This window comes from Comamonas odontotermitis (assembly GCF_040396735.1).
GTDB classification, from domain to species: domain Bacteria; phylum Pseudomonadota; class Gammaproteobacteria; order Burkholderiales; family Burkholderiaceae_C; genus Comamonas; species Comamonas odontotermitis_C.
Genome location: NZ_JBEBNZ010000027.1, coordinates 1 through 48650, shown reverse-complemented (window position 1 = coordinate 48650; position 48650 = coordinate 1). Strand labels below are relative to the sequence as shown.

Below are 48650 nucleotides of genomic sequence, written 5' to 3'. Positions count from 1 at the left end.
AAGAACGCGGCTGCACCGAATTCGCCGATGTTGTCATTCAGCGTGGTGATCTGCTCCTTGCTGATCGGGTCTTCAATGCCGTCGTAGCCGCGTTCCCAGCCGGTGGTGGGCGTATTGTGGTCGGCAGTAGCCACCACGGAGCTCACGCGCCACAGCTTGCGGCCGGCCATGCGCAGGCCTTCGAAGGCCTGCGGGCTGGTCACTTCGTGCACCAGATGGCGGTCGATATAGAGGATGGTGGTGCCATCTTCTTCGGTGTGGATGGCGTGCTCGTCAAAAATCTTGTCGTAGAGGGTGCGTCCGGTCATCGTGGTCTCTTTCGGTCAAGTGTTTGTAATGGGGGGCAAAATTTATAGCGCGCCAAGTCCTAGGGACGGCTGCAGGGCGCGGATTGTATGGGTGGCATCGTCACCGGGCGCAAGCGCGTCGGCGACAGGCCGGGGGCTCAGGTGCTCGACCAGCAGCCGCGCAGTCACGGGGAGGGCATCAAAATCGCGTGCCATCAGGCGCAGCTCGCGGTGCGCCCAGTCGTCGGTCAACTGGATCCCGCGCAGGTTGCCCACGCCGTGCATCAGAGTGAAGGCCCGGTCGGGCACCAGACCGACGCCCAGGCCGTTGTCGATCATGCGGCACATCGCGTCCAGGCTCGTTACCTGGATGCGCTGGCGCAGCGGGCGGCGCAACTGGGCCGATGCCGAGCGCATGGCCTGGCTGATGCTGCTGCCCGATTGCAGGCCGACAATGTCCCATTCCAGCGCTTCTTCAAAGCTGATCGCGTCGCGCTTGGCCAGCGCGTGCGAGAGCGGCACCACCAGCATCAGGTGGTCAGACCGGTAGGGGCGTGACTGCAGCTCCATTTCGGCCGCGCCCTGCACGGCGTCCGGGTTGCAGATGCCAAGGTCTGCCGTGCCTTCATGCACGGCCTGGACCACGTCGGCGCTCAGGTGCTCCTGCAGGTCGATCTTGATCTGGCTGTGCTCGCGCGCAAAGCTGCCCAGGTCCTCGGGCAGGAACTGCACGATGGCCGAGATATTGGCATGCACGCGCACATGGCCGCGCACGCCATCGGCGTACTCCGACAGCTCGCCCTGCATGCGCTCCAGCCCGAACAACACATTGCGGGCATGGTGCAGCAGGCTCTCGCCCGCAGGCGTCAAGGTCACGCCACGGCTGTGGCGATAGAGCAGCTGGGTGTCGACCGCGGTTTCGAGGTCTGACAGGCGCTTGCTGACAGCCGATGCGGCAATGAACTCGCGCTCCGCCGCACGGCCGATGCTGCCTAGCTCGCACACGGCCACAAACAGCTGGAGCGAGGTCAGGTCGATACGGCGCGCAAAACTGCGCTCGGAGCTTTTCATGGTGGGGAGATATCGTGGTTTTAGAAAGCGAAGGCCATTTTACGCAATAAAAAGCATTTTGGCATCGCCATTTGCGATGGCTTACGTGTTTGAAATTTGACGATGCGGTGACAGCGCTGTGGCTGTCCCTGGGCCCGCAGGGCATGACGCGTCCGCCTGTCGGGCTGGGAGTAATTTGTTTGCTTGTGTAACGGATTGACCCCTTTGCCGGCCTGGCACCGATTCAATGCATGTCCAAGACATTTCATCGGAGAAAGCTGCCATGACCCTTCGCACACCATTTCATTCTGACAAGCCGCGCCTGCCCGCATTACCGCGTTCTGCCCGGCTGCTGGCTTTGGCACTGGCTGCAGCCACCCTGGTGGCAGCCTGTTCGCCAGATGCCTCCACCAGTGCTTCTGATTCGCAGGGTGCGGTGGCAGAACCTGCGACATTTGCATCCGGGGCTGCACAGGACAATGGCGCGACGCTGGAGAGGCGGGCTCGCCCGCGTGCCATGTTGGAGGAGGCCGCGCCGGGAAAGGCGGCTGCTGCCAAGCTGGTGTCGGCGCCGACGCCCGCGCCGGCTCCCATGGCCCCTATGGCCGCTGGCGCAGGCATGGATGCTGCGCAGCCTGCCAGCACAGCGCCCAGCCAGCGCTTTCTGGCCGTCAGCCATCGCATGCAGATCGAAAGCCCGGCCGCCGAGCTGGCTGGCCTGTGGGAGACAGTCAAATCCACCTGCGAGCGGCTTGACTGCTATGTGGAAGGTTCTGCACTGCAACGGGAAACCGCGCAATCCGCTGCCAGTGCGTACCTGACGATGCGCATCAATCCGCGCGACTTTGCCATGCTGACGGCCACCCTGGGCGGCAACGCGAAAATCCTCAACCACCAGACATCCACCGAAGACAAGACCAGCCAGGTGATCGATGTGGAGGCGCAGATCAAGAACCGCAGTGAGTACCGCGACAGCCTGCGCGAGCTGCTGCGCGAGAAAAACGTGAAGCGCACCTTGCAGGACCTGATCGAAATCCGCGACACCATGTCGCAGGTGCAGGCAGAAATCGATGCCGCCGCCACCCAGCGTGCCCTCTTGGAGCGTGAAACAGCCAAGCAGCTGGTGCAGATGCAGTTCCAGCCCCAGCGGGTCATCGTCAGCGGCACCTACAGCCCCTGGCGGCAAACCTGGCAGCGCAGCTGGGATACCTTCGCCTTCAGTGCGCAAAGCCTGGTCGTCACGGTTGCGGGGCTCATTCCCTGGCTCCTGGTACTGGTGGTGATTGGCGTGCCGCTGTGGCTGGGTCTGCGCAGGCGCTTTGCGCGCCGGGCTGCCGCTGCGGCTGCCAAATCTTTGGCCAATGCGCCGGTCCCGGTGGAATGAGCACGATGCGCCTGCCGATCACCTGCGCTATTGCCGGACTGGGCGCGCGCGGGAGGGGCGCTCCGCCACGCTGATGGCGACGGTGAGCACCGCAATGCCGATCAGTTGCGCAGTGCTCAACGTCTGGCGGAAGTACAGCCAGTCAATCACGATGGCCACGGCCGGATAGACAAACTGGAAGATGGCGATGCGCGATGTGGGCAGGCGGAGCGTGCCAGCATAGATCAGGGTGTAGGCCAGTGCGGTATGCACGAGGCCCAGGCCGGCAAGCCAGAGCCATGCGCCTCCCCAGGCCGGCCATCCATATTGCACGGGCCAGATCCACAGCGTCAGTGCGCCAAGCAGGCATTGCCACCACGCCAGGGCGCTGGCACTGGTTTGCGCCTTCTTGGCGCAGAGCGTGACGCCGGCCATGCATACCGCGCCCACCATGCACAGCGCAACGCCCAGCCAGTAGCCGCTCTGGTGAAGGTCTTCTGCTCCAAATAGCGGAAGGTGCTGCAGCACGCCGGTGGCCAGAGCGAGGCCGAACAGGGCCGCCAGCACGGCAGCCAGGCGCTGCCTTCCTACCCTCTCGCCCAGCCACAGCGCGCCAAACAGCAACAGCCACAGAGGTTGCACATGGAAGAGCACAATCGCCATCCCCGCCGAGGTGTAGGTCATGGCCTGAAAGAAGAGAGCCCAGGAGGCAATCATGAGCACGCCCGATGCCAGCACCCATGGCGCCGTGCGGCGCGGCAGACGCAGCAGCGGCAATTGCCTTCGCCAGGCCATCCACGCCGTCAACCCCAAAAGGCCGAAGGCGCAACGAAACCAGGTGGCGGTGATGGGGGCGGCATGCGCTTCCTGCACAAACACGCCGACCGTGCCAAGCAGCATGCAGCCCAGCAAGAAGGGCAGGGCGCCACTGCTGACGGCATGTTGCCTGGGCGAGGGAGTGGATGCCGCCATGACGGCGCTGGATGGGGTATGCATGCACGCAGTGTCCCGTTGTCTTCAAAAAACGAAAAGCGCATAATTTGGCATCCAATATTTCGATAATCGAATAGACGAGGGACCATGGAACACCTGCGCGACATGCAGCTCGATTGGCTCAAATGCTTTGTGGCGGTGGTGGACACGGGAGCGCTGTCCAGCGCTGCGACGGAGGTGTTCCGCTCGCAGTCGGCGGTCAGCATGCAGATCAAGAAGCTGGAAGACGCGATGGGCCATCGCCTGCTGGACCGCAGCAGCCGCAGGCTGCAGCTCACGCCCGAAGGCCAGACGCTGCTGGGCTATGCGCGCCGCATGCTCGACCTGCAGGCCGAGGCGCAGCAGGCACTGCACAACCAGCCGCTGACCGGGCGCGTGCGCCTGGGCGTGCCCGATGACTATGCGCAAAAGTACCTGACGCCGGTGCTGCGCCGCTTTGCGTTGCGCCACAGCAGTGTGGAGATTGAGCTCAATTGCGAGCAATCGACGGCGCTCATTCCTCGTGTTGCACAGGGTGATCTGGATGTGGCGCTGGTCTCGCGCGACCATGCGCGGCGCGGCATTCTGCTGTTCCACGAACCCATGGTCTGGGTGGGGTCGCCGCAGTTTGAACTGTGGCGGCGCGATCCATTGCCCATTGCCGTGTACGAGGAGGCCAGCCTGGCGCGGCGGGGCGCCATGCATGCGCTGGCGCAGCAGGGGCGGCGCTACAAGGTGGTCTACAACAGCTCCAGCCTGGCCGGGCAGATTGCCGCCGTCGAAAGCGGCTTGGCCGTGGCCGCGCTCACCCAGTGCAGCGCGCCTGCCCACCTGCAGCAGCTGGGCATCGAACACGGCCTGGGCCCCTTGGCGCCCATGGAGGTCGCTGCCTACCGCAGCCGGGCATCGCGCGGCAATGCGGCGGTCGATGGGCTGCAGCAACTGCTGGTGCAGACCTTGCGGCAGGCTAGTCGCCCAGCGGGTTAGCAGCGCGGTAAATACGCCTCATCTTGCGCTTTTGTCGGGCAGGTGCCGCAGTATGCCTCACGACCTGTGCAGGGGCGTCCCTGTTGTGTGACATCGGCTTTGCACCAGATGCCGTTGCGCGTGACCACATTTGTAGGAAGACGCAATACCTATTTGCAGTAGGTAATCACTCTCTTGCTTCAAGGGGCGGAAACTGGAAATAATGGGCTCGCAAAATATGTTTCTATTTGTGCTTTTATCGCGTAAATTGTTTTACCACGAGGCCCATCATGAACAACGATCCATCGCCCCAGACGCCAGCGCCGTCAACACGCAAGCCTTCTGGCGGGTGGCGGTTCCGTTCGATGAATGCATTGGTGGTGGCGGGGACATGGCTGATGGCCAGCGCAGCTTATGCACAGAGTTGCTCGCCTGGAGAGACATCGGTGTCGTTCGGTTTCACCGGTGGTGAACAGACCGTCACCGTGCCGCAGGGAGTGCATTCGTTGACCGTGTACCTCAGTGGCGCGCAGGGCGGCGCGGGCAGAAGCGGGGCAGGCACCATTGGCGGCAGCCCCAATTCGCCCGGAGGTGCGGGTGGCCTGGGCGGGCGGGTCAGGGGTACGCTGGCGGTGACGCCCGGTGCGCAACTGTCCATATGGGTGGGAGGGCAAGGCTCGCAATCGGTCAACCCAGGGGGCATCGGGCAGGGTGTTGATGGCATTGGCGGAGGTGCCACGGACCTGCGTGTCAATGGCAACGCCATCGGCAATCGTGTTGCGATTGCTGGCGGTGGCGGAGGTGGTGGAAATGCGGGGTGGAGTACCACTGAGGTTATCGCCGGCGGAAATGGGGGGGTGGGTGGCGGTGGCACTGGCACTGCAGGCGCCAATGTGCCGGGCGGCCCGGGGCCGTTTGGGGGCGGTGGCGGCGCTGTTGGCACCGGAGGGGCTGGCGGTGGTGGCTGCGGAAACTTTCCTGCCACGGCAGGCAATGCTGCGAACGGTGATGGCGGTGATTCCTTCAATTTTTCGGGTTCCTTCAGCGGGGCGGGCTTTGGCGGCGGCGGTGGCGGTGGTGCTACCGTGGGGGCCGGTGGTGGAGGTGCTGGCGTAGGAACCACCGCCTGCCTGCAGAACTGGAACGGCGGCGGCGGTGGTGGCGCTGGCGGAAGCTCTGCCGCACCTGGGCTGACGGCGGTGGCTTTCAACAATGGCGTGCAATCGGGTAATGGGGCGGCGTTGATCTGTTTTGCACCTACCGAATTTTCTGTAGGTGGAACCGTTTCGGGCCAGACGGGGCCCGTGAGCTTGGCGCTCTCGGCGACCAATCCAAGCAGCACGCAAAGTCTGGTGATTGGACAGGCAGCTTCCAGCTTCAATTTCTCCACGCTGCTGCCGCAGGGCGCCAACTGGGCCATCAATGTTTCTGGTGCGCCTGCGGGGCAGCTGTGCAGTGCCAGCTCGGCCAGCGGGTCGGCGATCAGCGCGAACGTGACGAATGTGGTGGTGAGCTGCACCACCGTGGCTGTTGATGTGACCCCCGTCTCTTTGCCTGGGGGCACGTTCGGTTCCAGCTATTCGCAGAGCTTGGCGGCATCGAGTGCCAATGGCGCGGTGGGGCCGTACAGTTTTGCAGTTTCGGCGGGGATCCTTCCAGCCAGTATCGCGTTGTCGCCCGCGGGCGCGCTGTCTGGTGTGCTCAGTGCAGCCGGTACCTTTAATTTTACGATTGGGGCGACTTCCGCCAATGGGTTCACCGGGCAGAGGGCATACACGCTGAACGTGCTCCAGGCCAGCCAGACGATCACCAATATGGCAGCTTCACCTGCAAGCCCCATCTTCAGCCAGGGCGGGTCGTTCACGGTATCTGCCAGCGGCGGGGGATCGAGTGCGCCGGTCATTTTTGGCGTGGCGCCAGGTAGTTCCAGCGTGTGTTCGGCTGGCGGCACCAACGGCTCTCTCATCAGCATGCTCTCGGCAGGTACCTGTACAGTGCAGGCCAACCAGGCGGGGGATGCGAACCATGTGGCCGCGGCGCAGGTGGTGCAGAATGTCCTGATTGGCAAGGGGCCGCAGACGATTTCCATCAGCTCTGTACCGCCTGCCAATCCGCGTGTCGGTGGCACTTACGAGGTGGCAACTGTAGCTGGCCCATCGACCGAGCCGCTCCTCCTGGCTGTCAGCGGCGCATGCAGCCGGATTGGCAACACCATCAGCTTTGATGCGGTGGGTGCCTGCACCATCACGGCCAGCCAGAAGGGCGATGCCAATTATCTGGATGCGACGGGTGTGACGCAAACCATTGTCGTCGCGCAGGGCGGCTCGGGCGTGGATATCGGCTCCAGCCCGAATCCCTCATTGCCGGGGCAGAGTGTGACGTTCACCGTCACAGTGGCCTTCGATGCGACCAAGAGTGCAGCCCTGCTGACCAAGGCCGCGCCGATTCCATCGGGTACGGTCGAAATCACCGATGGCGCGACCGTGCTGGGCTCGGCCACGCTGAATGCAGGTGTGGCAACCATCACCACGCAGCAATTGGTTCTGGTTGGCGATCATCAGATCGTGGCGAGCTACAGCGGCGATGCGAATTACCCAGCCACACAAAGCAGCGCCTTTGTGCAGACGGTGACCGCCCGGGCTGTGGAGCAGGTGCCGGGTCTGCAGCCGCTGGCGGTTGCCATGCTCGGCCTGATGGCGGCAGGGCTCGGTGCTTTGGCCCTGCGCCGCCGTCGGGGTTGCACGCATTCGGAAGCCCAATCACTTGATGGGCTGAAGTAAAAAAAGCTGCCAGCGCTTTACAAGCAAGCACTGGCAGCTATGGATTCCATAGTGGCTTGCCACAAAGGCAGGCCCATGGCAATCAGGTGAACAGATTCTTCAGGCGATCTGTCCACGACTGGTTATTGGGCGTGTGCTTGGCGCCGCCTTTTTTCAGCGACTCGTCCAGCTCCTTGAGCAGCTTGCGCTGGTGTTCGGTCAGCTTGACGGGGGTTTCGACCACGATGTGCACGTACAGGTCGCCCGGGTAGCTGGCGCGTACGCCCTTGATGCCCTTGCCGCGCAGGCGGAACTGCTTGCCGGTCTGCGTGCCTTCGGGGATGTCGATGGCCGCCTTGCCGCCCAGGGTGGGCACTTCGATCTCTCCGCCCAGCGCGGCGGTGACCATGCTGACCGGTACCTCGCAGTGCAGGTCGTCGCCATCGCGCTCGAACACTTCATGCTTGCGCACGCGGATCTCGATGTACAGGTCGCCGGGCGGGCCTCCATTCTGACCAGGCTCGCCGTTGCCGGCGGAGCGGATACGCATGCCGTCGTCGATACCGGCAGGGATGTTCACTTCCAGCGTCTTTTGCGACTTGATGCGGCCCTGGCCGTGGCAGGCGAGGCAAGGCTCGGGGATGACCTTGCCGGTGCCCCGGCAGTGCGGGCAGGCCTGCTGTACGGCGAAGAATCCCTGGCGCATCTGCACCGTGCCGCTGCCGTGGCAGGTGGAGCAGGTCTTGACCTGGGTGCCGGGCTTGGCGCCGCTGCCGTGGCAGGTGTCGCACTCGTCCCACGAGGGAATCTTGATCTGTGCGTTCTTGCCGTTGGCCGCTTCTTCCAGCGTGATGTCCATCGCATACGACAGGTCGTTGCCGCGATAGACCTGCGGGCCACCGCCGCGTCGGCCGCCGCCGCTGCCGAACATGTCGCCAAAGATGTCGCCAAACGCTTCGGCAAAGCCACCAAAGCCTTCACCGCCCATGCCGCCACGCATGCTGGGGTCCACGCCAGCGTGGCCATACTGGTCGTAGGCAGCACGCTTCTGGCTGTCGGAGAGCATTTCGTAGGCCTCTTTGCACTCCTTGAACTTTTCTTCCGCTTCCTTGGCCTTTTCGCCCTGGTTGCGGTCGGGGTGGTACTTCATGGCCAGCTTGCGGTAGGCCGTTTTGATCTCGACTTCCGTGGAGGTCTTGGTGACGCCGAGGACTTCGTAATAATCGCGTTTGGACATGGTGTTCTTGAATTCTGTGGGTGGTTAGCCAGCGCCGTGCAGATACGCCCGGGCATGGATGCCCACAAAGCTGCGGCCGGGATTGTCGCCGTCAATCCATTGCTGCGGGGGAAAAAGCTCAAACAATCCCACCTTGAACAGCGTGGGAATCGCCATCTTCAGCTCTTCTTCGACTGTGCCGCGCTCGCCGGCGTTGTAGAGCGCGATGTTGTAGAGCATGGTGGCCACGGTGCCGGTCTGTACCCGGCTTCCGTCCTTGAGCGTGACGGCGGGCAATGCGGCCGCGCCATCGGTGATCTTCTGGTTGACACGGCTGAGCTCTGCAACATGCAGTGCGTCGGTCGCAGGTGCTGTGGAAGATGTCATCGTGTGCCTTTGGATACTTGGGTGAAAACTGGGCTTAACGCCTGCCAGTAAAGCGCCATCAGTTATAAAAACAATAGCGGCTCTGCAGAAAAGCCATGCCGGAGTGCGGCGATGCGGACTCCGGCATGGGGTTCATTGGCGATTGGCGCGAGGCCCGGTCACGAGAAGGACTTAGTCCTTCTTCACTTCCTTGACTTCTGCGTCCACGACGTTGTCGTCAGCAGCAGCGGCGCTGGCGCCGCCTGCGGCACCCGCTGCGCCTGCCTGAGCCGCCTGGGCGTCGGCATACACCTTCTCGCCCAGCTTCTGGCTGACAGTCATCAGGGCCGTGGTCTTGGCTTCGATGGCGTCCTTGTCTTCGCCCTTCAAGGCCTCTTCCAGTTCCTTCACGGCAGCTTCGATGGCAGTCTTGTCGGTTGCGTCGATCTTGTCGCCGTGTTCGCCCAGGCTCTTGTTCACGCTGTGAACAGCGGCTTCGCCCTGGTTCTTGGCCTGCACCAGTTCCAGCTTCTTCTTGTCGTCGGCGGCGTTCAGCTCGGCATCCTTCACCATCTTCTGGATTTCTTCCTCGGACAGGCCGGAGCTTGCCTTGATGGTGATCTTGTTTTCCTTGCCCGTGCCCTTGTCCTTGGCACCCACGTGCAGGATGCCGTTGGCGTCGATGTCGAAGGTCACTTCGATCTGTGGCGTGCCACGGGGTGCGGCAGGAATGCCTTCGAGGTTGAACTCGCCCAGCAGCTTGTTGGCGCTGGCGATTTCGCGCTCACCCTGGAACACCTTGATCGTCACGGCGGGCTGGTTGTCTTCCGCAGTCGAATAGGTCTGTGCAAACTTGGTCGGGATGGTCGTGTTCTTGGCGATCATCTTGGTCATCACGCCGCCCAGGGTTTCGATACCCAGCGACAGAGGCGTCACGTCCAGCAGCAGTACGTCGGAGCGGTCACCGCCCAGCACCTGGCCCTGCACGGCAGCGCCCACGGCCACGGCCTCGTCAGGATTCACGTCCTTGCGTGGGTCCTTGCCGAAGAATTCCTTGACCTTTTCCTGCACCTTGGGCATACGGCTCATGCCGCCGACCAGGATCACGTCGTCGATGTCGGACACGGAGATGCCTGCATCCTTGATGGCGGTACGGCAAGGGGCGATGGTGCGCTCGATCAGGTCGTCCACCAGCGATTCCAGCTTGGCGCGGGTCAGCTTGATGTTCAGGTGCTTGGGGCCGGTGGCATCTGCAGTGATGTAAGGCAGGTTGATGTCGGTGGCAGCCGAGCTGGACAGCTCGATCTTGGCCTTTTCGGCAGCTTCCTTCAGGCGCTGCAGGGCCAGCACGTCCTTGGACAGATCGACGCCTTGCTCTTTCTTGAACTCGCCGATGATGTATTCGATGATGCGCTGGTCGAAGTCTTCACCGCCCAGGAAGGTGTCGCCGTTGGTCGACAGCACTTCGAACTGCTTTTCGCCATCCACGTCGGCGATTTCGATGATCGAGACGTCGAAGGTACCGCCACCCAGGTCATACACAGCAATCTTGCGGTCGCCCTTGCCACCCTTGTCCAGGCCAAAAGCCAGGGCTGCGGCGGTAGGCTCGTTGATGATGCGCTTGACATCGAGGCCGGCAATGCGGCCTGCATCCTTGGTGGCCTGGCGCTGTGCGTCGTTGAAGTACGCGGGCACGGTGATCACGGCCTCGGTCACGGCTTCGCCCAGGAAGTCCTCGGCGGTCTTCTTCATCTTGCGCAGCACTTCTGCCGAGATCTGTGGCGGGGCAAGCTTCTGGTCGCGCACCTGCACCCAGGCGTCGCCGTTGTCGGCCTTGATGATCTGGAAGGGCATCAGGTCGATGTCCTTTTGCACTTCCTTGTCTTCGAACTTGCGGCCGATCAGGCGCTTGGCGGCGTAGATCGTGTTCTTGGGGTTGGTGACCGCCTGGCGCTTTGCCGAGGCGCCGACGAGGATTTCGCCGTCGTCCTGGTAGGCCACGATGGACGGGGTGGTGCGTGCGCCTTCGCTGTTTTCGATAACCCGGGTGTTGTTGCCTTCCATCACAGCCACGCAGCTGTTGGTCGTTCCCAGGTCAATACCAATGATCTTTCCCATTTCTCTAACTCCTTTTATTCCGTTGGACGGTATCCCCGTCCGAATTGACTGTTATCTGTGGCGCTTTTTGCACCCTTCAAGGGGCGGGTTGCAAAAAACGCCAGGAGGTGCGTTATTTCGGTGCAGCCACCGTGACCAGGGCAGGGCGCAGGATGCGGTCGGCAATCATGTAGCCCTTCTGCAGCACGCCAACCACCGTGTTGGCGGGCTGGTCGGCGGGCACCATGGAGATGGCCTGGTGGTGGTGGGGGTCGAACTTTTCTCCGGCAGGCGGGTTGATCGCGATGACCTTGTTGCGCTCCAGCGCTGCGTTGAGCTGGCGCAGGGTGGCGTCGGAGCCCTCGCGCAATTGCTCGGGGGTGGCGTTCTGGATGCCCAGGGCCGCTTCCAGGCTGTCAATCACAGGCAGCAGGCTGTCTGCAAAGCCCTCGATGCCGAACTTGCGGGCCTTGGCCACGTCTTCATCAGCCCGGCGGCGGGCGTTCTCCACATCGGCCTTGGCGCGCATGTACTGGTCGGCCAACTCGGCATTCTTGGCCTGCAGTTCGGCCAATTGGGCTTGCAGATCATTCTGGGCATCGGCCGCGTTGGCTGCAGCCGCCGCTTCGATCTCTTCCGGAGACAGGGGTTGACCGTCCATGGGGTTGAGGTTGTCTGACATTGTTCTTTCTCGTATTCCCTAAAAACAAAAACTTTGGAGTTCATGTGGGTATGCATGGGCCTTTTTCAAGAGGGTTGACTGCCTATGTTGGAAAAATGGTGTCCATCCATGCCCACAGCCCTCTGCAAAACTGCCTGCCCTGGCCTGAACGTGGTTATGGGCGCTCCGCGTCCATCCTGTTTGACGGAGGTTTTGCAGAGGATTCCGAGGGCCGCTTTTACCCGGGTGGCGGGTTGAAGCCTGCGCGCATTGACAGGATTTCCCAGGCTTTTTATAATGCACGGTTTCCCCTTGCCACACCGCAACAAGACGCGCTTGAAAAGAATGCTATTTTGAGTGAGATGCGGGTGGCGCAATCCATAAGGAGTTTGCATGCGTCACTATGAGATCGTGCTGCTGATCCACCCCGATCAGAGCGAACAGGTTCCAGCAATGCTGGAGCGTTACAAGGGCATGATTACGGCCGGCGGCGGTAAGATTCACCGCGTTGAAGACTGGGGCCGTCGTCAATTGGCCTATCTGATCAACAAGCTGGCCAAGGCCCACTATCTGTGCCTGAATATCGAAGCCGACCAGGCTGTGATGGCTGAACTGGAACACGCGTTCAAGTTCAACGACGCCGTGCTGCGCCAACTGACTGTGCAGAAGAAGAAGGCTGAGACCACTCCTTCGGCCATGATGAAGACCGTGGAGCGCGAAGAAGCACGCAAGGCCAACCAGGCTGAGCACGCTGCCGCCGAGCGTTAATTCACAGTAGGAGGTGGAGAACCGCGTACTTGTGACAGCCGCCCTCGCAGAGATCAAGATTCTGCGATTTACCCCGGCTGGATTGCCTGCGATCGATGTTGTGCTGGAGCACCGCTCCACCCAGACCGAAGCCGGGCAAGCAAGACAAGTGAACGCGCTGCTCAAAGCCGTGGCCTTCGGGGCACTGGCAGAGCGGATTGCCCGGCAGGCAGTAGGAAGCAACTGGACATTTCAGGGGTTTCTCGCCACACCGCGCAACAGCAAATCGCTGGTTCTGCACATCCAGGATATTCAACCAGATACATATTGAGAGGTCCGAAATGGCCACGTTCAAGAAATTCAACAAAGACAAGCGCCCCAAGCGCAACACCCAGTCGCTGCTGTTCAAGCGCAAGCGCTTCTGCCGCTTCACCGTGACCGGCGTCGAAGAAATCGACTACAAGGATGTCGACACCCTGCGTGACTTCATCGCCGAAAACGGCAAGATCATCCCCGCACGCCTGACCGGCACGCGCGCCATCTACCAACGTCAGTTGAACACTGCCATCAAGCGCGCTCGCTTCCTGGCCATGGTTCCTTACTCTGACCAGCACAAGATCTAAGGAGCACGAAACATGCAAATCATTCTGCTCGACAAGGTTGTGAACCTGGGTAACCTGGGTGAGATCGTCAAGGTCAAGGACGGTTACGCACGTAACTTCCTGATCCCTTCGGGCCGCGCACGCCGCGCTACCGAAGCTGCCAAGGCTGAATTCGAAGCCAAGCGCGCTGAGCTGGAAAAGGCTGCTGCTGAAAAGCTGGCCGCTGCTCAAGTGCAAGGCGAGAAGCTGGCTGGCCAGACTGTGAAGCTGACCCAGAAGGCTGGCGTTGACGGCCGTCTGTTCGGCTCGGTGACCAACCACGACATCGCTGACGAACTGAACAAGATGGGTTTCCAGGTTGTGAAGTCGCAAGTGCGTATGCCTAACGGTCCTATCAAGACCGTGAGCGAAAACACCGTGGAAGTGGCTCTGCACACCGACGTGGTGGTGGAAGTCAACGTGTCCGTCTACGGCGAGCACGTCTAAGCATCCGTGCGGCTGGCAGCATGGCTGCCGGCATGCGCTGCAAAGGCAATGGGTCTTCGGGCCCGTTGCCTTTTTTCTTTGGGACCTGCCGGTGCAGACTGCGACAGAAAAGGCTGGAGTTCAATAAAAAGAGCAGTTGGCGCTTTCCAGTATTGGAGCGCAGAGATTTTTGTATTTGAATTCAAGCGAGGCTTGCATAGTCAGCTATGGTTTTTGCATGAGATTCTGTGGTGCTGCAGCCGGTTGCTTATGCCTCGAACACCACGGGTTTCCTGGTTCCATTAATGTTCCGGGTTGGGCATTCCTTTTCACCACCTGCCTGCAATGCCGTATGACGCTTCTGGCAACGCCATGCGTGCGAGGAATTTCCCGTTTGGAAGAAGGCCCATCACATGGATTTCATCATCGCTTTGATCCGCGAATACGGCGTGGGGATCGTCTTTCTCAATGTGCTGATTGAGCAGTTGGGCGCGCCCATTCCCGCCTACCCGGTGCTGATGGTGACGGCAGCCATCCACGGCGGTGCGCTGGCAGACCAGTTGCAGCTAGTGGCTGTGGCGGTTTTCGCGGCACTGATGGCCGACTATGTCTGGTTCGCACTGGGCCGCCGCTATGGCCGTCGCGTGCTCTCGCGCATCTGCAAGATTTCGCTCTCACCCGACTCCTGTGTGCAGAACACCGAGACGGTGTACAGCCGCTGGGGTGCCAAATCGCTGCTGGTGGCCAAGTTTGTACCGGGGTTTGCTTCCATTGCCAGCGCCCTGGCCGGGGCGGTAGGCACCACGCCGGGCCGCTTTGTGCTGTTTGATGGCCTGGGCGCCTTGCTGTGGGTGGGCTCTGCGGTGTTTCTGGGCGGGCTGTTCAGCTCCACGGTGGCCGATCTGCTGGCCGTGCTGGCGCAACTGGGCCAATGGGGTTTGCTGCTGCTTGCACTGGCGTTTACCGTGTTCATCGCCCGGCGCTGGTGGAGCCGCCGCCAGGTGATCCGCTCATTGCGCATGGAACGGCTGACGGTGGCAGAGTTGAGCGACATGCTCCAAGGCGGCGAGCAGCCCGTCATTCTGGATGTACGGCCCAGCATGGCGTTTGATGCCTCGCACATTCCCGGTGCGCACTCCTACGATCCGCTGCACAAGGGGGCCGTGCTGCCTGCGATTGATCCACAGGCGCAGGTGGTGGTGTACTGCGCCTGTCCCAACGAGGTCTCAGCCGCCCGCGTGGCCCAATTGCTGCGCAAGGCAGGCATCCCCAGGGTGCGCCCGCTGTTGGGTGGCATCGATGCCTGGGTGGATGCGGGCTACGGCGTGCATGGGGCTGGCACGCGCCAGGCTGCGCTTTCGGCCTGATTGGCCGAAATCAGCCGCCGGCGCTTGCCAGGCTTGCGTCAGAACATCAAAAAGAATAGCGAGGCAATGGCCGTGGGCAGCAAGGCGCCCAGCAGCAGGCCGCCAATGCTGATGGATGCATTGCTGAAGCCGTGCTTGAGCAGCGCGACACCCGCAGGGTTGGGGGCGTTGGCAATTACCGTGAGGCCACCGCCCGCCACGGCGCCCGCCATCAGCATGTACTTGGCCGCATCGCTCATGCCGCTGATCTGCGAGCCCAGGTAGGTGAGGGCGGCATTGTCGGTGATGGCTGTGAGGCCCAGGGCACCAAAGAACAGGGTGAGTGGGTCCATGCTGGCCACCAGCGGCTGCAGCCACCAGCTCTGCAGGCCCCCGAGCACCACGAGGCCTGCCAGGAAGAATCCCACCAGCAATGCTTCTTTCAGGATCAGCGGGCTCTGGTAGCGCGCATACGCATGCGTATATCCCAGAAACAGCAGAAAAATGCCCAGAAACAGCACCGCATGGTGCGCCAGCATCACCACGGCCGCCAGCAGGACGAGATGGACGGCCACGACGGACCAGGGAATGGCATGCGCCGCGCTGTCTGGCTGCGCCGTACTCGCCACCAGGTGCTTGCGAATCACCCAGGTGGCAAGGCTGGCGTTGATGAGCACGGCAATTGCGGCCTTCCAGCCAAAATGCTGCACCATGAAGGCGCTGTCCCAGCCCCAGGCGCTGGCCACCATCAGCACCGGGGGGGCTGCGTACGAGGTGAGCGTGCCGCCAATCGACACATTGACGAACAGCACACCCAGCGCCAGGTATTTGTAGTGGGAGGGCATGGCAGGAGTGAACACCAGCGGCGCCAGTGTGAGAGCGGCAATCGTCATGGCGGCAGGCTCGGTGATGAGCGAGCCCATCAGCGGAACCACGGCCAGCCCAAGCCATGCCAGTGCCAGCGGCGTAGGCAGTGGTACCGCCTTGGCAATGCCTGCCAGCAGGTTCTGCACGGTTGCCACAATGGGGCGTGAGGCGGCCAACACCATGACCACAAATACAAACAGTGGCTCGGTGTAGTTGCGCGATTCGGCGTAGCCAATGGCCTGCTGCGGGCCGGCCACCACGGCCATGGCGGCGATCAGCACCATGGCCCAGAAGCCGAAGACGATTTCTACCTCTCCGAGCAGATGGAAGACGCCTGCATGGCGAGGGTAGCGGTGCGAGAGCCGCTCAAACTGCTTGGCGAGAAAGGTGTGCGTGAGGGCGATGGCAAAGATGCCTGCCGCGAGAATTTCAATCGAGGGCATGGAAGAGGTAGTTCCCATGCAAGGCTGGAGAAGGGCGATTCATCCGGCTTACTCCCCATGGATGCGAGGCGTCACCGGCAAAGCCCTGTCAGCATTGCACAATCCGCGAGGCGGCCCGACCTTCGCTATACCTGCCGCTGCACCCCATGTGACGACACCCTGCCGCTATTTTATCCGACGGAAGAAACTGGCCAGCTTCAAATATCCCTAGGCCCACGCCGCTTGCGGATGGCCCAGATGGCCAGCAGCACGGAGAACGCCACCACCACGCCCATGACAATCCAGAACCCGAGCGGGTCCTGGCTCAGGGGGATGCCGCCGACATTCATGCCGAACAGGCCTGCCATCAGATTCACCGGCAGGGCGAGAACCGTGATCATCGTCAAGGTATAGAGCGAGCGGTTGGTGTCTTCGTTGATGCTGGCGGCAATCTCCTCCTGCAGCAGTTTGATGCGCTCTTCCAGCGATTGCATGTCGCGCAGGAAGACCGAGAACTCCTCGCTGGCGGCGCGCAGGGCCTGCCGGTCGTCATTGCCCATCCAGCGCGGCGGCGTCTGCAGGAGGCGCAGCAGTGCCGATGGCTCCGGTGCCAGCAGGCGCTTGAAGCGCACCAGCAGGCGTCGCAACGCGCCGAGCTGGCGCGGGCGCATGGGCACGCGCCCGCCCAGCATCTGGTCTTCAATCTGGTCCACGCGCTGGGTCACATTGCGCACGATGCGTACCAGCACATCGGCCTGGGCGCGCAGCAGGCGTTCAAGCAACTGGGTGCTCGACTCCGGGATGCCGCCCTGGCGAATCTGCTGGCGCAGCGCATCGACCGAGCGCAGCGGGTGCGCGCGCGCCGAAATCACCACCCGTGGCGAGACCTGGATCCACATGGTGTGGATGTCGCCGGACTCGAAGTTGAAATCGAAGTCGATGTCGTTGATCACCGCCAGCAGCGAATCGTCCAGCCGCTCGATGCGTGTGGAGGCGACGCCGTCGCGCAACGCTTCAAAGTATTGTTCATCGAGCTGGCCGTACTGCTCCAGCCAGCGCAGGCAGTGGGCATTCGACAGGTTGAAATGCAGCCAGATGAAACCGTCGGTGGCCTGCGGGGCGGCCAACCACTCCTGCGCCTGTGCAGTGGTCAGCGGCTCGGCTGCCGCCGTGCCCGTGAAGGCGTAGCCCCAGATGAGGCCGCTGTTGTCGGGAGGAGTGAAGAAGGGAGGCGACCCCGCGGTCGCCATAGGCTCGGAAGTCAAGACAGGTCCACTCCGGCGCAATCAGAACAGACGGCTGTGCAATTGGCGCGCCCTTTGAGGGTTGCCTGAAGTGACGGTGGATGTCGTTGGTATGGCGGAGTCGGTGAAGACATGGAGCGTGATTGTTCGCTCGCTATATGACAGAGATTTGACAGAGGTGTGGCGGGTTCTGGCTTGCCGGGCGTAAAAAAACCATGTGGGCAAAAAGCCGCACATGGTTGTAGATGGCCGTGGCAGAGGCGCGTGTCGGGGGCTGTCAGTCCGGCATCGAACAGTGTCCGCCGCTGGCGTGCTGGCCGGAGCCGGCGGCGATCAGGGGCGCCTCAAAGCGCAGGTCCACCGGCTTGCTGTGGCTGTAGTCCCAGGCGATGAATGCGACCAGCACGATCCAGAAAGCGCTGCGTAGAAGGGAGGTGTTCATGGCGGTTTTTCCTCGTGCTCAGAATCCAAAGTGGCGGCGGATGCGCAGCCCGAAAATCGTCCCGGCAAAGGCGAGCGGCACCCAGATCCAGCCATGGATGCTGCCGGTGCTGATGCCCGAGAGCATGGCGCCCACATTGCAGCCAAAGGCCAGGCGCGAGCTGTAGCCCAGCACCAGGCCTGCAGCAAGCGCCACCAGCCATTGCGTGCCGGTCAGCGCCTTGGCGGCAGCCGGTTTGCCCGCGGCAATCCACAGGGCGCCGGCCAGGATGCCGATGTTGGTGATGCTGGTAATGTCGAGCAGTACCGTCTCCTGCAGACGCTGGGCGTTGCCGGGCTGGCTCCAGAACCAGTTGGTGCCGAGGTCGACGAGGCCCGCACCGTTGGCCACCTTGGCCGCCCACAGGCCAAAACCGTACACCACGCCCCAGGGCTGGCCTGCAATGACGAGGTTGAGCGTGGCAAAAATGGCAAGGCCGACGGCCCCCATGACCCATTTGCGCTGCCACACCGGTGGCGTGCTGCGTTGCTGCGCGGCACTGGCCTTGGCGCAGTAGGCTTGCACGCCCAGGCCGATCACCAGCAGCGCCGCCAGCGTGGCTCCCAGCGCGGGTACCCAGCCCCAGGTGCTGACCAGGCCCACGGCGGGCATGCGGCCCAGGTCAAGCCACCAGCCCAGGTGCATGGAGCCGAGAAAGCTGCCCAGCGCGAACATCGGCAGGATGGCCGTGTTCATGGGGATGCCCATGCCTGCCTTGTACAGCGTGCCGCTGCCGCAGCCGTCGGCAATCTGCATGCACAGACCGAACACGAAGGCGCCCACCAGCAGGCTCACGCTGGGCGGGCCCAGGGCGGCGGTCAGCTCGGGGTAGTGGCCCAGCAGCGGCATGGCCATGGCAGCGGCCAGGGCCAGCAGCAGCAACTGGCCGAACACGCCGCGTGGGTCTTTTTCTTCTACCAGCAAGCGCCAGCCGGTGGTAAAGCCAAAGCGCTGGCCTGCCAGGATGGCGCCCAGGCCGATGCCAACCAGGAACAGCGCCGCCTGGCGCACGGAAACGCTCCACAACAGCCAGCCAAAGAAGGCGGCCATCAGGATCGACAGGGGAAATCGCTTCATATCAATGCGCGGTAAAACTATAAAAACAATAGCTGCTGGCGCGCAATGGTATTGCGCCAGCAGCCAAAATGAATTGGATTATTTGAACTTGCGCTGCCACCACTGCTGGGCGTCGTAGGCGAGCGACTGTGCGCGGCCGGGCTGGTTCTGCATCGCGGGCGCATCGGGTTGCTGCGTCCAGTCGACCATCGAGCCCGCGTAGAGCTTGACGTGCGGCAAGCCCGCCATTTCGCTCAGGCCAAACCAGTCGGTGGCGGCCCAATGGCCGGTATTGCAGAAGGCGACCGTGTCCTGGCCGTCCTGGCGGGTGATCTTCTGCGCGATTTGCCGGGCCGTGTCGCGGTCCACGAACTGCGCCGTGCCCTTGACGAACCATTGATTGAAATCAAGCTGCTGCGCGCCGGGCAAGGTGCCCGAGAGCTTGGCCGCAGGTGCGCGCGTTTCGCCCTTGTAGAAGGCATCGGGGCGCGAATCGACCAGCGCTGCATTGCTCAGGTCCACTTGCTGGCGCACCTGGTCGCGCGTGGCGACCAGGCTGTCATCCAGCGTGGGCTGGTAGTTGCTGGTTGCAACCTGCGGCACTTCGGTGCTCACGGGCTTGCCATCGGCCACCCAACTCTTCATGCCGCCGTTGACGATGGACAGCTCTTTGAGGCCCAGCACCTTCAAGCTCCAATACACGCGGGCCATGGCGCCAAAATCGGTGGCATCGGCGCCCGTGGACACCACCACCGCGTGGCTGGCCGGGGTCAGGCCCAGCGATTGCACCAGTGCCGTCAGCTTGGCAGTGTCGGGCAGCTCGCCCGGATTGGTGGCCGGGCCGCGCCACTTGCCATACGGCGCATTGAGTGCGCCGGGAATATGGCCTTGCGCGTACAGCTTGGGTTCGCGGATATCGATGACCACCGGCGCAGGCGATGCCTGCTGGGCGGAGGAGAGTTCGGCCGGGGTGAGCAGGGGCTGGGCTGCATGGGCAGCGGAGGCAAGCCACGAGGTGGCTGCCAGCGCGCCGGCCACGCTCAGCAGGCGAATGGTTTTCATAGCGATACCGTTTGGTTTTCTGACAGCCGGTATTGTCCCGCCATCTCCGGCGCTGTGAATCTATTCTTATGGATTGAATATATGGCGATAAGGTTATATGCAATCCAGGAATATCAATTGCATGGTCGCCACCACAGCCGAGGCGCCAAGCCTGATCACACCTCGATGCAGGCGCGAAAGCCGCGCGCGGCGTAGTACGACTGCACGCCGTTGTGGTAGGTGAACACGCGGTCGTAGCGGCGGTCGCCAAACAGGGCGCCGCCCAGGGCGCGCACGGCATCGGGCGTGGCCAGCCAGCTCGATGTCTTCAGATCGAACTCCCCCAGGGTCTGCAGATGGCGGTACTGGGCTTCATCCAGCAGTTGCACGCCCATCTCTGCGGCCATGCCGGTGGCGCTCCCTGCCGGCTTGTTTTCTTTGCGTGCGGCAAGCGCTGCGTCGTCAAAGCACAGGCTGCGCCGGCCTGTTGGGCTTTCGGTGGCGCAGTCGCAGAACAGCACGCTGCCGCCTGCGGCGCCTGCGCCGACCACATCGGGCTCGCCGCCCGAGGCCTCCATCTGCTGCAGCGAAGAGAGCGCATCGGGCGCGGCCTCCAGGCGGCTTTCGACGCTGGCCCAGGTGATGCCCGGGTGCCGCTGTGGATGGGCATCAAAGCGCGCCTTCAGGGTGGTGATGAGTTGCTGTCGTTGCGTTTTGTTCATGGTTGGCAAACCCTTGTCAAGCGGCTGCTACTGTCGCGCACTTCTACAATTGCTGCAACCTGTTATTGATTTGGACTACGGCGGCGCCAAGCCGCCGTATTGCGTGATGGATATTGTTGTCAACGAAGAACTCAAAGCCTACATCGACCCCTTGACCCCCGACGAGCATGCCGCCCTGGAGCGCAGCATCCTGGCCGAAGGCTGCCGCGATGCGCTGGTGCTGTGGGGCAATGTGCTGGTGGACGGCCACAACCGTTATGGCATCTGCCAGAAGCACGGCCTGCCGTTCAACACCGTGCAGAACACGCATTTTCAGTCGATGGAAGACGTCTACCTGTGGATGATCGACCAGCATCTGGGCCGCCGCAGCGTGTCTGACTTCCAGCGCGGCGTGCTGGCGTTGCGCAAGCGCGAGATTCTGGAGCACCGCAAGCTGGAAAAGGCCCACCCGGTGGCGGCAGCGCCTTCGCCAGAGGGCGAAGCGGCGGCGGTTGCCAATGCCGATGAGGCGTTCTCGCCTGTGGATGCAGCCGAGCTGGAGAAAGTCGCCACACGCGAAGCCATTGCCAAGGCTGCGCGCCTCTCCAGCAGCCAGGTGGCGCAGATCGAAAAGATCCAGAAAAGCGCCGCCCCTGAGCTGGTGGAGGCGCTCAAGGCAGGCGATATCTCGATCAATGCTGCCGCCGTGGTGGCCACCTTGCCGCGCGAAGAGCAGCAGGCTGCCGCGCAAGGCGGCAAGGACGAACTCAAGCAGGTGGTCAAGCGCGTGCGCGAAGCCAAGCGCAAGCCCAAGGAAGACAAGCCGGAGGGCGCTGCAGAGCCCGCACCCAGCGCCGCCCACGGCGCCGAGGCGGTGGATGCGGCACTCGACAAGGCGCAGCAGCAGATCAGCGACCTGCGCGCCCGGGTGCAGGAGCTGGAAACCGAAAACGCCCAGCTGCGTCTGCAACTGGCCGCTGTGGCTTCAAGCGACCTGCCGGTGCCGGACGAGTCGCCGTTCTAAGTTCTCGCTCAAGACCGGTTCTGCTGCGCCAGATTGCGCATCTGGCGCTGGCGGGCGCGTTGCGCGCGCGGGCGGGTCACTTCGGCCTTCTGGCAGGCCAGGCGGTATTGCAGCAAGGTGGCTTCTGCGCCCTGCATCACGGCGGCGGGCAGGCGGCGCGGTGCCACATGGGTATCGGCCGGTACGTCGCACTGGCCCATCATCAGCGCAATGCCCTGGCTCACATGCTCGGCGGTATGGACATGAAAGCGCCCCGCCTGCACGGCGTCCACCACGCGTTGGGCCAGCATCAGATGGCGCTGATTGCGCGCGGGGATGAGAACACCATGACTGCCGTCAAGACCTTGCTGGGCGCACAGGTCGAACCAGCCTTCGATCTTTTCGTTCAGGCCACCCACGGGCAGCACTTCGCCATGCTGGTTGAGCGCCCCGGTCACGGCAATGTTCTGCAGCAGCGGCAGGCCCGACAGCGATGACAGCAGCGCATACAGCTCGGCGCAGCTGGCCGAATCGCCTTCGACACCGCTGTATTCCTGCTCGAATACCACCGAGGCATTCAGCGCCAGCGGCGCCAGATGGCCAAAGAGCGCTGTCAGGTAGCTTTGCAGGATCAGCACGCCCTTGTCATGGATGGGGCCGGAGAGGGCGACTTCGCGCTCGATGTTCAGCACTCCTTCCTGGCCCGCGTAGGTGCGCGCGGTGATGCGGGCGGGCAGGCCGAAGCGGTGGTCGCCGGTGTCGATCTGCGACAGGCCATTGAGCTGGCCCACGGCACTCCCGGCAAACGAGATGACGTGTTCACCCTCGGCGATGGCGTCGTGCAGCGCTTCTTCCATCGCGTTGTGGCGCATGCGGCGTGCGGCCAGCGCGGCTTCCACATCGGCGGCCTGCACCAGGCGGCCGGTGCCCGATTGGCGGGCGCGTTGCGCGCTCTCGATCAGCAGGGCTTCGAGCTGGTTCAGCTGTCCGCTCTGGCGCTGCTGGTCATCGGCCTCGCGGTGCGATTGCTCCAGCAGCCGTGCCACGGCGCTGGCGTCGCAGTGCGGCAGCTGGTAGAGCGCGCAGCGCTGCGCCATCAAGGCGGCGGTGGCGCGGTAGGTGGCAGCTGTGGCCTTGAAGTGTTCGGCAAAATCGACCTTGACGCGGAAGCGCCGCGCCATGTCCGGGTCGTGTTCCTGCATCTGGTAGTAGCTCTCTTCCGAGCCTACCAGCACAAGCTTGAAGTGCAGCGGCAGCAACTCCGGCTGCATGGCGCCGCTGTTGCTGGGCCCCTGGGCGGCGTGCACGTCGTCGATGCGCAGCTGGCGGGTGCGCAGCACGCGACGCAGCGCCTGCCAGCAGGCTTCGTCGCCCACCATGTCGCGCAGGTGCAGCAGCAAAAAGCCGCCGTCGGCGCGCAGCACGCTGCCCGCGCGGATGCACGAGAAATCGCTGCGGTGCTCGTCGTCTTCGGGCGGGTCGATGGTGCCGAACAGGTTGCGCAGGCTGGGCTGGTCTTCGGTGATGACCGGGGCACGCGTCTCGCCATGGTGATCGACCACCAGGTTGAGCTGGCTGAGCGAGCGCAGCGCCTGGCGCCGGGCTTCGAGGCGGGCGCGGGCGTCGTCGCGCGCATCCTGCGATTCGCCTTCGCCTTCAATGCTGTCGGTGGTGTCGAGCAGGGCATCGGCATCCTGCGCGATGCTGCCCGGCACCCACAGCGCCATGTTCTTGAGCCATTCGGCCTGCATTTGCGACAGCCAGCGCTGCAAGGTGGCGGCGTGTTCGGGCGCGGGGCTCAGGCCGTCGAGCGCCTGGGCGGCGCCAGCCTGCCACAGCGGCGTGGCGAGCGACTGGTAGAACAGGTGGAGCGCCGCATCGCGCGCGCTGTGCGCCTGGCGCAACTGGCCGCGAAACTGGGCCAGCTGCAGCCGCAGCTGGTATTCCAGATCGATGGCAGGGGACGCAGGCTCGGCTGACGCGGGCGGGTTGGCGGGTGCCTCTGCGCTTGCAGCGGTCTGCGGTGCGCCACCTGCAACCGGCACGTTGAGCTGCACCACCACGGCGCTTTCGGCGGGCGCTGCGGCACTGATGGCTGCTGCACCGCTGGGCTCGGTACCGATTGCTTCCGTAATAGATGCTTCTGTATGGATAGCTGCTGGCGCTTGTCCATACTGCGCCAGAACCTCATTTTCGTCAAAATTCTCGTTGCTGTCCTCGGCGCCCGGCTCGGCAGGGCTGGCGCTGTCGGCGTTCTCGGCGGCCGATTCCACCACCAGTTGGCCTTCCTCACGGCGAATGCGCAGGCCCACGTTGCTCGCCCAGTCGCGCAGGCTGGCAAAACCTGCTTCTTCGGCCAGGCGCGCCTGGTTGTAGAGCTGCTCGATCTGGCGGCGGTGCTGCGCTTCGTTGACGGCCTTGTCCAGCTGCTCGGGCAGCTTGTCGATCAGGCCTTCGATACGCTTTTTCAACACGCGGCCCTGGCCCGCAGGCAGGCGCACCGCCAGGGGCCGCTCCGGCACGGCAAAGTTGTGAACAAAGGCGATGTCTGGCGCTGCAGGGCGGCGCGCGGCCTCGGCCTGCATGGCTTGCCGCAGCAAGGAGGTGCGGCCGCTGCCTTCTTCGCCCAGCACGAACAGGTGGTAATCGGGCTGGTCGAGTGCCAAGCCAAACTCAGCAGCCGCCTGGGCGCGCTGCTGGCCGATCCAGGAAAACGGCTCGTTCACCAGCTCGGCCGTGCTGGCAAAGCCCAGGCTGGCGGGGTCGATGGACAAGCGCAGCTGGCGCGCGTGCAGCAGCTCGGCGCAGACGGGAGTTGGAGAGGCAGGAATGCGGGAATCAGACAATGGGGAGTATTCCTTGGTCATTAGAGAGCGGAAGCTGGGGCAGGAGCTGGCGCAGCCAGTGCCAGGTACATGATGTGTTGCGGCCCGTAGCCGCCGCCCAGGTACAGCTCGCCGGTTGCCACGAATCCGCAGCGTTGGTAGAGCTGGTAGGCCGCATCGTTCTTGCAGTTCACCGTCAGGTACAACTGGCTGGCGGGCAGGCCCAGGTGGCGGATGTAGGCAGGCATGGCCTGCAGCGCATGCTTTGCCAGGCCCTGGCCCTGGTAATTGCTGCCGACAAAGAAGGAGCGCAGGCCCAGGGCACTTTCCGGTGCAAACGGGTGGCTGGTGGAAAACCGGGTGTCGAGCCGGAAAAAGCCGACGGCCTGGCCGTTTTGTACCATCACATGGCGGCTGATTCCCGGCTCCTGCGATAGCAGGAGGGCATCCAGATCACCGATGAATGGCTGCTGCTGCGGATGCATGCTCAGCTGGCGCACCTGCATCTCCCAGGAGGCATCCGCTTCAAGAGGGCAAAGCTGCATCATGTGGCTCCCCGGGTTGGCCAGCCCTGCAGGTGTTGCTGGGCCAGCTCGGACAGTGCGGTGATCCATGTGGGCTGGTCGTTCAGGCAGGGAATGTAGTCGAACCGCTTGCCGCCAGCGTGCATGAAGGCTTTGCGCACCTCCTGGTTGATCTCTTCCAGGGTTTCCAGGCAATCGGCGGCAAAGCCGGGGCACATGACCTGCACGTGCCGGGTGCCTTGCTGTGCGAGGGCGATCAGGCTGGGTTCGGTGTATGGCTCTAGCCACTTGGCCTTGCCAAAGCGTGACTGGAAGGTGACCATGTATTCGCCCTCACGCAGGCCCAGCGCCGCAGCCAGCAGCGTGGCGGTTTCCCGCGACTGGCGCTCGTACGGATCGCCCAGGCGCACATTGCGCTCGGGAATGCCGTGAAAGCTCAGTACCAGCTTTTCGGCGCGGCCCTCCTGCTGCCAGTGCTTGCGCACCGATGCGGCCAGCGCGGCAATGTAGCCGGGGTGGCGGTGGTAATCGTTCACGAAGCGCAGCTCGGGGAGGGCACGCACGCTACGGCTCCAGGCGCCCACGGCGTCGATCACGCTCGCCGTGGTGGTGGCCGAATACTGCGGGTACAGCGGCAGCACCAGAACCCGGCTCACGCCTTCGGCCATGAAGGCATCGAGCTGGCTCGCGATGGAAGGGTTGCCATAGCGCATGGCAGGCCGTACCCGCACGCGGTGCCCGGCTTCGCCCAGCCAGCCGCGCAGCAGCTTGGCCTGTTTTTCGGTCCAGACGGCGAGCGGCGAGCCTTCGGTCATCCACACGGTCTGGTACTTGGCGGCCGATTTGGCGGGGCGTGTACGCAGGATCACGCCGTGCAGCAGAGGCTTCCAGACCAGGGGCGGAATCTCGACCACGCGGGGGTCGCTCAGAAATTCGGCCAGATAACGGCGGGTGGCGGCGGGGGTGGGAGCGTCGGGCGTGCCCAGGTTGCACAGCAGGATGCCGGTGGTGTTCTGGGGTTCGATGCCTGAGAGAGGGCTGGGGCTTGAAACCATGCGGCCATTGTCGCAGCTTGGGCAGCTTGGCCATGGGGGTGAAGGCCAATAGCTGGTTCAAAGTAGGCAAAATACAGGCCATGCTTGATCTTGACCGTATCCGTGCCATCAGTCTTGACCTGGATGACACCTTGTGGCCCGTGCTGCCCACCCTCAAGGCTGCCGAAGCAGCGCAGCACCGCTTCCTGAGCGAGCATGCGCCCGCAACGGCCACCTTGCTGCAGGACAAGGCGGTGGCCGCAGCCATCCGCCAGTCGGTGCGCGACGATTTTGTGCACAAGGCCCACGACATGACGCATTTCCGCCAGCAGTTCATCCGCCGCGCGCTGCTGCAGGCCGGGGAGGACGAGGCGCTGGTCGAGCCCACGTTTGCGCAGTTTTATGCGGCGCGCAACCAGGTGACGTGGTTTGCCGAGGTGGAGGATTCGCTGGCGTGGCTGTCGGCGCGCTACCCCCTGGTGGCCGTCTCCAACGGCAATGCGCGGCTGGACTGGGTGGGGCTTGCGCCCTGGTTTGCCGCCTGTGCCAGCGCCCATGAAGTGGGCGTGGCCAAGCCCCATGCGGGCATCTTCACGGCGGCATCGCAGGCGATTGCCGTGCCGCTGGCGGCTTTTCTGCACGTAGGCGACGATGCCGCGCTGGATGTGGAAGGCGCACTGGCCTGCGGCATGCAGGCCGCCTGGGTGCAACGCCAGGAGCTGGATTACCACCAGGCTGCCGCAGGTGCCACCCATCTGCAGTGGCCGCTTGCCAGCCAGGCGCCCCAGGCCATGGTGCGCGACCTGGCCGAGCTGTGCCTGTTGCTCGGGCGAGCAGACCGATAAACTGTATTAAAAACAGAAGAAACTGGCTTGCAGCGCTTGCCGGTATTGCGCGGGAAGCTATTGATTGGATAGCGTTAAAGATGGGCTAGCGCACGTGCTGCCGCAACACCACTGCGTACCGCGCCTTCCAGCGTGGCGGGGTAAGGGCCGTCGATGTAGTCGCCGCAGGCCACCAATGCGGGCGCCACTTGCATGTCTGGCCGCACCAGGCCCGGCGTGCAGGCAAAGGTGGCACGCTTTTCCACCACGGTCTGCAGTGGCTGCAGGGCCATGCCCAACTGGGCTTGCGCCTGGGCGAGGACTTGCTGCTCGATCTGCGCCCGGCCGCCCACGCTGGTGCTGATGACGAAAGCCAGCAAGCCAGCGGGGCCGCCTAATTGACCACGGTCAAACACGAACTGCGCAGGGTGCTCGGCGGTATTGCGCAACGCCAGCAGTGGCGCAGGCAGGCTGTGGCCGGATGGGGGCGCAGCCGGGTTCCAGGCGTAGACGGTGGCGATGGCCGTGTGCTCCAGCGCGCAGGTCGCCTGCAGCCAGTCGGCAGCGGGTATCTGCGCGTCCGCCGCCAGGCGCGCCGCCTCCCAGGGCGATGCGGCCAGCACCACGGCATCGAACGCAATGCCCTGAACCAGCCAGCCACCCTGAGGCGCGGCGCCAATGTGCTGTACGCGCCGGCTGGTATAGCCGCTATGGCCGCGCGCAGCCAGCCACTGCACCGCAGTGCCGGGAAAGAGATTGCCCAGATCGATCTGCGGCAGCCAGAATTGCGAGCCCTTGCGGATGGCAAACAGGCTGTCCTGCAGCACGCGCAGGAAAACGCGGCCGCTGGCTTGGTCGATAGGCGTGTTCAGTGCCGATATGCACAGCGGATCAAAGAACTCGGCCAGCAGGCGCTGTGGCAACCCCGCGCACAGGTCGGCCACGGTGGCCATCGGCGCGCAATCAAAGCCCTGAAGCCGCCAGCGCGTGGCGCGGGCGAGCAGTTGTGCCCGCTCGGCCAGCGACCAGCCCCGCGCGCTGGCAATGCCCCACAGCGCGTCCCAGGGCGTGGGCCAATCGGGAAATTGGATGCCGCTGCCATCGGGATAGCGCATGGACAGCGGCACCTGGGTGAAAGCCGCCTCGGCATGGATACCCACGCGCTCCATGAGCGTGCGGCAGGCGGTATAGGCGCCGATCAGGATGTGCTGGCCGTTGTCGGCTGTGCATGTCTCCCCATTGGGCAGTTGCAAGGCCAGGCCACGTGCACGCCCGCCCCATTGGGCGGCGGCTTCGTACACGGTAACTTTGTGGGGTGTGGTGAAGGCCAGTTCCACCGCAGCAGCCATGCCGGCCCAGCCGCCGCCAATGACGGCAATGCGCTTGTGCGTCGCCATGCCGGCCTACATGCGCCCTAGCGCCTGCACGCGCCAGGCCAGCCACAGCTTGCGCAGTGGCGTCAGGCTCACGCGCTGGTGCAGCACCTGAAACTGGTCTGCCTCGATCTCGCGCAGCAGGGTGCGGTAGATGCTGGCCATCATCAGGCCGGGTTTTTGCGTGCGCCGGTCCTGCGGGGGTAGCAGCGCAAAGGCCTCGTCGTACAGCCGGTGTGCCCGCTCGGCCTGAAAACGCATCAGCGCGGCAAAGCGATCGGAGTACTTGCGGTTCAGAACCTCGTGTGCCTTCACATCGAACTGCTGTAATTCCTCCACCGGCAGGTAGATACGGCCGCGCATGGCGTCTTCGCCCACATCACGGATGATGTTGGTCAGCTGAAATGCCAGCCCCAGCTTGTGGGCGTATTGCGTGGTCTGCTCGCTGGTCTGGCCAAAAATGCGTGCGGCAACTTCGCCCACCACCCCTGCCACCAGATGGCAGTAGCGCTGCAGGCCGGCAAAATCGAGGTAGCGCGTCTGCTCCAGATCCATCTGGCAGCCTTCGATGACGGCCAGCAGATGCTCGGCCTGGATCCCGAACTGTGGGGCATAGGGCATCAGCGCCTGCATCACCGGGTGGCTGGGCTGGCCCGCAAAGCTCTTTCTGACTTCGGACTGCCACCAGGCCAGCTTGGTCGCTGCAACGCCCGGGTCGCTCACTTCATCGACGACATCATCCACTTCGCGGCAAAAGGCATAGAAGGCCGTGATGGCGGCTCTGCGGTCCTTGGGAAGAAAGAGAAAGGCGTAGTAGAAGCTGCTGCCAGATGCGGCGGCCTTGTCTTGAACGTACTGCTGGGGCGTGGTCATAGGGGGCGTATTGTCCCATGGCGCAAGCACAAGCCGCAGGAGGTCGGCGGGCCGGGGCTTGGGGCATATCCAACGCGGGCATTGGGTTATTCAGCGCCATGGAGCCCACCTTGCGCATGAAAGAGACTGCTATCAAATTTGTTCACAATTGCATGAATTCGGCGGCTTTTCATGGAAAGCACGGCATTTATCCCATGAAAAACAAAAACTAAGCGTTTCCATCTATTTATGTCTGGAGCAGAAGATGCTTCGAAACGCTGCAATTTATTTGCAGATCAGACTTCTTTTTTTGATAGTTTATATATATCCACAATTTAATTTCAATACAATAAAGCTCTCCAAGGAGGGGGAAGAGGAGAGCACATCTGTCTCATGAGGGTGAGAACATGCAGATGTTGCCGATGGCATTGGTCAACCAGCGCCATGCGTGACGGTCAGCTGCAGGCAGTGTGATTGACACACTGTTTGCAGCTGATTTTTTTACGCCCATTGTTCCGGGATCGGGCTGGCGGTCATTGGGGCCGCCAGCCCCTTTTCCTTCCGGACGCCATAATCCTGGCATGCGCATACTGCTGGTAGAAGATGATCAGATGATTGGCGAGGTGGTGCTGGACGCGCTGCGCGCCGAGTCCTGGGCGGTGGACTGGGTCAAGGACGGTGCCATGGCGGAAACCGCACTGTCCACCGGCGGCTATGACCTGGTGTTGCTGGACCTGGGCCTTCCCCGCGTGGATGGCCTGCAGGTGCTGCGCGGCATGCGCGCCCGAAAGATGCGCGTACCCGTGCTGATTGCCACTGCGCGTGACGCCATTGCCGACCGTGTCGCCGGGCTGGACGCCGGGGCGGACGACTACATCATCAAACCTTATGACCTCGACGAGCTGTTCGCCCGCATCCGCGCGCTGGTGCGCCGTGCCAGCGGCAGGGCCGAGCCGGAGTATGTATGGGGCAAGGTGCGCATCGTACCGGCCACGCACGAAGCTTTCGTCGATGGCAGCCCGGTGGGCCTGTCGGCCCGCGAATGGGCGGTGCTGGAGCCGCTGATCGCCCGCCCAGGCAGGGTGCTGTCCCGCCCCCAGCTGGAGGAAAAGCTGTATTCCTGGCGGGACGATATCAGCAGCAATGCCGTCGAGGTCTATATCCACGGCGTGCGCAAGAAATTGGGGGCGGACCTGATTCAGAACGTGCGTGGCCTGGGCTATCTGGTGCCCGCAGAGCTGCCAGACGCCGGGAGCACGCAGTGACACAGAACGCTTCCGGGGAGTCTCGTTCTTCTGCTGTGTCCGCTGGTCTCCAGATGCAGGCGGCCAAGCCTTTCTCGCTGCGGGCGAGGCTGACCTGGGCCTTGCTTGCCGTGGTGGCGGTGGCCGCTTGCCTGCAGGCCTTCAGCATCTACCGCACGGCGCGTACAGAGACCGAAGCGCTGTTCGATGGCCAGATGCAGCGTATCGCGCTGGCCTTGTCGGCAGGGCTGGCGTCGGAGGTGGCGTCCGATGCGCTGGCCGACCCGCAGGCCAAGGCGCAGGACATGATCGTGCAGATCTGGCGGGCCGACGGCATCATGCTCTACCGTTCGAGCAATGCCCGCCTGCTGCCGCAGGTGGCGGTGCTGGGCTTCAGCGATGCCCGGGCGCACGGTACGGCGTACCGCATCTATGCGCTGCACACGCCGACGCAGGTGATCCAGGTGGCGCAGGAGGCGGCATCCCGCCGCAAAATGGCGGGCGATGTGGCGCTCCGCTCCATCGTACCCGTGCTGCTGCTTGCGCCGCTCATCATGCTGGTGGTGTGGTGGGTGGTGACGCGCACCCTGGCGCCACTGCAGCGTACACGCAGCCAGCTGGCTGCGCGGCGGGCCGACGACCTCTCGCCGCTGCCCGACGCCGACCTGCCGCAGGAGGTGCAACCCCTGGTGCAGGAGATGAACCTGCTGCTGGCCCGTCTCCAGGCCGCATTTGATGCACTGCAGCGCTTTGTGGGGGATGCCGCGCATGAGTTGCGCTCACCCCTGGCGGCCCTGCGCCTGCAGGTGCAAAGCCTCGCCCGCGCCCCGGATGACGCAGCCCGCCGCATTGCCGGTGAGCGCGTCACTGCCGGTATCGACCGGGCCACCCGCATGGTGGAGCAACTGCTGTCGCTGGCCCGGCAGGAAGCGGGACAGATGCAGGCCGCTGCACCGCAATCCGTGGACATGGCCGTGCTGTGCCAGCGCACGGTGGAAGAGTTGCAGCCACAGGCGCAGCAGGCGGGCTTGCATCTGGCGTTTGCAGCCGATGCTGCGTCACCTGCCATTGCCGGCCAGCCCGATGCACTGGTGCTCCTGCTGCGCAATCTGCTGGAAAACGCGTTGCGCTATACGCCTGAGGGAGGCCAGGTGCGCTGCAGTTGGGGCAGGGATGACAATGGCAGCAATGATGCCGGAGGCCCTGCCGTGCTGAGCGTGGAAGACAGCGGAGCCGGTATTGCAGCCGCAGAGCGGGAACGTGTGCTCGACCGCTTCTACCGGGTGCCGGGCACGGTGGCCCATGGCAGCGGCCTGGGCCTGGCGATCGTGAATGCGGTGGCGCGCCAGCATGGCGCTCGCCTGGCACTGGACGATTCGCCGCTCCTGGGCGGGTTGCGGGTGCGGGTGTTTTTTGATCCTGTTGCAATTACTGGTGCCTGATCGGCTTGCCATGGAAGCCATGGATCGAGTAGAGACCAGTGATAGGCGAGCGGAACTTTTGTCTGTGCCTATGCCATATGCCTATGGCTGAGCCTGTATCCGGGGCATATGCTGCAGTCGCGAAAATGGGGACGCAAAAATCACGACCACCTGCACTGCAAAGCCCGCCAGGGCAACGAGCAGGCAGGTGCCTTCGCCCCAGCCCGTGCCCACCCAGCCGCCCAGGGCGGCGCCAATGGGCCGGGCACCGGCGTTCACCATCAGAAATACCGAGGACACGCGGCCCAGCAAGGCATTGGGTGTGACGTGCTGGCGCAAGGTGGTGGTGCTGATGGTCCATACCATGGGGCCTGATCCGAGCAGGAAGAAGCACAGACCTGCCAGGGCGGAACCAGGCCATGCCAGGGTCGCAGCCAGGCATGCTGCAGCCGCCAGGCCCGCAACCGGCCCCAGTTGCACAGCCCGGCCAAAGGGCAGGGCAGCCATCAGCCGCGGGCTGGTCAGTGCGCCTGCCAGCATGCCCGCGCCATAGCATGCCATGGTCATGCCTATGGCCCCAGCGTCCATGCCCAGGCTGCGGACGGCATAAGGAACGAAGGCGGTCTGCAGCATGAACCAGGCCAGATTGAACACCGCGCCTGTCACCAGCAAAGGCATCAGCAAGGCGTGCTGACCGACGAAACGCGCGCCTTCTCCCACTTCACGCAGCAGGTGCCTGCATTGTGGAAGCTGCTGTGCCAGAGCGGGCGCTGCGCCAGAGCGCAGCCCGAGAAGCGCGAGAACGGCAAAGCCAGACAGTGCAACGGCGAGTGCCATCGTAGGCAGGCCGCCCGCCCAGGCCACCAGGCTCCCCGCTACGGCAGGGCCGCTGGCAAATGCAATGCTGCGGGCCACTTCCAGCCGGGCATTGGCCTGAGCCAGGGCCCGGCGCGGCACCAGATCGGACACCAGCCCAGGGGTTGCCACGCTGAAAGCCACCGTGCCGATGGCCCCCGCAAAGCTGAGCGCGGCCAACCACCCCACTTGTAAATGCGAACTGTGCAGGGCAGCCAGCATGAGCAGCAGGGCGGTGAGCCGCAGCACCTCTCCCCATAGCATCAATTGCTGGCGCGGCATACGATCGGCCAGGCTGCCCAGTGGCAGCGAGAGCAGCAGGAACGGCAGGGTTCCCATGGCTGTCAGCAGGCCGATGTCGCCCACGCTGCTGCCCAGCATCAACACGGCGACCAGGGGCACGGTTGCGAGGCTCAGTTGCTCGGCAGACTGCGCCGCAAGATTGGCGAGAGACAGGCGCTGAAAGGGAGAGGGAAGTGGTGAAGACTGCTGCATTGCGGAGAGCGTTGAAAGGACGAAATGCAGTGTCGTTGGCTAGAAGTCCGGGCTTGCTGCGAATCTTGCGCCGCAATTTCCGGTGCGGTGCAATCGGTCCTGAAAATGCCTTTTCAAGTGGAGCGCAGGAAAAGGCTTTCCGTAGCGCCAGTCGGTTGTGCAAATTGCTATCAATTTAATAGTTAAGCTGCCATATTCCTTTGACCTGCCCAGGCATTTGCGGGGCAGTTTGCAGCGGTTTCCCACTCCCGTCTAAGTTTCCTCTAAGTCTGCGCATGCACAGTAGCGGCATCAACAGACTGAATGCGTCAGAGGAGTTCAAAAAATGTCGATCCCTTCTCTCCAACTGGGTTCCAAGAAACTGGTGGCTGCCTTGCTCACCGCAGGTGTGCTGGGCGGCGTTGGCGCCACCGCCATGCAGCACATGCACTGGAGCGCGAACGCGCAGAACGTGCCTGCCGCAGTGGCACCGGGCGCCATGGCGCCATCGGTCAATCTGCCCAATTTCACCGCCATCACTGCGCAGGCGGGGCCTGCCGTGGTCAATATCAGCGTGCGTGGCACGCGCAAGGTCGGCAACGACGAGGACGATGATGACGACGGCGACACCGCCCCGTCTGCCAATCTCGGCCAGCAGATCAATCCTGGCGACCCCATGCTGCAGTTCTTCAAGCAGTTTGGCTTTGCAGTGCCGCAGCAGGGCATGCGCGGCTTCGGCCGCCAGATTCCGCAGGAAGTGCCGACGGCGGGCGAGGGCTCGGGTTTCATCATCAGCCCCGATGGCACGATTCTGACCAATGCGCACGTGGTCAAGGGCGCCAAAACCGTGACCGTCAAGCTCACCGACCGCCGCGAATTCAAGGCCAAGGTGCTGGGTACCGACCCCAAGACCGATATCGCCGTCATCAAGATCGATGCCAAGGACCTGCCAGTTGCCCGCCTGGGTGATTCCAAGGCCGTTCAGCAGGGCGAATGGGTGCTGGCCATCGGCTCGCCCTTTGGTTTCGAGAATTCGGTGACTGCCGGTGTGGTCAGCGCCAAGGGGCGTGCCCTGCCTGATGACAGCGCCGTTCCTTTCATCCAGACCGATGTGGCCGTCAACCCCGGAAATTCGGGGGGGCCGCTTTTGAACACCCGGGGCGAGGTGGTCGGCATCAACTCGCAGATCTACAGCAAGAGTGGCGGCTACCAGGGCCTGTCGTTTGCGATCCCGATCGACCTGGCAGTCAACATCAAGGACCAGATCGTGGAACACGGCAAGGTGAACCACGCGCGGCTGGGCGTCGTGATCCAGGAGGTGAACCAGGCATTTGCCGATTCCTTCAAGCTGCCCAAGCCTGAAGGCGCGCTGGTGGCGAGTGTGGAAAAGGGCGGCCCTGCCGAGAAGGCAGGCCTGCAGCCCGGCGATGTGATCACCGGCTACAACGGCCAGTCCATCGTCTCCTCCAATGACCTGCCCGCCGCCATTGCCACCGCCAGGCCCGGCGCAGAAGCGAGCCTGCAGGTCTGGCGCCAGGGCAAGCAGACCACGGTGCAGGCCACCCTGGGCGGCAATGTCGACAAGGGCGATCAGGTGGCCAGCAAGGACAAGGTGGGCAAAGGCAAGCTGGGCCTGGCGCTGCGCGAGCTGACGCCGCAGGAAAAGCAGGCCAGCGGCAGCAAGAGCGGCCTGATCGTGGAGCAGGCGGCTGGCCCGGCGGCCCTGGCGGGCGTACAGCCGGGGGATGTCGTGCTGTCCATCAATGGCGCTGCGGTGACGGGAATTGACGAACTGCGTAAACAGGTGGCTCAATCCGACAAATCGGTGGCCTTGTTGATCGAGCGCAACGGGCAGAAGATTTTCGTGCCGGTACAGTTGGGCTGAAGCGCTTCTTGCCGCACCACATTTTGTAAGCACTCTCCTCGGGGGTCTTGAACCCCTTTTCAGGCCGAATCCCTGCGGGTTCGGCCTCTTTTATGGGCAGCAGGCGAAAGAGTGCTGTTAGGGGCTACATCCACAGACTGCGCCAGAGCATGCGCGGCACATCTGCCTTGCCGATGGTGCGCCGCTCCCACAGGCTGCGGCCTTGGAGGGCATCGACCTTGTCCAGAATGCGCAGGCCGCCTTGCACCACCAGGCGCAGTTCCCAGCCAGCGCGGCCGGGAACGCGGTGCACCAGCGGAGCACCGCTGTTCATCAACTCGCGGGCCCAGTGTGCCTGCTCTATGACCAACTGGCGCAGCGCCGGGCTGTCCTGGCGTTGCTGCATGGCGGTCAGGCTGACACCGTGTTGTGCGCGGTCAGCATCGGTGAGGTAGTAGCGCCCGCGCGGGATGTCCACGCTCAAGTCCTGCCAGAAATTGATCAGCTGCAGCGCGCTGCAGATGGCGTCGCTCTGTACCAGCGATGTAGCGTCCTGCACGCCATACAGATGCAGCAGCAGGCGCCCCACCGGATTGGCCGAGCGGCGGCAGTAATCCATCAGCTCGGCCCGGTTTTCGTAGGTCAGGGCGTTCTCGGTCTTGCCGATGTCCTGCATGAAGGCGCTGATCAGGTCGTCCAGCAGCGGTACCGGCAACTGCCACTGATCGATGGTGGCCTGCAGCGGCGCAAACACGCCGCGCCAGCGGTCTGCAGGTGTCTCGCCCTGGGCAATGCGGGCGAGTTCGTCGCGGTAGGCCTGCAACTCGGCAATGCGTTGGGCGGCAGTGGCGTCACCTTCGTCGGCAATGTCGTCGGCCGTACGGGCAAAGTGGTAGATGGCGGCGATCGGGGGACGCAGTGCAGGCGGGCACAGCCACGAGGCGACGGGAAAATTCTCGTAATGAGTGACCGCTGGGGCGGCGTCACGGTGGGCAGGGGGTCGGGATTCGTTCACAGCCGGGATGCTAGCCGATTCACGAGCGGTGTTGCCCGAGCCGGGGTGGGTTGACGGGCCAGCCATGCCGCCCGTGGACAGGGGCTACCGAGGTGCACGCGCGATGCTTTGCCGGGGCGGCAGGCGTTTTGCCATGGGAGCCGATTGACAACAGGGGATGAAAACCCTAGATTAATGACCCATCGGTCATTAAATGGCTGCCGGGCGGACCCATGAGATGGATGGGGGCTGCCGTGGCGGTCTGTTCTCTTATTCCGGCTCACTACCATGTCTCAAGTTCTTTTCAAGCGTTCTATGCGCACGACTGCTGCGCTGGCAGCTTTCATTTTGATAGCAGCCTGCTCCAAGAAAGAACCACCGCCCGAGCCGATCCGTGCCGTCAAGCTGCAAACGGTGGGCGCGGCTCCTCTGGTGGCCAAGGCCGAATTTGCCGGCGATATCCGCGCGCGTACCGAAGCGCAGCTCGGTTTTCGGGTGGCGGGCAAGGTGCTCAGCCGCAATGTGGAGCTGGGCCAGGCGGTGAAACCCGGCCAGTTGCTGGCGCAGCTCGATGGCGCGGATTACGCGCTGGCTGCGCAGGGCGCCCAGGCGCAGGTGCAGGCGGCGGTGACGCAGCGCGATCTGGCGGCTGCCAATTACCACCGCTTCAAGGAGCTGCGCGACAAGAATTTCATCAGCGCGGCGGAGATGGAACGCCATGCGGCTTCGCTCAAGTCGGCGCAGGCCCAGCTGGACCAGGCCAAAGCCAATGCCGCTGCCCAGGGCAACCAGACCGCCTATACGCGTCTGGTGGCCGATGTGGCGGGCGTTGTGACTGCGGTCAATGTGGAGCCCGGCCAGGTGGTGGCCGCGGGCAGCCCGGTGCTGCGCATTGCCAAGGACGGCGCACGCGACGCCGTGTTTGCCGTGCCCGAGGACCGCATTGCCCAGTTCAAGGCCGGGCAGCCGGCGCAGGTGTTGGTGTGGCCCGATGGGCAGACGCTCAGCGCACATATCCGCGAAGTGGCTGCCAGTGCAGACGCTGCCACGCGCACCTATCAGATCAAGGCATCGCTCGATGCGGCCGATACCGATGTGCTGCCCAAGCTGGGCGCAACGGTCACCGTCATTCCGCAGGGCGCGCAGGCGAATACAACGCAGGATGCAGGCGTCATCAAGCTGCCGTTGGCGGCGCTGTGGGACAAGGCGGGTGTCAGCAACGTCTGGGTGTTTGACCCGGCAACCTCGGCTGTGCAGCCGCAGCCGGTAAAGGTGGCGCGCATGGACGGCAACGATGCCGTCATCCAGAGCGGCCTGCAGCCGGGCCAGCAGGTGGTGATTGCCGGGGTGCATGTGCTCAATGCCGGGCAGAAGGTGACCGTTTTTCAATCAAAATACGCTCCTGCGCAAGACAGCAAGGCGCCAGATGCTACCAATTCTGTAGTGTCTGGTGGCTCTGGCGAGACGCTGCCTGCGGCGGCCAAGTAAGAGGTGGCCATGCAAGACAACGCAACACCAGGCACGCCGCTGCAGAGCGATCCCGAAAAGCACCTGGACACCAAAGGCTTCAATCTGTCGCGCTGGGCGCTGCAGCATATCCCGCTCACGCGCTATCTGCTCATCGTGCTGCTGCTCCTGGGCCTGGGCGCCTACTTCCAGCTGGGTCAGGATGAAGACCCGCCGTTCACCTTCCGCGCCATGGTGGTCTCTGCAGCATGGCCGGGCGCCACGGCGCAGCAGGTGGCCGAGCAGGTGACCGACAAGATCGAGCGCACCCTGCAGGATGTTCCCAACGCCGACAAGATCGTCAGCTACTCCAAGCCGGGTGAGATGCTCATCATCCTGAACCTGCGCGAAGACACCAAGCCGGGCGATGTGCCGCAAACCTGGCTGACCGTGCGGAAAAAGGTGGGCGATATGCGGGCCACCCTGCCGCAAGGCGTGCTGGGACCATTCTTCAATGACGACTTTGGCGATGTGTACGGCGTGATCTACGCGCTGCAGGGTGATGGCTACAGCTACGCCGAGTTGAAGGAGTACGCCGACAGCGTGCGCCAGAGCTTGCTGCGCGTCAAGGACGTGGCCAAGGTGGAGCTGTTCGGGGTACAGGACGAGAAGCTGTTCATCGAAATCTCGCGCACCAAGCTGGCGCAGCTGGGCCTCGACATGAACCAGGTCATCGGCCAGCTCGGCCAGCAGAACGCCGTGCAAAGCGGTGGCGAAGTGCAGGCCAGCGCCGACCGCGTACAGGTTGAGGTGACGGGCGAATTCACGCGGCTGGACGACGTCAAGGCCATGCCCATCCGGGGGCCGGCGGGCGTGCAGCTCAAGCTGGGCGATATCGCCGATATCTACCGCGGTTACATCGATCCGGCCAAGACCAAGGTGCATTACCAGGGGCGGCCCACGGTGGCGCTGGGCATCTCGATGCGCAAGGGCGGTGACGTGATTGCGCTGGGCAAGAACCTGCGTGCGGCCGTGGACAAAATCGCTCCTACCCTGCCCGCTGGCATGGGCCTCGCAAATGTGCAGGACCAGCCCAAGGCCGTGGCAACCTCCGTCAATGAATTTGTGCAGACCCTGATCGAGGCAGTGGTGATCGTGCTGGCGGTGAGTTTTCTGAGCCTAGGCCTGCACATCCGCAAGGGCAAGGAGCCGCTGTGGCGCCGTGTCTCGGTCGATCCGCGCCCGGGCCTGGTGGTGGGCATCACCATCCCGCTGGTGCTGGCAGCCACCTTCCTGGCCATGTGGTACTGGGGCATCGGCTTGCACAAGGTGTCGCTGGGCTCGCTGATCATTGCGCTGGGCCTGCTGGTGGATGATGCCATCATTGCCGTGGAAATGATGGTGCGCAAGCTCGAAGAGGGCTACGACAAGGTGAGCGCTGCCACGGCGGCTTATGACATCACGGCCAAACCGATGCTGACCGGCACCCTGATCACGGCAGCGGGCTTCATGCCCATTGGCATTGCCAAATCCACCACCGGTGAGTACACCTTCGCCATCTTTGCGGTGACGGTGATTGCGCTGGTCATCAGCTGGGTGGCATCGGTGTACTTTGTTCCGTATCTGGGAACGGTATTTCTCAAAAAGCCCAGGCATGCGCCAGAGGGCGACGGCGCCGGTCACCACGAAATGTTTGACACGCCGTTCTACAACCGATTTCGCCGCACCGTGGGCTGGTGCGTGGAGCACCGCTGGCTGACGATTGGCGCCACCCTGCTGGTGTTTGCACTGGGCCTGTTCGGCATGACAAAGGTGCAGCAGCAGTTCTTCCCCGACTCGAACCGCACCGAAATCCTCCTGGACGTTTGGCTGCCCGAGGGCGCCAGCGTGGCTGCAAATGAAGAGGTGACCCAGCGCATCGAAAAGCGCATGCAGGAGCAGCAGGGCATGGAGTCGGTCACTTCCTGGATCGGATCGGGCGTGCCGCGCTTTTATCTGCCGCTCGACCAGATCTTCCCGCAGTCCAACGTATCGCAGTTGATACTGCTGCCCACCAATCTGGCCGAGCGCGACCGGTTGATGCAACAGCTGCCAACCATGCTGGCGCAGGAGTTCCCTGAGGTGCGGGCGCGCGTGAAGCTGCTGCCCAGCGGGCCGCCGGTGCCGTATCCGGTGCAGTTCCGCGTCATGGGGCAAGACCCCAAGCTGCTGCGTGAACTGGCCAACGAGGTGCGCGCGAAGCTGGAAGCATCGCCGGACATGCGTGGGGTGAACGACAACTGGAACGAAGCCATCAAGGTGCTGCGCCTGGAGGTGGATCAGAGCAAGGCCCGGGCCCTGGGCGTGAGCAACCAGGACATTGCCCAGGCCACGCGCACCCAGCTGTCGGGCAACACCATCGGCCAGTACCGCGAGGGCGACAAGCTGATCGACATGGTGCTGCGCCAGCCCGTAGACGAGCGCAAGGCGGTCACCGACGTGGGCAATGCCTATGTGGCTTCGAGCAGCGGGCGGGCGATTCCGCTGTCGCAGATTGCCAAACCCACCTTCGTGTGGGAGCCGGGCATTCTGTGGCGACAGGGGCGCGAGTACTCCATCACGGTGCAGGGCGATGTGGTGGCCGGACTGCAGGGCCCGACCGTCACGCAAAAGCTCTGGCCCGATCTGCAGAAGCTGCAGGAGGGCTGGGCAGCCAAGGGGCTGAACCAGTACCGCATCGAGATCGCCGGTGCCGTGGAGGAAAGCGCCAAGGGTTCGGACTCGATCATGGCAGGCATGCCGATCATGGTGTTCCTCGTCTTTACCCTGCTGATGCTGCAGCTGCACAGCTTCAGCCGCTCGCTGCTCGTCTACCTCACGGGGTTCCTGGGAATTTCCGGGGTGACGGCGGCGCTGCTGCTGTTGAACCGGCCGTTCGGCTTTGTAGCGCTTTTGGGCGTGATCGCGCTCATGGGCATGATCCAGCGCAACTCCGTCATCCTGATCGACCAGATCGAAGCCAACCATGCAGCGGGGCTGTCCACCTTCGATGCCATCGTCGAGGCTGCTACACACCGCCTGCGCCCGATCGCGCTGACGGCAGCTGCCGCAGTGCTGGCGATGATTCCACTTTCGCGCAGCATTTTCTGGGGACCGATGGCGGTAGCCATCATGGGGGGGTTGATCGTGGCCACGGTGCTGACCTTGCTGGCGCTGCCTGCCATGTATGCTGCCTGGTTCCGCGTGAAGAAGGAGCACAGCGACACCCCGCTGTCTGCTGCTGTCTGAGCAGCCGAATGCAGGCAGATGCAGCGCTTTTTGCACAGAAAGGACCAGAAGGCGCAGGTCTTGCATGTAGAATTGCGGATTGACCTCAACGGGACATGGCCCCTGCCATGACCCGGACCGCGCGGGTGGCGAAATTGGTAGACGCACCAGGTTTAGGTCCTGACGGTGGCAACACTGTGGGGGTTCGAGTCCCCCCCCGCGCACCACGTATAAATGGCAATCCTTCTGTCAGAAGGCGTGCAAAGCCTTGTTTGAAAGCCGGCTTCTCCTGGGAGCCGGCTTTTTATTTGCAGGCGCAGGCTTGCACCAACAAAAAATGAGGATTTCGGCCTGTCTTTGGATTGACAAGCGGCGACTTGCTGGCATGATTTGTCGCTGGTTCAGCCATTCATGCAGCACAGATATCTGTAATGACAAAAATCCAGCAAGCGGCGTTCTGCGTGTTACTGCTAGCGGCGCCGCAAATCCATGCGCAAACGCTGGATGCCTTGCTGTCACCAGAGCCGGTCAGCTCTACCGCGGAGAGCCAGGAAGCTGCAGCACGCAACACGCGTGAGCTCATAGAGCGCTACCAACAGGCCCGCACCGTCACAGAGAAGCTGATGCTGCTGCAGCAAATGCGGGATCTGCAGGACGAGCTGCGCGATACGGCCACTCTGCTGGCCTTGCGTGCCGAAATGCAGAAAACCGTCGAGAGCGGAGAGGACGTGTTGAAGCCCGATGCCGTTCGGGTTTTGATGGGCACGGCATCTGCCGACGAGAACGTGCCGTTCCTGGTCGCTGCCTGGGGTAAAAAGCAACTGGCCGAACCCCTGTTTTACCGCAGCCTGGCGGCGCTGTACCCGCGTGCCAGCAAGCCCTGGCGGATGGAGATCATGAAGCTGCTGCTGCAAGGCGACATGGTGCCCAGCCGAATCAAGCTTGTGGAGGTGTGGGGCAAGCCTTCCACCTTGCAGAAGATGGATGCAGAGGAGCTTCAGGCTGTTCGCGGTTTTCTGGGCAAGTGGCAGGGGGTTGTACTGCGCTTGCAGCCGGGTCTGGGGAGCCTGGTGGTGCGCAACCTGCAATTGTGGCTGTCGGCGATGGCCAACCGGATACAGGCCGAGAACGGCACGGCGCGTGCTGATGCGATGCTGTCCCTCGTGCTGGACCCCCAGGCGGACCCGCGCCTGCTGGTGGCCTGGATTCTGTCGTCCGACTTCAAATCCCAGGCCTATGGCTCCCAGGTCAGTCAGGCCACCTGGAAGAAATGCTACGAGCGCCTGCAGGCACTGCAGGCCAGTGCACCGGATGACGAGTTCATTCGCGCCGCCTGGCTGGTGCTGGAGCAGACCGGCCCCATGCGCTGACATGCCCGCCCGCTGGCAGCGGGTGGCGGTGGGTTCATGGGCGTGGCTGGCTCATTCCTTTAAATTGCGGCCACAGGACGGCAGTTATATATAATGCCTGGTTTCGGCTTACTGCGCCAGGCATTGCCATACCCAAGGTATTTGTGATGCATGCGCTATAAGCCATTGATTTTTGGCGTGTTGATGGGCAAATTTGCCGCTCGGGCGCCGCTTCGATGGAACCCAGGTACGAGACAGTGCCGGTGCACTGCATCGGTGTTGTTGCCAGCAGGGTTCGTGCCCAACTAGGAATTACCATGGCAGTGAATGTTGAAACCCTTGAGAAGCTCGAGCGCAAGATCTCGCTGAGCTTGCCCCTGGCTTCGGTGCAGACCGAAGTGGACAGCCGCTTGAAGCGCCTGGCTCGTACCGTGAAGATGGATGGCTTCCGTCCAGGCAAGGTGCCAATGAATGTGGTGGCACAGCGCTATGGCTATTCCGTCCAGTATGAAGTGCTGAACGAAAAGGTGGGCGAGGCGTTTGCCAAGGCTGCCAATGAAGCAGAACTGCGTGTGGCAGGCCAGCCCAAGATCACCGAAAAGGAAGGTGCTCCAGAGGGCGAACTGGCATTCGACGCCGTGTTTGAAGTGTTCCCCGAAGTCAAGATCGGTGATCTGGCCACTGCAGAAGTGGAAAAGCTGACCGCCGATGTGGATGACGCTGCCATCGACAAGACCATCGACATCCTGCGCAAGCAGCGCCGCACGTTCGCTCAGCGTCCTGCTGACGCTGCCGCTGTGGACGGCGACCGCGTGACCGTGGACTTCGAAGGCAAGATCGACGGCGAACCCTTCGCTGGCGGCAAGGCTGAAGCCTTCCAGTTCCTGATCGGCGAAGGCCAGATGCTCAAGGAATTCGAAGACGCCGTGCGTGGCATGAAGACGGGTGAGTCCAAGACTTTCCCTCTGGCATTCCCTGAGGACTACCACGGCAAGGAAGTGGCTGGCAAGACCGCCGACTTCCTGGTGACCGTCAAGAAGGTGGAAGCCGCCAACCTGCCCGAAGTGAACGAAGCGCTGGCCAAGTCCCTGGGCATTGCTGACGGCTCCGTCGAAGGCCTGCGCGCCGACATCAAGAAGAACCTGGAGCGTGAAGTCAAGTTCCGCGTTCAGTCGCGCAACAAGCAAGCCGTGATGGAAGCCCTGGTGTCCAAGGCCGAACTGGACCTGCCCAAGGCCAGCATCGATGCCGAAGTCGGCCGTCTGCTCGAAGGCGCCCGTGCCGAGCTGAAGCAGCGCGGCATCAAGGACGCCGACAAGGCAGAAATCCCTGCTGACGTGTTCCTGCCACAAGCCGAGCGTCGCGTGCGCCTGGGCCTGGTGGTGGCCGAGCTGGTCAAGTCCAACAAGCTGGAAGCAACGCCCGAGCAGATCAAGGCCCATGTGGACGATCTGGCTTCGAGCTACGAAAAGCCTGAAGATGTGGTGCGTTGGTACTTTGGCGACCGCCAGCGTCTGGCCGAAGTCGAAGCCGTCGTGATTGAAAACAATGTGACGGATTTCGTGCTGGGCAAGGCCAAGGTCACCGACAAGACGGTGTCGTTCGACGAACTGATGGGCCAGCAGGCCTGATCGGCTGTGGCAGACAGGGGATTGCCGCGTCGGCAACCCTCCGTTTGACGACCAACCCACGCAGGGGCTTGTGCTTTTGGGCGCAGGCCCCATTTTGTTGGGGTACAGTTAGTCGATTCACACAGAATTCGAAGCTAGCTTCCACCTATCCTCAATGGAGATGCAATGAGCGCACAAGATATTCAGAACTTGGGTTTGATCCCGATGGTGATCGAGCAATCGGGCCGTGGAGAGCGCTCGTTTGATATTTACTCGCGCCTGCTCAAGGACCGCGTGATTTTCCTGGTCGGTGAAGTGAACGACCAGACGGCCAACCTGGTGGTGGCCCAGTTGCTGTTTCTGGAGAGCGAAAATCCCGATAAGGACATTTCCCTCTACATCAACTCGCCAGGCGGCAGCGTGACGGCCGGCATGGCCATCTATGACACCATGCAGTTCATCAAGCCGCAGGTCTCCACCATGTGCCTGGGCTTTGCTGCCAGCATGGGTGCATTCCTGCTGGCTGCGGGCGAGAAGGGCAAGCGCTATTCGCTGCCCAATTCCAAGATCATGATCCACCAGGTGCTGGGCGGCGCGCGCGGCCAGGCAACGGATATCGAAATCCATGCCCGCGACATCATCCGTACCAAGGAGCAGATGAACCGCATCCTGGCCGAACGCACGGGCCAGAGCTACGAGAAGGTCAAGAACGACACCGAACGGGACTATTTCATGACGGCGAACGAGGCGCATGAATACGGTCTGATTGATACTGTGGTAGAAAAGCGCCCATAAGCAGGATCAAACCAAACCGGTAAAGGCGGCCTCAACCCTACCCGGTTGAGGCCGCTTTGTAGTTGGTTATCATTGTTTCCATATAGATTCGATTGAAGGCATTGCCCCCATGGCCGAGAAAAAAGGCTCATCCAGCGAAAAAACCCTGTACTGCTCGTTCTGCGGCAAAAGCCAGCATGAGGTCAAGAAACTCATTGCAGGCCCCTCCGTGTTCATCTGCGATGAGTGCATCAACCTGTGCAACGACATCGTGCGCGACGAAGTGGCGGCAGAAGGCAAGGAAGGGGAAAAGCTCAAGGGCAATGACCTGCCAACGCCAGCCGATATCAAGGCCAATCTGGACAACTATGTGATTGGCCAGGACCCCGCCAAGCGCACCTTGGCCGTGGCGGTATACAACCACTACAAGCGTCTGCTGCACAAGGACAAGGCTGGCAAGGACGAGGTGGAGCTGGCCAAGAGCAACATCCTCCTGATCGGCCCGACGGGCTCCGGCAAGACCTTGCTGGCCCAGACGCTGGCGCGCCAGCTGAACGTGCCGTTTGTGATGGCCGATGCCACCACCTTGACCGAAGCCGGTTATGTGGGCGAGGACGTGGAAAACATCGTTCAGAAGCTGCTGCAAAGCTGCAACTACGATGTAGAGCGTGCCCAGCGCGGCATCGTCTATATCGACGAAATCGACAAGATCACCCGCAAGGCCGACAACCCATCCATCACCCGTGACGTGTCTGGCGAAGGCGTGCAGCAGGCGCTGCTCAAGCTGATCGAGGGCACGATGGCTTCGATTCCTCCGCAAGGCGGCCGCAAGCACCCGAACCAGGATTTTCTGCAGGTAGACACCACCAACATCCTGTTCATCTGCGGCGGTGCGTTCGCAGGTCTGGAAAAGGTGATCGAGAACCGCTCCGAAGCTTCGGGCATCGGTTTCAGTGCCACGGTCAAGAGCAAGCAACAGCGCTCCATCTCGGAAACCTTCCGTGATATCGAGCCTGAAGACCTGATCAAGTTTGGCATCATCCCTGAGCTGGTAGGGCGCCTGCCTGTGGTGACGGCGCTCGCCGAGCTGTCGGAAGATGCCCTGGTGCAGATCCTGACCCAGCCCAAGAACGCCTTGGTCAAGCAGTACAACAAGCTTCTGGGCATGGAAGGGGTGGAACTGGAAGTGCGCCCCGACGCCCTGACCGCCATTGCCAAGAAGGCGCTGGCGCGCAAGACGGGTGCCCGTGGCCTGCGTTCCATTCTGGAGCAATCGCTGATGACCACCATGTTCGATCTGCCGACGACCGACAATGTCGCCAAGGTTGTTGTTGAGGAGGCAACCATTAACGAAGGAAAGCCGCCACTGCTGGTCTATCGGGAAGCCGCCAAGAAGGCCTGAGTGCCTCAGCCTATATCTGGTGACCGCCAGTAGCTATTGTTTTTGATGAGCCTGCTTTTGCAGGCTTTGCCCTTTGGCAGGCTGTGGGTGCCTGTAAGAGGCGATCTCTGCCCCTACCCGTGGTTTTTCGCAAGCCGCAGGGTTGAAAAATTGCTTTTGCGAAGCATCTTCGTAAAAGTTTTAAAAGGATTTTCATGTCCGATACCCAATCCCTCACCACTCTCCCTCCGGAATTGCCCATGCTCCCGCTTCGGGACGTTGTGGTATTCCCGCACATGGTGATCCCGCTGTTCGTGGGCCGCCCCAAGAGCATCAAGGCGCTGGAGACGGCCATGGAGGCCGACCGCAAGATCATGCTGGTGGCGCAGAAGACGGCCGCCAAGGACGATCCTTCGGTCGCCGACATGTTCGATGTAGGCTGCGTCTCCACGATCCTGCAGATGCTCAAGCTGCCCGACGGCACGGTCAAGGTGCTGGTCGAAGGTGTGCAGCGTGCCCAGGTGGTTGAAATCGCAGAAGGCGAAGAATATTTCACCGCCAAGGTCGCTCCCGTGGAGCCGGGTGATGCGGCCGAGAAGGCCAGCGAGATCGAAGCGTTGCGCCGTGCTGTGATGCAGCAGTTTGACCAATACGTCAAGCTCAACAAGAAGATTCCTTCTGAGATCCTGACCTCGATTGCCGGTCTGGAAGATGCAGGGCGCCTGGCCGATACCATTGCGGCGCATCTGCCGCTCAAGCTGGAAAACAAGCAGGCCGTGCTGGAGCTGCAGAACGTGCAGGACCGGCTGGAAAACCTGTATGACCAGCTCGAACGCGAAGTCGATATCCTCAATGTCGACAAGAAGATCCGCGGGCGCGTCAAAAAGCAGATGGAAAAGAGCCAGCGCGACTTCTATCTGAACGAGCAGGTCAAGGCCATCCAGAAGGAACTGGGCGAAGGCGAGGACGGCGCTGATCTCGAAGAGCTGGAAAAGAAGATCCAGCTGGCCAAGATGCCGCAGGAAGCGCGCAAGAAGGCAGAGGCCGAGTTGAAGAAGCTCAAGCTGATGTCGCCCATGTCGGCAGAGGCTTCGGTGGTGCGCAACTTCCTCGAAACCTTGACGAACCTGCCCTGGAGCAAGAAGACCAAGGTCAAAAAGGACCTGGTGGCCGCCGAAGAGGTGCTCAATGCCGACCACTATGGCCTGGAGAAGGTCAAGGACCGCATTCTTGAGTATCTCGCTGTGCAGCAGCGCGTAGACAAGGTCAAGGCGCCCATCCTGTGCCTGGTGGGGCCCCCTGGCGTGGGCAAGACCTCGCTGGGACAGTCGATTGCCAAGGCCACGGGCCGCAAGTACGTGCGCATGGCGCTGGGCGGCATGCGTGACGAGGCGGAAATCCGCGGCCACCGCCGCACCTACATCGGCGCCATGCCGGGCAAGGTGCTGCAGAGCCTGACCAAGGTGGGTACCCGCAACCCGCTGTTCCTGCTGGACGAGATCGACAAGCTGGGCATGGATTTCCGTGGCGACCCATCGAGTGCCTTGCTCGAGGTGCTGGATCCGGAGCAGAACAGCAAGTTCGGCGACCACTATGTCGAAGTTGACTTCGATCTGAGCGATGTGATGTTCGTGGCGACATCCAACTCCATGAACATTCCGCCGGCGTTGCTGGACCGCATGGAGGTGATCCGTCTCTCGGGCTATACCGAAGACGAGAAGACCAATATCGCCATGCGCTACCTGCTGCCCAAGCAGATCGAGAACAACGGCGTCAAGGATGGCGAGTTGGAGCTGCGCGAAGACGCCGTGCGCGACATCGTGCGTTACTACACCCGCGAAGCTGGTGTGCGTTCGCTGGAGCGCGAGCTCTCCAAGATCTGCCGCAAGGTGGTCAAGAACATCCAGCTGGGCAAGGTGCAGGCGCCGGTCTTGGTGACCGCCGACAACCTGCCCGACTATCTGGGTGTGCGCAAGTTCACCTATGGTCACGCCGAGCAGAAGAACCAGGTCGGCCAGGTGGTCGGTCTGGCTTGGACGGAAGTGGGCGGCGATCTGCTGACCATTGAAGCGGCTGCCATGCCCGGCAAGGGCGTCATCAACCGCACCGGCTCGCTGGGCGATGTGATGAAGGAATCGGTGGAGGCTGCCCGCACCGTGGTGCGTAGCCGTGCCCGTTCGCTGGGTATCCGTGATGATGTGTTTGAGAAGCGTGATATCCACATCCACGTGCCCGATGGCGCCACGCCCAAGGATGGCCCGAGCGCAGGCGCAGCGATGACGACGGCGCTGGTGTCGGCCCTCAGCGGCATTCCCGTGCGCGCCGATGTGGCCATGACGGGCGAAATCACGCTGCGTGGCGAGGTGACGGCCATTGGTGGCCTGAAGGAAAAGCTGCTGGCGGCATTGCGCGGCGGTATCAAGACGGTGCTGATCCCCGAAGAGAACGTCAAGGACCTAGCCGAGATTCCAGACAACGTCAAGAGCGCCATGGAAATCGTGCCCGTGCGCTGGATCGACAAGGTGCTGGACATCGCTCTGGAAGCCAAGCCCATGCCTTTGACCGACGACGCTTCGGCGGATACCCCGGTCGTGCCCGCCGCTGCTGTGGCAGCCACGGCTGCCAAGGCGGAGCCTGCTCGTCGCAGTCGGGCGGTCAAGCACTGACGGGAAAGCGAAACGGCCTCGTGCGAATAAAACGGGGCCGTTTCGCTAAAACGCCAAAAAAAGTGCGATACAATGCATTCCATCGCGGAGACGGTATATAATCGCTGTCTTCCGATAAAACGGATACATGCGGGAATAGCTCAGTTGGTAGAGCGCAACCTTGCCAAGGTTGAGGTCGACGG

The 48650-nt window shown here is 62.9% G+C and carries 41 protein-coding genes and 1 tRNA gene; 22 read left to right on the top strand and 20 right to left on the bottom strand.

What is annotated here, in order from left to right; genetic code table 11:
* Positions 1–308: aconitase family protein (locus tag ACH2DG_RS17925; protein WP_395027774.1), on the bottom strand; the 308-nt coding region annotated here is incomplete at its 3' end.
* Between the two features lie 42 nt (positions 309–350).
* Positions 351–1358: a LysR family transcriptional regulator gene (locus ACH2DG_RS17920; protein WP_395027773.1), complete on the bottom strand. Its 1008-nt coding sequence runs from the start codon at positions 1356–1358 to the stop codon at positions 351–353.
* Positions 1359–1620: 262 nt separating this feature from the next.
* Between ACH2DG_RS17920 and ACH2DG_RS17915 the strand changes: the two genes are divergently transcribed.
* Complete coding sequence (locus ACH2DG_RS17915; RefSeq protein ID WP_395027772.1) at positions 1621–2721, top strand: DUF4349 domain-containing protein; 1101 nt, start codon at positions 1621–1623, stop codon at positions 2719–2721.
* 27 nt (positions 2722–2748) lie between these two features.
* On the opposite strand, the gene ACH2DG_RS17910 is transcribed toward ACH2DG_RS17915, so the two are convergent.
* Positions 2749–3696 (bottom strand): DMT family transporter, encoded by a 948-nt coding sequence (locus ACH2DG_RS17910; RefSeq protein ID WP_395027771.1) that lies wholly within the window; start codon positions 3694–3696, stop codon positions 2749–2751.
* 84 nt (positions 3697–3780) lie between these two features.
* On the opposite strand from ACH2DG_RS17910, the gene ACH2DG_RS17905 reads away from it, so the two are divergent.
* Positions 3781–4659, top strand: a complete 879-nt coding sequence (locus tag ACH2DG_RS17905; RefSeq protein ID WP_395027769.1) for a LysR family transcriptional regulator — start codon at positions 3781–3783, stop codon at positions 4657–4659.
* A gap of 269 nt (positions 4660–4928) precedes the next feature.
* Complete coding sequence (locus tag ACH2DG_RS17900) at positions 4929–7418, top strand: Ig-like domain repeat protein (protein ID WP_395027767.1); 2490 nt, start codon at positions 4929–4931, stop codon at positions 7416–7418.
* 82 nt (positions 7419–7500) lie between these two features.
* Here ACH2DG_RS17900 and dnaJ read toward each other — a convergent pair whose 3' ends face one another.
* The 4 genes from dnaJ to grpE form a co-directional block, all read right to left on the bottom strand.
* A complete protein-coding gene (gene dnaJ, locus ACH2DG_RS17895; RefSeq protein ID WP_395027766.1) occupies positions 7501–8634 on the bottom strand; it encodes a molecular chaperone DnaJ in 1134 nt (377 codons plus the stop codon).
* 24 nt (positions 8635–8658) lie between these two features.
* Positions 8659–9000 (bottom strand): hypothetical protein, encoded by a 342-nt coding sequence (locus ACH2DG_RS17890; RefSeq protein ID WP_224149993.1) that lies wholly within the window; start codon positions 8998–9000, stop codon positions 8659–8661.
* Positions 9001–9171: 171 nt separating this feature from the next.
* Positions 9172–11097, bottom strand: a complete 1926-nt coding sequence (dnaK, locus tag ACH2DG_RS17885; protein ID WP_395027764.1) for a molecular chaperone DnaK — start codon at positions 11095–11097, stop codon at positions 9172–9174.
* Between the two features lie 112 nt (positions 11098–11209).
* Positions 11210–11758 carry a nucleotide exchange factor GrpE gene (gene grpE, locus ACH2DG_RS17880; protein WP_224149991.1) on the bottom strand — a complete coding sequence of 183 codons (549 nt, stop codon included), beginning with the start codon at positions 11756–11758 and terminating at the stop codon, positions 11210–11212.
* On the opposite strand from grpE, the gene ACH2DG_RS17875 reads away from it, so the two are divergent.
* The 6 genes from ACH2DG_RS17875 (at position 11758) to ACH2DG_RS17850 (ending at position 14918) form a co-directional block, all read left to right on the top strand.
* A complete protein-coding gene (locus ACH2DG_RS17875) occupies positions 11758–12144 on the top strand; it encodes a hypothetical protein (RefSeq protein WP_395027763.1) in 387 nt (128 codons plus the stop codon). The genes grpE and ACH2DG_RS17875 overlap by 1 nt on opposite strands.
* Positions 12131–12505, top strand: coding sequence for a 30S ribosomal protein S6 (rpsF, locus tag ACH2DG_RS17870; protein ID WP_184707549.1), 375 nt, complete (start codon positions 12131–12133; stop codon positions 12503–12505). Before ACH2DG_RS17875 ends, rpsF begins: the two co-directional genes overlap by 14 nt.
* 13 nt (positions 12506–12518) lie before the next feature.
* Positions 12519–12815: a primosomal replication protein N gene (priB, locus tag ACH2DG_RS17865; RefSeq protein ID WP_224149990.1), complete on the top strand. Its 297-nt coding sequence runs from the start codon at positions 12519–12521 to the stop codon at positions 12813–12815.
* Between the two features lie 10 nt (positions 12816–12825).
* Positions 12826–13107, top strand: a complete 282-nt coding sequence (rpsR, locus tag ACH2DG_RS17860; protein ID WP_184707545.1) for a 30S ribosomal protein S18 — start codon at positions 12826–12828, stop codon at positions 13105–13107.
* 12 nt (positions 13108–13119) lie between these two features.
* Entirely contained in the window at positions 13120–13572 is a 453-nt protein-coding gene (gene rplI / locus ACH2DG_RS17855; protein WP_184707542.1) for a 50S ribosomal protein L9, read from the top strand.
* A 392-nt stretch (positions 13573–13964) separates the two neighbouring features.
* Positions 13965–14918, top strand: a complete 954-nt coding sequence (locus ACH2DG_RS17850) for a rhodanese-like domain-containing protein (protein ID WP_395027762.1) — start codon at positions 13965–13967, stop codon at positions 14916–14918.
* Between the two features lie 38 nt (positions 14919–14956).
* On the opposite strand, the gene ACH2DG_RS17845 is transcribed toward ACH2DG_RS17850, so the two are convergent.
* From ACH2DG_RS17845 to ACH2DG_RS17820, 6 genes are all read right to left on the bottom strand, one after another.
* On the bottom strand, positions 14957–16207 hold the full coding sequence (locus tag ACH2DG_RS17845; protein ID WP_395027761.1) for a putative Na+/H+ antiporter: 1251 nt from the start codon (positions 16205–16207) through the stop codon (positions 14957–14959).
* A gap of 197 nt (positions 16208–16404) precedes the next feature.
* The gene (locus ACH2DG_RS17840; RefSeq protein WP_395027776.1) at positions 16405–17436 is read right to left on the bottom strand and encodes a transporter; all 1032 of its coding nucleotides are present in this window, start codon (positions 17434–17436) and stop codon (positions 16405–16407) included.
* A gap of 271 nt (positions 17437–17707) precedes the next feature.
* A complete protein-coding gene (locus tag ACH2DG_RS17835; RefSeq protein WP_395027760.1) occupies positions 17708–17872 on the bottom strand; it encodes a hypothetical protein in 165 nt (54 codons plus the stop codon).
* 18 nt (positions 17873–17890) lie between these two features.
* Entirely contained in the window at positions 17891–18988 is a 1098-nt protein-coding gene (locus ACH2DG_RS17830; RefSeq protein WP_395027759.1) for a YeeE/YedE thiosulfate transporter family protein, read from the bottom strand.
* Positions 18989–19066: 78 nt separating this feature from the next.
* The gene (locus ACH2DG_RS17825) at positions 19067–20029 is read right to left on the bottom strand and encodes a sulfurtransferase (protein ID WP_395027757.1); all 963 of its coding nucleotides are present in this window, start codon (positions 20027–20029) and stop codon (positions 19067–19069) included.
* 155 nt (positions 20030–20184) lie between these two features.
* On the bottom strand, positions 20185–20730 hold the full coding sequence (locus tag ACH2DG_RS17820; RefSeq protein ID WP_395027756.1) for a DUF4256 domain-containing protein: 546 nt from the start codon (positions 20728–20730) through the stop codon (positions 20185–20187).
* Between the two features lie 106 nt (positions 20731–20836).
* On the opposite strand from ACH2DG_RS17820, the gene ACH2DG_RS17815 reads away from it, so the two are divergent.
* The gene (locus tag ACH2DG_RS17815; protein ID WP_395027754.1) at positions 20837–21733 is read left to right on the top strand and encodes a plasmid replication/partition related protein; all 897 of its coding nucleotides are present in this window, start codon (positions 20837–20839) and stop codon (positions 21731–21733) included.
* 8 nt (positions 21734–21741) lie between these two features.
* Here ACH2DG_RS17815 and ACH2DG_RS17810 read toward each other — a convergent pair whose 3' ends face one another.
* The 3 genes from ACH2DG_RS17810 to hemH are packed head-to-tail and all read right to left on the bottom strand — an operon-like array spanning position 21742 to position 26116.
* On the bottom strand, positions 21742–24558 hold the full coding sequence (locus tag ACH2DG_RS17810) for an AAA family ATPase (RefSeq protein WP_395027753.1): 2817 nt from the start codon (positions 24556–24558) through the stop codon (positions 21742–21744).
* 20 nt (positions 24559–24578) lie between these two features.
* Positions 24579–25082, bottom strand: a complete 504-nt coding sequence (locus ACH2DG_RS17805; RefSeq protein ID WP_395027752.1) for a GNAT family N-acetyltransferase — start codon at positions 25080–25082, stop codon at positions 24579–24581.
* On the bottom strand, positions 25082–26116 hold the full coding sequence (gene hemH, locus ACH2DG_RS17800) for a ferrochelatase (RefSeq protein WP_395027750.1): 1035 nt from the start codon (positions 26114–26116) through the stop codon (positions 25082–25084). The genes ACH2DG_RS17805 and hemH overlap by 1 nt, the downstream gene beginning before the upstream one ends.
* Before the next feature lie 80 nt (positions 26117–26196).
* Here hemH and ACH2DG_RS17795 point away from each other — a divergent pair, with 80 nt between their 5' ends.
* A complete protein-coding gene (locus ACH2DG_RS17795) occupies positions 26197–26940 on the top strand; it encodes an HAD-IA family hydrolase (protein ID WP_395027748.1) in 744 nt (247 codons plus the stop codon).
* 74 nt (positions 26941–27014) lie between these two features.
* Here ACH2DG_RS17795 and hpnE read toward each other — a convergent pair whose 3' ends face one another.
* Positions 27015–28316, bottom strand: a complete 1302-nt coding sequence (gene hpnE, locus ACH2DG_RS17790; protein WP_395027747.1) for a hydroxysqualene dehydroxylase HpnE — start codon at positions 28314–28316, stop codon at positions 27015–27017.
* A 6-nt stretch (positions 28317–28322) separates the two neighbouring features.
* A complete protein-coding gene (gene hpnD, locus ACH2DG_RS17785) occupies positions 28323–29165 on the bottom strand; it encodes a presqualene diphosphate synthase HpnD (protein WP_395027746.1) in 843 nt (280 codons plus the stop codon).
* Between the two features lie 560 nt (positions 29166–29725).
* Here hpnD and ACH2DG_RS17780 point away from each other — a divergent pair.
* Both ACH2DG_RS17780 and ACH2DG_RS17775 read left to right on the top strand, forming a co-directional pair.
* Positions 29726–30409 carry a response regulator gene (locus tag ACH2DG_RS17780; RefSeq protein WP_395027745.1) on the top strand — a complete coding sequence of 228 codons (684 nt, stop codon included), beginning with the start codon at positions 29726–29728 and terminating at the stop codon, positions 30407–30409.
* A gap of 35 nt (positions 30410–30444) precedes the next feature.
* Complete coding sequence (locus ACH2DG_RS17775) at positions 30445–31830, top strand: ATP-binding protein (RefSeq protein WP_395027743.1); 1386 nt, start codon at positions 30445–30447, stop codon at positions 31828–31830.
* A gap of 81 nt (positions 31831–31911) precedes the next feature.
* Here ACH2DG_RS17775 and ACH2DG_RS17770 read toward each other — a convergent pair whose 3' ends face one another.
* Positions 31912–33159 (bottom strand): MFS transporter, encoded by a 1248-nt coding sequence (locus ACH2DG_RS17770; protein WP_395027741.1) that lies wholly within the window; start codon positions 33157–33159, stop codon positions 31912–31914.
* A gap of 325 nt (positions 33160–33484) precedes the next feature.
* On the opposite strand from ACH2DG_RS17770, the gene ACH2DG_RS17765 reads away from it, so the two are divergent.
* On the top strand, positions 33485–35023 hold the full coding sequence (locus tag ACH2DG_RS17765) for a DegQ family serine endoprotease (protein WP_395027740.1): 1539 nt from the start codon (positions 33485–33487) through the stop codon (positions 35021–35023).
* A gap of 124 nt (positions 35024–35147) precedes the next feature.
* On the opposite strand, the gene hpnC is transcribed toward ACH2DG_RS17765, so the two are convergent.
* The gene (gene hpnC, locus ACH2DG_RS17760) at positions 35148–36017 is read right to left on the bottom strand and encodes a squalene synthase HpnC (RefSeq protein ID WP_395027738.1); all 870 of its coding nucleotides are present in this window, start codon (positions 36015–36017) and stop codon (positions 35148–35150) included.
* Between the two features lie 294 nt (positions 36018–36311).
* Here hpnC and ACH2DG_RS17755 point away from each other — a divergent pair, with 294 nt between their 5' ends.
* The 8 genes from ACH2DG_RS17755 to lon all read left to right on the top strand — a co-directional run bounded on the left by ACH2DG_RS17755 (position 36312) and on the right by lon (position 48468).
* Positions 36312–37484, top strand: a complete 1173-nt coding sequence (locus ACH2DG_RS17755; RefSeq protein WP_395027737.1) for an efflux RND transporter periplasmic adaptor subunit — start codon at positions 36312–36314, stop codon at positions 37482–37484.
* Between the two features lie 9 nt (positions 37485–37493).
* Positions 37494–40709, top strand: coding sequence for an efflux RND transporter permease subunit (locus ACH2DG_RS17750; protein ID WP_395027735.1), 3216 nt, complete (start codon positions 37494–37496; stop codon positions 40707–40709).
* A gap of 119 nt (positions 40710–40828) precedes the next feature.
* A tRNA-Leu gene (locus ACH2DG_RS17745) sits at positions 40829–40915 on the top strand.
* Positions 40916–41119: 204 nt separating this feature from the next.
* Positions 41120–42058 (top strand): hypothetical protein, encoded by a 939-nt coding sequence (locus ACH2DG_RS17740; protein ID WP_395027733.1) that lies wholly within the window; start codon positions 41120–41122, stop codon positions 42056–42058.
* 296 nt (positions 42059–42354) lie between these two features.
* The gene (gene tig, locus ACH2DG_RS17735; RefSeq protein ID WP_395027732.1) at positions 42355–43668 is read left to right on the top strand and encodes a trigger factor; all 1314 of its coding nucleotides are present in this window, start codon (positions 42355–42357) and stop codon (positions 43666–43668) included.
* A gap of 165 nt (positions 43669–43833) precedes the next feature.
* Positions 43834–44442 (top strand): ATP-dependent Clp endopeptidase proteolytic subunit ClpP, encoded by a 609-nt coding sequence (gene clpP, locus ACH2DG_RS17730; RefSeq protein ID WP_224149965.1) that lies wholly within the window; start codon positions 43834–43836, stop codon positions 44440–44442.
* A gap of 109 nt (positions 44443–44551) precedes the next feature.
* A complete protein-coding gene (gene clpX, locus ACH2DG_RS17725) occupies positions 44552–45823 on the top strand; it encodes an ATP-dependent Clp protease ATP-binding subunit ClpX (protein ID WP_224149964.1) in 1272 nt (423 codons plus the stop codon).
* Positions 45824–46017: 194 nt separating this feature from the next.
* The gene (lon, locus tag ACH2DG_RS17720) at positions 46018–48468 is read left to right on the top strand and encodes an endopeptidase La (RefSeq protein WP_395027730.1); all 2451 of its coding nucleotides are present in this window, start codon (positions 46018–46020) and stop codon (positions 48466–48468) included.
* Positions 48469–48650: the final 182 nt, after the last annotated feature.

Bases quoted from the DNA above. Each gene is read 5' to 3' on its own strand.
- ACH2DG_RS17920 (WP_395027773.1), bottom strand. From the start codon at position 1,358: ATGAAAAGCTCCGAGCGCAGTTTTGCGCGCCGTATCGACCTGACCTCG.
- ACH2DG_RS17915 (WP_395027772.1), top strand. From the start codon at position 1,621: ATGACCCTTCGCACACCATTTCATTCTGACAAGCCGCGCCTGCCCGCA.
- ACH2DG_RS17910 (WP_395027771.1), bottom strand. From the start codon at position 3,696: ATGCATACCCCATCCAGCGCCGTCATGGCGGCATCCACTCCCTCGCCC.
- ACH2DG_RS17905 (WP_395027769.1), top strand. From the start codon at position 3,781: ATGGAACACCTGCGCGACATGCAGCTCGATTGGCTCAAATGCTTTGTG.
- ACH2DG_RS17900 (WP_395027767.1), top strand. From the start codon at position 4,929: ATGAACAACGATCCATCGCCCCAGACGCCAGCGCCGTCAACACGCAAG.
- dnaJ (WP_395027766.1), bottom strand. From the start codon at position 8,634: ATGTCCAAACGCGATTATTACGAAGTCCTCGGCGTCACCAAGACCTCC.
- ACH2DG_RS17890 (WP_224149993.1), bottom strand. From the start codon at position 9,000: ATGACATCTTCCACAGCACCTGCGACCGACGCACTGCATGTTGCAGAG.
- dnaK (WP_395027764.1), bottom strand. From the start codon at position 11,097: ATGGGAAAGATCATTGGTATTGACCTGGGAACGACCAACAGCTGCGTG.
- grpE (WP_224149991.1), bottom strand. From the start codon at position 11,758: ATGTCAGACAACCTCAACCCCATGGACGGTCAACCCCTGTCTCCGGAA.
- rpsF (WP_184707549.1), top strand. From the start codon at position 12,131: ATGCGTCACTATGAGATCGTGCTGCTGATCCACCCCGATCAGAGCGAA.
- rpsR (WP_184707545.1), top strand. From the start codon at position 12,826: ATGGCCACGTTCAAGAAATTCAACAAAGACAAGCGCCCCAAGCGCAAC.
- rplI (WP_184707542.1), top strand. From the start codon at position 13,120: ATGCAAATCATTCTGCTCGACAAGGTTGTGAACCTGGGTAACCTGGGT.
- ACH2DG_RS17850 (WP_395027762.1), top strand. From the start codon at position 13,965: ATGGATTTCATCATCGCTTTGATCCGCGAATACGGCGTGGGGATCGTC.
- ACH2DG_RS17845 (WP_395027761.1), bottom strand. From the start codon at position 16,207: ATGCCCTCGATTGAAATTCTCGCGGCAGGCATCTTTGCCATCGCCCTC.
- ACH2DG_RS17840 (WP_395027776.1), bottom strand. From the start codon at position 17,436: ATGGCGACCGCGGGGTCGCCTCCCTTCTTCACTCCTCCCGACAACAGC.
- ACH2DG_RS17835 (WP_395027760.1), bottom strand. From the start codon at position 17,872: ATGAACACCTCCCTTCTACGCAGCGCTTTCTGGATCGTGCTGGTCGCA.
- ACH2DG_RS17830 (WP_395027759.1), bottom strand. From the start codon at position 18,988: ATGAAGCGATTTCCCCTGTCGATCCTGATGGCCGCCTTCTTTGGCTGG.
- ACH2DG_RS17825 (WP_395027757.1), bottom strand. From the start codon at position 20,029: ATGAAAACCATTCGCCTGCTGAGCGTGGCCGGCGCGCTGGCAGCCACC.
- ACH2DG_RS17820 (WP_395027756.1), bottom strand. From the start codon at position 20,730: ATGAACAAAACGCAACGACAGCAACTCATCACCACCCTGAAGGCGCGC.
- ACH2DG_RS17815 (WP_395027754.1), top strand. From the start codon at position 20,837: ATGGATATTGTTGTCAACGAAGAACTCAAAGCCTACATCGACCCCTTG.
- ACH2DG_RS17805 (WP_395027752.1), bottom strand. From the start codon at position 25,082: ATGCAGCTTTGCCCTCTTGAAGCGGATGCCTCCTGGGAGATGCAGGTG.
- hemH (WP_395027750.1), bottom strand. From the start codon at position 26,116: ATGGTTTCAAGCCCCAGCCCTCTCTCAGGCATCGAACCCCAGAACACC.
- ACH2DG_RS17795 (WP_395027748.1), top strand. From the start codon at position 26,197: ATGCTTGATCTTGACCGTATCCGTGCCATCAGTCTTGACCTGGATGAC.
- hpnE (WP_395027747.1), bottom strand. From the start codon at position 28,316: ATGGCGACGCACAAGCGCATTGCCGTCATTGGCGGCGGCTGGGCCGGC.
- hpnD (WP_395027746.1), bottom strand. From the start codon at position 29,165: ATGACCACGCCCCAGCAGTACGTTCAAGACAAGGCCGCCGCATCTGGC.
- ACH2DG_RS17780 (WP_395027745.1), top strand. From the start codon at position 29,726: ATGCGCATACTGCTGGTAGAAGATGATCAGATGATTGGCGAGGTGGTG.
- ACH2DG_RS17770 (WP_395027741.1), bottom strand. From the start codon at position 33,159: ATGCAGCAGTCTTCACCACTTCCCTCTCCCTTTCAGCGCCTGTCTCTC.
- ACH2DG_RS17765 (WP_395027740.1), top strand. From the start codon at position 33,485: ATGTCGATCCCTTCTCTCCAACTGGGTTCCAAGAAACTGGTGGCTGCC.
- ACH2DG_RS17755 (WP_395027737.1), top strand. From the start codon at position 36,312: ATGCGCACGACTGCTGCGCTGGCAGCTTTCATTTTGATAGCAGCCTGC.
- ACH2DG_RS17750 (WP_395027735.1), top strand. From the start codon at position 37,494: ATGCAAGACAACGCAACACCAGGCACGCCGCTGCAGAGCGATCCCGAA.
- ACH2DG_RS17740 (WP_395027733.1), top strand. From the start codon at position 41,120: ATGACAAAAATCCAGCAAGCGGCGTTCTGCGTGTTACTGCTAGCGGCG.
- tig (WP_395027732.1), top strand. From the start codon at position 42,355: ATGGCAGTGAATGTTGAAACCCTTGAGAAGCTCGAGCGCAAGATCTCG.
- clpP (WP_224149965.1), top strand. From the start codon at position 43,834: ATGAGCGCACAAGATATTCAGAACTTGGGTTTGATCCCGATGGTGATC.
- clpX (WP_224149964.1), top strand. From the start codon at position 44,552: ATGGCCGAGAAAAAAGGCTCATCCAGCGAAAAAACCCTGTACTGCTCG.
- lon (WP_395027730.1), top strand. From the start codon at position 46,018: ATGTCCGATACCCAATCCCTCACCACTCTCCCTCCGGAATTGCCCATG.